Annotated in this window: 54 protein-coding genes, 1 tRNA gene, 1 other RNA gene, 2 pseudogenes and 1 riboswitch (2 of these 59 only partly in view); of the genes and pseudogenes, 24 read left to right on the forward strand and 34 right to left on the reverse strand. The window is 68.7% G+C overall.

All coding sequences use genetic code 11. The features are described 5' to 3' along the window. On the forward strand, positions 1 to 734 hold the 3' portion of the coding sequence (locus FCG67_RS01550) for an ABC transporter substrate-binding protein (protein WP_246044738.1). The gene continues 265 nt to the left of window position 1, outside the view; the window shows 734 of its 999 coding nt (coding positions 266–999); its start codon lies beyond the left edge, outside the window; its stop codon occupies positions 732 to 734. A 12-nt stretch (positions 735 to 746) separates the two neighbouring features. Here the strand turns inward: FCG67_RS01550 and FCG67_RS01555 are convergent, their stop codons facing one another. From FCG67_RS01555 to FCG67_RS01570, 4 genes are all read right to left on the reverse strand, one after another. Next, a complete protein-coding gene (locus FCG67_RS01555) occupies positions 747 to 1496 on the reverse strand; it encodes an aminoacyl-tRNA hydrolase (protein ID WP_136906508.1) in 750 nt (249 codons plus the stop codon). Further along, the gene (serB, locus tag FCG67_RS01560; RefSeq protein WP_097213618.1) at positions 1496 to 2716 is read right to left on the reverse strand and encodes a phosphoserine phosphatase SerB; all 1221 of its coding nucleotides are present in this window, start codon (positions 2714 to 2716) and stop codon (positions 1496 to 1498) included. The genes FCG67_RS01555 and serB overlap by 1 nt, the downstream gene beginning before the upstream one ends. A 108-nt stretch (positions 2717 to 2824) precedes the next feature. Further along, positions 2825 to 4558 carry an aa3-type cytochrome oxidase subunit I gene (ctaD, locus tag FCG67_RS01565; protein WP_077041122.1) on the reverse strand — a complete coding sequence of 578 codons (1734 nt, stop codon included), beginning with the start codon at positions 4556 to 4558 and terminating at the stop codon, positions 2825 to 2827. A 171-nt stretch (positions 4559 to 4729) separates the two neighbouring features. Further along, the gene (locus FCG67_RS01570) at positions 4730 to 5563 is read right to left on the reverse strand and encodes a DUF427 domain-containing protein (protein ID WP_136906510.1); all 834 of its coding nucleotides are present in this window, start codon (positions 5561 to 5563) and stop codon (positions 4730 to 4732) included. A gap of 102 nt (positions 5564 to 5665) precedes the next feature. On the opposite strand from FCG67_RS01570, the gene FCG67_RS01575 reads away from it, so the two are divergent. The 4 genes and pseudogenes from FCG67_RS01575 to FCG67_RS01590 all read left to right on the forward strand — a co-directional run bounded on the left by FCG67_RS01575 (position 5666) and on the right by FCG67_RS01590 (position 9363). After that, entirely contained in the window at positions 5666 to 6667 is a 1002-nt protein-coding gene (locus tag FCG67_RS01575) for an ABC transporter substrate-binding protein (protein ID WP_136906512.1), read from the forward strand. A gap of 36 nt (positions 6668 to 6703) precedes the next feature. Continuing rightward, complete coding sequence (locus FCG67_RS01580; protein ID WP_136906514.1) at positions 6704 to 7780, forward strand: ABC transporter substrate-binding protein; 1077 nt, start codon at positions 6704 to 6706, stop codon at positions 7778 to 7780. Next, entirely contained in the window at positions 7764 to 8858 is a 1095-nt protein-coding gene (locus FCG67_RS01585) for an HtaA domain-containing protein (protein WP_136906516.1), read from the forward strand. The genes FCG67_RS01580 and FCG67_RS01585 overlap by 17 nt, the downstream gene beginning before the upstream one ends. A gap of 13 nt (positions 8859 to 8871) precedes the next feature. After that, positions 8872 to 9363, forward strand: a pseudogene (locus tag FCG67_RS01590) (NUDIX hydrolase). Here the strand turns inward: FCG67_RS01590 and FCG67_RS01595 are convergent. The 5 genes from FCG67_RS01595 to FCG67_RS01615 all read right to left on the reverse strand — a co-directional run bounded on the left by FCG67_RS01595 (position 9335) and on the right by FCG67_RS01615 (position 13710). After that, positions 9335 to 9718 (reverse strand): VOC family protein, encoded by a 384-nt coding sequence (locus FCG67_RS01595; protein WP_136906518.1) that lies wholly within the window; start codon positions 9716 to 9718, stop codon positions 9335 to 9337. The pseudogene FCG67_RS01590 and the gene FCG67_RS01595 sit on opposite strands and share 29 nt — an antisense overlap. A 123-nt stretch (positions 9719 to 9841) precedes the next feature. Then, positions 9842 to 10816, reverse strand: a complete 975-nt coding sequence (gene nrdF, locus FCG67_RS01600; protein WP_136906520.1) for a class 1b ribonucleoside-diphosphate reductase subunit beta — start codon at positions 10814 to 10816, stop codon at positions 9842 to 9844. Between the two features lie 34 nt (positions 10817 to 10850). Further along, the gene (gene nrdE / locus FCG67_RS01605) at positions 10851 to 13037 is read right to left on the reverse strand and encodes a class 1b ribonucleoside-diphosphate reductase subunit alpha (RefSeq protein ID WP_077041116.1); all 2187 of its coding nucleotides are present in this window, start codon (positions 13035 to 13037) and stop codon (positions 10851 to 10853) included. Beyond that, a complete protein-coding gene (gene nrdI / locus FCG67_RS01610; protein ID WP_097213631.1) occupies positions 12995 to 13453 on the reverse strand; it encodes a class Ib ribonucleoside-diphosphate reductase assembly flavoprotein NrdI in 459 nt (152 codons plus the stop codon). The genes nrdE and nrdI overlap by 43 nt, the downstream gene beginning before the upstream one ends. A 23-nt stretch (positions 13454 to 13476) precedes the next feature. After that, positions 13477 to 13710 carry a redoxin NrdH gene (locus FCG67_RS01615; protein ID WP_136906522.1) on the reverse strand — a complete coding sequence of 78 codons (234 nt, stop codon included), beginning with the start codon at positions 13708 to 13710 and terminating at the stop codon, positions 13477 to 13479. Positions 13711 to 14039: 329 nt separating this feature from the next. On the opposite strand from FCG67_RS01615, the gene FCG67_RS01620 reads away from it, so the two are divergent. Beyond that, positions 14040 to 14861, forward strand: coding sequence for a siderophore-interacting protein (locus FCG67_RS01620; protein WP_136906524.1), 822 nt, complete (start codon positions 14040 to 14042; stop codon positions 14859 to 14861). Between the two features lie 76 nt (positions 14862 to 14937). Here FCG67_RS01620 and FCG67_RS01625 read toward each other — a convergent pair whose 3' ends face one another. After that, positions 14938 to 15501, reverse strand: a complete 564-nt coding sequence (locus tag FCG67_RS01625) for an NAD(P)H-dependent oxidoreductase (RefSeq protein WP_136906526.1) — start codon at positions 15499 to 15501, stop codon at positions 14938 to 14940. Between the two features lie 122 nt (positions 15502 to 15623). Between FCG67_RS01625 and FCG67_RS01630 the strand changes: the two genes are divergently transcribed. Together FCG67_RS01630 and FCG67_RS01635 are read left to right on the forward strand one after the other, a co-directional pair. Then, the gene (locus FCG67_RS01630; protein WP_136907138.1) at positions 15624 to 16214 is read left to right on the forward strand and encodes a TetR/AcrR family transcriptional regulator; all 591 of its coding nucleotides are present in this window, start codon (positions 15624 to 15626) and stop codon (positions 16212 to 16214) included. A gap of 9 nt (positions 16215 to 16223) precedes the next feature. Next, positions 16224 to 17003 carry an META domain-containing protein gene (locus FCG67_RS01635; RefSeq protein WP_136906528.1) on the forward strand — a complete coding sequence of 260 codons (780 nt, stop codon included), beginning with the start codon at positions 16224 to 16226 and terminating at the stop codon, positions 17001 to 17003. A gap of 7 nt (positions 17004 to 17010) precedes the next feature. Here the strand turns inward: FCG67_RS01635 and FCG67_RS01640 are convergent, their stop codons facing one another. Further along, a complete protein-coding gene (locus FCG67_RS01640; protein WP_246044785.1) occupies positions 17011 to 17565 on the reverse strand; it encodes a nucleosidase in 555 nt (184 codons plus the stop codon). Positions 17566 to 17665: 100 nt separating this feature from the next. Between FCG67_RS01640 and nadE the strand changes: the two genes are divergently transcribed. Together nadE and FCG67_RS01650 are read left to right on the forward strand one after the other, a co-directional pair. Continuing rightward, positions 17666 to 18505, forward strand: a complete 840-nt coding sequence (gene nadE, locus FCG67_RS01645) for an ammonia-dependent NAD(+) synthetase (protein WP_136906532.1) — start codon at positions 17666 to 17668, stop codon at positions 18503 to 18505. Between the two features lie 4 nt (positions 18506 to 18509). Next, the gene (locus FCG67_RS01650) at positions 18510 to 19295 is read left to right on the forward strand and encodes an SDR family oxidoreductase (protein ID WP_136906534.1); all 786 of its coding nucleotides are present in this window, start codon (positions 18510 to 18512) and stop codon (positions 19293 to 19295) included. A 14-nt stretch (positions 19296 to 19309) separates the two neighbouring features. Here the strand turns inward: FCG67_RS01650 and FCG67_RS01655 are convergent, their stop codons facing one another. Together FCG67_RS01655 and moaA are read right to left on the reverse strand one after the other, a co-directional pair. After that, the gene (locus FCG67_RS01655; RefSeq protein ID WP_246044740.1) at positions 19310 to 19564 is read right to left on the reverse strand and encodes a MoaD/ThiS family protein; all 255 of its coding nucleotides are present in this window, start codon (positions 19562 to 19564) and stop codon (positions 19310 to 19312) included. Then, on the reverse strand, positions 19557 to 20630 hold the full coding sequence (gene moaA, locus FCG67_RS01660) for a GTP 3',8-cyclase MoaA (protein ID WP_136906538.1): 1074 nt from the start codon (positions 20628 to 20630) through the stop codon (positions 19557 to 19559). Before moaA ends, FCG67_RS01655 begins: the two co-directional genes overlap by 8 nt. Positions 20631 to 20730: 100 nt before the next feature. Between moaA and FCG67_RS01665 the strand changes: the two genes are divergently transcribed. The 4 genes from FCG67_RS01665 to FCG67_RS01680 all read left to right on the forward strand — a co-directional run bounded on the left by FCG67_RS01665 (position 20731) and on the right by FCG67_RS01680 (position 25151). Beyond that, on the forward strand, positions 20731 to 21915 hold the full coding sequence (locus tag FCG67_RS01665; protein ID WP_136906540.1) for a molybdopterin molybdotransferase MoeA: 1185 nt from the start codon (positions 20731 to 20733) through the stop codon (positions 21913 to 21915). Beyond that, positions 21912 to 22940 carry a bifunctional molybdenum cofactor biosynthesis protein MoaC/MoaB gene (gene moaCB / locus FCG67_RS01670; protein WP_281282317.1) on the forward strand — a complete coding sequence of 343 codons (1029 nt, stop codon included), beginning with the start codon at positions 21912 to 21914 and terminating at the stop codon, positions 22938 to 22940. The genes FCG67_RS01665 and moaCB overlap by 4 nt, the downstream gene beginning before the upstream one ends. After that, the gene (locus tag FCG67_RS01675; RefSeq protein WP_097213670.1) at positions 22933 to 23346 is read left to right on the forward strand and encodes a molybdenum cofactor biosynthesis protein MoaE; all 414 of its coding nucleotides are present in this window, start codon (positions 22933 to 22935) and stop codon (positions 23344 to 23346) included. The genes moaCB and FCG67_RS01675 overlap by 8 nt, the downstream gene beginning before the upstream one ends. A 263-nt stretch (positions 23347 to 23609) precedes the next feature. Continuing rightward, entirely contained in the window at positions 23610 to 25151 is a 1542-nt protein-coding gene (locus FCG67_RS01680) for a DEAD/DEAH box helicase (protein WP_136906542.1), read from the forward strand. Between the two features lie 3 nt (positions 25152 to 25154). On the opposite strand, the gene FCG67_RS01685 is transcribed toward FCG67_RS01680, so the two are convergent. Together FCG67_RS01685 and FCG67_RS01690 are read right to left on the reverse strand one after the other, a co-directional pair. Then, positions 25155 to 26201, reverse strand: a complete 1047-nt coding sequence (locus tag FCG67_RS01685; RefSeq protein WP_136906544.1) for a CobW family GTP-binding protein — start codon at positions 26199 to 26201, stop codon at positions 25155 to 25157. A 73-nt stretch (positions 26202 to 26274) separates the two neighbouring features. After that, entirely contained in the window at positions 26275 to 27402 is a 1128-nt protein-coding gene (locus tag FCG67_RS01690; RefSeq protein ID WP_136906546.1) for an N-acetylmuramoyl-L-alanine amidase, read from the reverse strand. 196 nt (positions 27403 to 27598) lie between these two features. Here FCG67_RS01690 and murJ point away from each other — a divergent pair, with 196 nt between their 5' ends. Beyond that, positions 27599 to 29194, forward strand: a complete 1596-nt coding sequence (gene murJ, locus FCG67_RS01695; RefSeq protein WP_136906548.1) for a murein biosynthesis integral membrane protein MurJ — start codon at positions 27599 to 27601, stop codon at positions 29192 to 29194. 70 nt (positions 29195 to 29264) lie between these two features. Here murJ and FCG67_RS01700 read toward each other — a convergent pair. From FCG67_RS01700 to FCG67_RS01710, 3 genes are all read right to left on the reverse strand, one after another. Further along, positions 29265 to 29337: transfer RNA gene (locus FCG67_RS01700), tRNA-Ala, on the reverse strand. A 158-nt stretch (positions 29338 to 29495) separates the two neighbouring features. Next, complete coding sequence (locus FCG67_RS01705; protein ID WP_136906550.1) at positions 29496 to 30236, reverse strand: DsbA family protein; 741 nt, start codon at positions 30234 to 30236, stop codon at positions 29496 to 29498. Positions 30237 to 30272: 36 nt separating this feature from the next. Continuing rightward, on the reverse strand, positions 30273 to 30761 hold the full coding sequence (locus FCG67_RS01710; RefSeq protein WP_136906552.1) for a MauE/DoxX family redox-associated membrane protein: 489 nt from the start codon (positions 30759 to 30761) through the stop codon (positions 30273 to 30275). A gap of 36 nt (positions 30762 to 30797) precedes the next feature. Between FCG67_RS01710 and FCG67_RS25305 the strand changes: the two genes are divergently transcribed. Then, positions 30798 to 31541, forward strand: coding sequence for a VIT1/CCC1 transporter family protein (locus FCG67_RS25305; protein WP_136906554.1), 744 nt, complete (start codon positions 30798 to 30800; stop codon positions 31539 to 31541). Here FCG67_RS25305 and FCG67_RS01720 read toward each other — a convergent pair. From FCG67_RS01720 to FCG67_RS01750, 7 genes and pseudogenes are all read right to left on the reverse strand, one after another. Further along, a pseudogene (locus FCG67_RS01720) lies at positions 31536 to 32723 on the reverse strand (MFS transporter); the annotation flags it as partial. The gene FCG67_RS25305 and the pseudogene FCG67_RS01720 overlap by 6 nt on opposite strands. Before the next feature lie 34 nt (positions 32724 to 32757). Then, complete coding sequence (pgm, locus tag FCG67_RS01725; protein WP_136906556.1) at positions 32758 to 34401, reverse strand: phosphoglucomutase (alpha-D-glucose-1,6-bisphosphate-dependent); 1644 nt, start codon at positions 34399 to 34401, stop codon at positions 32758 to 32760. Between the two features lie 114 nt (positions 34402 to 34515). Beyond that, positions 34516 to 35892, reverse strand: a complete 1377-nt coding sequence (gene mgtE / locus FCG67_RS01730) for a magnesium transporter (protein ID WP_136906558.1) — start codon at positions 35890 to 35892, stop codon at positions 34516 to 34518. Positions 35893 to 36245: 353 nt separating this feature from the next. Further along, positions 36246 to 36416: riboswitch (M-box (ykoK) riboswitch) on the reverse strand. Between the two features lie 98 nt (positions 36417 to 36514). Beyond that, positions 36515 to 36880: a fluoride efflux transporter CrcB gene (crcB, locus tag FCG67_RS01735; RefSeq protein ID WP_136906560.1), complete on the reverse strand. Its 366-nt coding sequence runs from the start codon at positions 36878 to 36880 to the stop codon at positions 36515 to 36517. Then, positions 36877 to 37215, reverse strand: coding sequence for a DUF190 domain-containing protein (locus FCG67_RS01740; RefSeq protein ID WP_077043584.1), 339 nt, complete (start codon positions 37213 to 37215; stop codon positions 36877 to 36879). Before FCG67_RS01740 ends, crcB (FCG67_RS01735) begins: the two co-directional genes overlap by 4 nt. Position 37216: 1 nt before the next feature. Then, a complete protein-coding gene (gene crcB / locus FCG67_RS01745) occupies positions 37217 to 37621 on the reverse strand; it encodes a fluoride efflux transporter CrcB (protein ID WP_136906561.1) in 405 nt (134 codons plus the stop codon). 9 nt (positions 37622 to 37630) lie between these two features. Beyond that, positions 37631 to 38266: an LON peptidase substrate-binding domain-containing protein gene (locus FCG67_RS01750; protein WP_136906563.1), complete on the reverse strand. Its 636-nt coding sequence runs from the start codon at positions 38264 to 38266 to the stop codon at positions 37631 to 37633. A gap of 120 nt (positions 38267 to 38386) precedes the next feature. Here FCG67_RS01750 and FCG67_RS01755 point away from each other — a divergent pair, with 120 nt between their 5' ends. The 3 genes from FCG67_RS01755 (at position 38387) to FCG67_RS01765 (ending at position 41646) form a co-directional block, all read left to right on the forward strand. Further along, entirely contained in the window at positions 38387 to 39589 is a 1203-nt protein-coding gene (locus FCG67_RS01755; RefSeq protein ID WP_246044743.1) for a lipase family protein, read from the forward strand. A 183-nt stretch (positions 39590 to 39772) separates the two neighbouring features. After that, the gene (locus tag FCG67_RS01760) at positions 39773 to 40798 is read left to right on the forward strand and encodes an alpha/beta fold hydrolase (protein ID WP_169310417.1); all 1026 of its coding nucleotides are present in this window, start codon (positions 39773 to 39775) and stop codon (positions 40796 to 40798) included. Positions 40799 to 41226: 428 nt separating this feature from the next. Continuing rightward, complete coding sequence (locus FCG67_RS01765; RefSeq protein WP_136906567.1) at positions 41227 to 41646, forward strand: DUF732 domain-containing protein; 420 nt, start codon at positions 41227 to 41229, stop codon at positions 41644 to 41646. An 84-nt stretch (positions 41647 to 41730) separates the two neighbouring features. On the opposite strand, the gene ssrA is transcribed toward FCG67_RS01765, so the two are convergent. Beyond that, positions 41731 to 42101, reverse strand: a transfer-messenger RNA (tmRNA) gene (gene ssrA, locus FCG67_RS01770). 159 nt (positions 42102 to 42260) lie between these two features. Between ssrA and FCG67_RS01775 the strand changes: the two genes are divergently transcribed. Next, positions 42261 to 44345 carry a membrane dipeptidase gene (locus FCG67_RS01775; protein WP_136906569.1) on the forward strand — a complete coding sequence of 695 codons (2085 nt, stop codon included), beginning with the start codon at positions 42261 to 42263 and terminating at the stop codon, positions 44343 to 44345. A 91-nt stretch (positions 44346 to 44436) separates the two neighbouring features. Continuing rightward, on the forward strand, positions 44437 to 46482 hold the full coding sequence (locus tag FCG67_RS01780; RefSeq protein ID WP_136906572.1) for an elongation factor G-like protein EF-G2: 2046 nt from the start codon (positions 44437 to 44439) through the stop codon (positions 46480 to 46482). Here the strand turns inward: FCG67_RS01780 and smpB are convergent. The 7 genes from smpB to FCG67_RS01815 all read right to left on the reverse strand — a co-directional run bounded on the left by smpB (position 46479) and on the right by FCG67_RS01815 (position 52274). Further along, positions 46479 to 46955, reverse strand: coding sequence for an SsrA-binding protein SmpB (gene smpB, locus FCG67_RS01785; RefSeq protein ID WP_077041093.1), 477 nt, complete (start codon positions 46953 to 46955; stop codon positions 46479 to 46481). The two genes, FCG67_RS01780 and smpB, sit on opposite strands and share 4 nt — an antisense overlap. Positions 46956 to 47022: 67 nt before the next feature. Then, entirely contained in the window at positions 47023 to 47928 is a 906-nt protein-coding gene (ftsX, locus tag FCG67_RS01790; protein WP_077041092.1) for a permease-like cell division protein FtsX, read from the reverse strand. Positions 47929 to 47981: 53 nt separating this feature from the next. Next, positions 47982 to 48671, reverse strand: coding sequence for a cell division ATP-binding protein FtsE (gene ftsE / locus FCG67_RS01795; protein WP_097213651.1), 690 nt, complete (start codon positions 48669 to 48671; stop codon positions 47982 to 47984). A 65-nt stretch (positions 48672 to 48736) separates the two neighbouring features. Next, positions 48737 to 49177 (reverse strand): Rv3103c transmembrane domain-containing protein, encoded by a 441-nt coding sequence (locus tag FCG67_RS01800; protein ID WP_136906574.1) that lies wholly within the window; start codon positions 49175 to 49177, stop codon positions 48737 to 48739. Continuing rightward, positions 49174 to 50064: a mechanosensitive ion channel family protein gene (locus tag FCG67_RS01805; RefSeq protein WP_246044744.1), complete on the reverse strand. Its 891-nt coding sequence runs from the start codon at positions 50062 to 50064 to the stop codon at positions 49174 to 49176. Before FCG67_RS01805 ends, FCG67_RS01800 begins: the two co-directional genes overlap by 4 nt. Positions 50065 to 50068: 4 nt before the next feature. Next, positions 50069 to 51172: a peptide chain release factor 2 gene (gene prfB, locus FCG67_RS01810; protein ID WP_136906576.1), complete on the reverse strand. Its 1104-nt coding sequence runs from the start codon at positions 51170 to 51172 to the stop codon at positions 50069 to 50071. 49 nt (positions 51173 to 51221) lie between these two features. Beyond that, positions 51222 to 52274: a metallophosphoesterase family protein gene (locus FCG67_RS01815; RefSeq protein WP_169310418.1), complete on the reverse strand. Its 1053-nt coding sequence runs from the start codon at positions 52272 to 52274 to the stop codon at positions 51222 to 51224. 28 nt (positions 52275 to 52302) lie between these two features. Between FCG67_RS01815 and hisN the strand changes: the two genes are divergently transcribed. Next, positions 52303 to 53130 (forward strand): histidinol-phosphatase, encoded by an 828-nt coding sequence (gene hisN, locus FCG67_RS01820; protein ID WP_136906580.1) that lies wholly within the window; start codon positions 52303 to 52305, stop codon positions 53128 to 53130. 19 nt (positions 53131 to 53149) lie between these two features. On the opposite strand, the gene FCG67_RS01825 is transcribed toward hisN, so the two are convergent. Beyond that, on the reverse strand, positions 53150 to 53515 hold the full coding sequence (locus FCG67_RS01825; protein ID WP_136906582.1) for a hypothetical protein: 366 nt from the start codon (positions 53513 to 53515) through the stop codon (positions 53150 to 53152). 95 nt (positions 53516 to 53610) lie between these two features. Between FCG67_RS01825 and FCG67_RS01830 the strand changes: the two genes are divergently transcribed. Together FCG67_RS01830 and FCG67_RS01835 are read left to right on the forward strand one after the other, a co-directional pair. Then, the gene (locus FCG67_RS01830; protein WP_136906584.1) at positions 53611 to 54405 is read left to right on the forward strand and encodes an LLM class flavin-dependent oxidoreductase; all 795 of its coding nucleotides are present in this window, start codon (positions 53611 to 53613) and stop codon (positions 54403 to 54405) included. A gap of 47 nt (positions 54406 to 54452) precedes the next feature. Beyond that, positions 54453 to 56264 carry the 5' portion of a DUF222 domain-containing protein gene (locus FCG67_RS01835; RefSeq protein ID WP_169310419.1) on the forward strand. The gene runs 126 nt beyond the window's last position, so the window shows 1812 of its 1938 coding nt (coding positions 1–1812); it begins with the start codon at positions 54453 to 54455; its stop codon lies off the right edge, out of view.

Here is a 56264-nt window from a genome sequence, read left to right on the forward strand (position 1 = left end):
AGGCCGCAAGCGCGGGCGGCATCGACCTGGCCCAGACCGGCAACACCCCGGTGATCTTCGGCGCCGCCTCGAAGGCGAACATCAAGATCGTCGGAGCCCTCGAGGCAACCGGCAGGGGCGACGCCATCCTGGTCGGTAAGGACTCCGCGGCGCGCTCGGTCGCCGACCTCAAGGGCAAGAAGGTCGCGGTCTTCAAGGGCAGCTCCGCCCACGCGAACCTGCTACTGCAACTGCAGAAGTCGGGCCTGACGACACGGGACATCGAGGTCGTGTTCCTCACGCCCGCGGACGGGTATGCCTCGCTGACCAAGGGCGACGTGGACGCCTGGGCGACCTGGGATCCGTACACCGCGATCGCCGAGAAGGACTCCGGCGCACGGGTGATCGCCACCGCAGATCAGGCCGCCAACGGGTACAACTTCTGGGCGGCCTCCGCCGACGCGATCGCGGACCCCGGCAAGGCCGCCGCCATCGAGGACTTCTTCACCCGCTACGCGGCGGCGACGACCTGGTCGCAGGCCAACCTCGACGAATGGTCGACGAAGTACGCGGAACTCACCTCGATCAGCCCGGAAGCTTCCCGTACCACCTGGACGCGGTCGATCAAGCAGCCGATCCCGTTGACCGACAAGGTGATCGCGTCCGAGCAGGAGATCGCCGACGCCTTCACCGCGGCGGGCGACATACCCGGCACGGTGGATTTCGCCGCGGCAGTGGACAAGCGGTTCGACTGACCAACCGGCGGGTCAGGGGTGGGCGATCACCGTCATCGAGCCCGGGGCCACCTCGGTGTACCCGGCGTCGCGCACGGCGATCGCCCGCCGCTGCGCCACCAGCTCACCGAGGGCCGCCCACTGCGCCGGATCGGCGTCCCGCACACTGCAGCGGTAGCCGTCGAGCGACCAGGCCAAGGCCCGCTCGGGGTCCATCGCACCCGCCAACAGCATCGACGCGTGCCCGACCTGGGCCGCGGCCTTGCCGACGGTCATCTCCAGGGAACGGTTCACCCACAGCACAGGCAGGCCCGACACCGGTTCGCCCGGCTCGTCGTGCTCGAGGTCGGTGCCGCCGATCTGGAGTTTGCGGACGCGCTGATCGACCTCGCCGACCGGGCCGGGCACGATGGCCCTGGCCTGCGCCCCGTCGACCTCGACCGTGACGCCGTCCACCTGCTGCGCGGCGAGCCACTGCGCTCCCCTGGCCCGGCGCGCGACCTTCCGGATCCGCGAGCCCGTCCAGTCGAGCAGGGGCTGCTGCCACGGGCCCGGCTCGCCGTCGTCGGTCGTGCCTGCCCGCTCGTCGAGGCACAGCGCGACGGTCGCCGCGGCCGCGGCCGCCAGCAGTGCGCTGCGCGCGGGCGGGTGCACCTTGGTGATGTGCAGGACCATCGGCATCGCCAGCACCTGCGCCAGGTCTTCCGGGTCCACGCGGCCGCCGTAGCCGGCCGCGAGCACCGCGTGCCGGTCCAGGAAGCCGGCGGGGGGGCGCTCGCCCATCAGAGCGGCACCCGGCGCACCAGTCCGTCCTCGGCGTCGGCCGCCTCCACCTCGTGGCGGGTCACGCCGAGGATGAACAGCACCGCATCGAGGAACGGATGCGAGAGCGCCGCGTCCGCCACCTCCCGCAGTGCCGGCTTGGCGTTGAACGCGACCCCGAGGCCCGCGGCGTTGAGCATGTCGATGTCGTTGGCGCCGTCCCCGACGGCGACGGTCTGCTCCATCGCGACGCCGGACTGGGCGGCGAACTTGCGCAGCGCGACGGCCTTCGCGGCCCGGTCGACGACATCGCCGATCACCCGGCCGGTCAGCTTGCCGTCGACGATCTCGAGGGTGTTCGCCTCGACGAAATCCAGCTCCAGCTCGTGCGCGAGTCCCTCGATCACCTGGCGGAAGCCGCCGGAGACCACGCCGCAGTGGAACCCGAGCCTGCGCAGCGTCCGGATGGTGGTGCGGGCGCCGGGGGTCAGCTCGAGCGACTCACCCACCTCATCGATGACCGAGGCGTCGAGCCCGGCCAGCACCGCGACCCGCTGGTGCAGCGACTCGGTGAAGTCGATCTCGCCGCGCATCGCGGCCTCGGTGACGGCACGGACCTCCTCCTCCTTGCCTGCGCGGGCGGCGAGCATCTCGATGACCTCGCCCTGCACCAGGGTGGAGTCCACGTCGAAGACGATGAGCCGCTTCGCGCGTCGGGCCAGCCCGGCCCGCTCCACGGCGACATCCACGGCCTCCCCGACGGCCACCTCGGACAGTCCGGTGCGCAGGGCGGCGTCCGCCTCGGCGCCGGTGTTGGCGGCGGTCACCATCAGCTCGAGACCGGTCACCGGGTAGTCGGCGATGCCTCGGATGGAGTCGATGTTCGCGCCCTGCTTGGCGAGTTCACGGGCGATCGTGCTGAACGAGCGGGCCGTGACCGGGCTGCCGAGCACCACCACCGCATGGGTGGACGGCGCGGGCCGGGCCGCGGCGAACGAGCCGGACTCGACATCGACCTGCATGCCGACGGTGGCCATCGCCCCCTCGAGTTCGTCCTGGAGCGCGTCGGCGTCGTTCGGGTAGGACACCAGGACGCCCAGCGTCAGGCGCCCCCGGATGACCACCTGCTCCACGTCCAGCAGGCTCACGCGGTGACGCGAGAGCGCCGCGAGCAGCACGGACGTGACGCCGGGGCGGTCCGGTCCGGTGACCGTGACCAACACCGTGGTGTCTGAACCCACCGAGAACTCCCTCCATCCCGCGGCACAGACCGCGGATTCGAACCCATTGTGCCAATCACAAGGCCCCGCCCGAAGCTCGGGCGGGGCCTTGAGAGTTGTTCATTGCGGCTAGTGCGCGTCCTCGAGGACCGCGGTGGCCTTGCTGCCGTGGCCGGGCCCGACGTGCGCCTCGGCACGCATCCGCTCGACCATGTGCGGGTAGTGCAGCTCGAACGCCGGACGCTCCGAACGGATCCGGGGCAGCTCGGTGAAGTTGTGCCGCGGCGGCGGGCAGGACGTCGCCCACTCCAGGGAGTTGCCGTAGCCCCACGGGTCGTCGACCGTGACGATCTCGCCGTAGCGGTAGCTCTTGAAGACGTTCCAGATGAACGGCAGCGTGGAGGCACCGAGGACGAACGCGCCGATCGTGGAGATCGTGTTCAGCGTGGTGAATCCGTCGCTGGGCAGGTAGTCCGCGTAACGACGGGGCATGCCCTCGTTGCCCAGCCAGTGCTGCACCAGGAACGTGGTGTGGAAGCCGATGAAGGTCGTCCAGAAGTGCCACTTGCCGAGGCGCTCGTCGAGCAGGCGACCCGTCATCTTCGGGAACCAGAAGTAGATGCCCGCGTAGGTGGCGAACACGATGGTGCCGAAGAGCACGTAGTGGAAGTGCGCGACCACGAAGTACGAGTCGGTGACGTGGAAGTCGAGCGGCGGGCTGGCGAGCAGCACGCCGGACAGACCACCGAAGAGGAACGTCACCAGGAAGCCGACGGAGAACAGCATCGGCGACTCGAAGGTCACCTGGCCCTTCCACATCGTGCCGATCCAGTTGAAGAACTTCACGCCGGTCGGGACCGCGATCAGGAACGTCATGAAGGAGAAGAACGGCAGCAGCACGGCGCCGGTGGCGTACATGTGGTGTGCCCACACCGCGATGGAGAGGGCCGCGATACCCAGCGTGGCGTAGACCAGGCCGCTGTAGCCGAAGAGCGGCTTACGGCTGAACACCGGGAAGATCTCCGAGACGATGCCGAAGAACGGCAGCGCGATGATGTAGACCTCGGGGTGACCGAAGAACCAGAACAGGTGCTGCCAGAGCAGGACGCCGCCGTTGGCCGGGTCGAAGATGTGTGCCCCGAAGTGCCGGTCCACGAACACACCCAGCAGCGCCGCGGTCAGCAGCGGGAAGGCCAGGAGGATCAGGACGCTCGTCACCAGGATGTTCCAGGTGAAGATCGGCATGCGGAACATGGTCATGCCGGGGGCGCGCAGACAGATCACCGTGGTGATCATGTTGACGCCACCGAGGATGGTGCCGAGACCACCGACCGCGAGTCCCAGGATCCACAGGTCCGCGCCGACGCCGGGCGAATGCAGGGCGCTGGTCAGCGGGCTGTAGGCGGTCCAACCGAAGTCGGCGGCACCACCGGGGGTGATGAAGCCGGCGGTGGCGATGAGCGCGCCGAACAGGTACAGCCAGTAGCTGAACGCGTTCAGGCGCGGGAACGCCACGTCGGGGGCGCCGATCTGCAGCGGCAGGATGTAGTTCGCGAATCCGAACACGATCGGCGTCGCGTACAGCAGCAGCATGATCGTGCCGTGCATGGTGAAGAGCTGGTTGAACTGCTCATTCGACAGGAACTGCATTCCCGGAACCGCGAGTTCTGTTCGCATCAGCAGGGCCATGAGGCCGCCGACGAGGAAGAACGCGAACGACGTCACCATGTACATGATCCCAAGAACCTTGGGGTCAGTGGTGGTGATCATCTTGTAGATGTACGAGCCCTTGGGTCCCAATCGCGCCGGGTAGGGCCTGGCGGCGTTTATCTCGGGGACTGGCTGGGGCGCTACGGCAGTCACTGATCCTCCTGAATGTGCCCTTGGTCGCTCCGCAGGCTCCGCTCAGGACGTCCGGCCCCGGGCTGCGAGGCGAACGTCCTCTTGCTTGCGCTCTGACGAATCGTAGACCGTCCCTCCACGATCCGCGGAGCCGGTCCTACCCATCGTCGTACTTCGTGTCGCGTACAGCCGTCACGCAGGCTCCGACCAGGGAGTACGCGGCCGCACCATCGGCGCTCCATCGACGATAACGTCGATCCGCTCCTGAAAGAAGGCGACCAGTCCGGCGATCTGTGGACAGTCCGGCAGCGGGCGTTCGTAGCTCCACGCGACGTCGACTCCGGGCTCGCCCGCCTGCTCCACGGTGAAGTACGACGCCTCCCCCTTGTAGGCGCACCACGTCCTGGTGGCCGTCGATGTCAGGGCGACGCGGACGTCCTCGCGCGGGAGGTAGAAACGGGTCAGCGGCAGGCTGGTCTCGAAGAGCATCATCGACCGATCGGACTCGGCGATCAGGACGCCGTCGAGCTCCATCCGGACGCGCCGGGAGCTGCGGCGGACGTCGACCCGATGGAACGGGTCGCGCGGATGCCCCCGGATCGGTTCGTCCTCCTCGAGCCAGTCGAAGGCCTCGAAGTCCAGCAGCACCAGGTCGGCCAGTTCGGGATCGTCCGGACGGAACGCGACGCCGTCGAGAGCGGTGCCGTCGACCTCGACGGTCAGCGCGGTGCCCGGGCTGCTGTGGAAGCCGAATCCGGTCCGCGGATCGAGGACGGGATCGCCGTCACCGAGCGGAACGGGGACCTCCGGCGCGGCCGCTGCCGAGGAGGCGGTCATCGGCGCCGCGACGTCCGCGACGGGGAGCGCGTAGACGGGGACCACGCGCCGCGGCTCCCACACCAGCGCGGCACGGGTGGAGTCGGCCACGACCACGTCGCCGCGCAGCGCCCGGATCCGCTTGGCGGTCGGCTGAAATCTCAGCTCGTCCAGGCCCTGCATCAACATCTGGCTCACCGAAACGGCCATCGCACCATTGTGCCCCCGCTCGACCGCGCGGGCAGGGCTTCCCACAGCAAAGGTCAGCCTTGCTAAGGTTTCGCTTACCTAACGATATGACAGGAGTTCTCTGTGAAGGCCCGCAAGAATCCGCTGCTCACGCTCGTCGCGGGAGCCGCAGCCGCAGTCATCGGCCTGACCGGCTGTTCGACCGAGAACACCGAGGCGGCCCCGGAGCCGACCACACAGGCGCAATTCCCCCGCACGGTCGAGCACGCGCTGGGATCGACCGAGATCCCCGCCGCCCCGAAGCGGGTCGTCGCCCTCGACACCAGCTATTCCGACGCCGTCCTGCTGCTCGAGACGGACCTGGTCGGGTACGTCACCTATCGCACCGACACCCTGCCGGACTACCTCGGCGACGCCCGCGACGAGTTCGCGAAGGACGCCGTCGCGGTGGGCCCGCTGGCCACGCCCAGCCTGGAGAAGATCGCCGAACTACAGCCCGACCTGATCGTGTCCGCGAAAGTCCGGCACGGCGACATCTACGAGCAGCTGTCCAAGATCGCGCCAACGGTGATGTCCGAGACCACCGGGCCGACATGGAAGGACAACATCCGCCTGCTCGGCAGGGCCCTCGGCAAGGAGGACCTCGCCGAGCAGAAGATCGGGGCCTACGAGGACCGCGCGGCCGCCGTCGGCGCCGAGATCAACGCCAAGGCGAACAACCCGACCGTCTCGGTTGTCCGCTTCGCGGGCGAGCCGACCGCCCGGATCTACCGCAGCACCTCGTTCAGCGGCATCGTGCTCGACGACGCCGGGCTCGCCAGGCCCGCCAGCGCGGCTCCTGACCCGGCGAAGCCCTCGAGCATCGCCAACGACATCAGCCCCGAGCTGATCACCGAGGCCGAGGCCGACCTGATCCTGGTCTCGACCTACCACGCCCCCGACGGCAGCACCGCGGTGACCGACCACGCCAAGCCGTTCCTCACCAACCCGCTCTGGGCGGGCCTGCGCGGCCGCAAGATCGACGTCGACGACACGGTCTGGATGTCCGCGGTCAGCGTGCAGGGCGCGGGCGGCATCCTCGACGACCTGGCCGCGGCCTACGACGTCGACCCGCGCCGCGGCTAGTCTCGACACCGCCCGTCAGCTCAGGAGGACCCCCACATGCGTAAGCCTCATCTCGTCCGCCGCGTCGTGCCCGCGGCCCTGCTCACGGCGTCGGCCGTGCTGCTCGCCGCGTGCGGCGGGTCCGGCACCGACGACGCCGCCGACGGCATTGTGCGCAGCACCACCACCGTCGCCGGCGCGGGCGTGCTCGGCAACGACCGCGACACCGAGAACGTCTGCGGCCCAACTGCTCCCGTGGACCCCGTCGGCGTGACGGGCACCACCCGCAAGGTCGTGCACGCGGCGGGCGAGACCGAGGTACCGGCGGATCCGCAGCGGATCGTGGTGCTCGACACCGACAAGCTCGACACCGTCTGCGCACTGGGCCTGCAGGACCGACTGGTCGGCGCCGCGGTGACCGGGGCGGTCGGGTCCCAGCCCGAGTACCTCGGGCCGACGATCGCGGGCGTCGAACCGGTCGGGACGTTGCAGGAACCGGACATCGAGAAGATCGCAACCCTCAAGCCGGACCTCATCCTGGGCTCGAAGTTCCGCACCCCGGAGCTCTACCAGCAGCTCAGCGCGGTCGCCCCCACCACGTTCACCGACAAGGTCGGCACGACGTGGAAGGACAACCTGCTCCTCGACGGCGCCGCGCTCGGCCGCGGCGCGGCCGCCCGCCAGGCCCTCGACGACTACCAGGGCGCCGCGACCGCGACGGGCAACACGCTCGACTCCTCCCAGACCCAGGCCTCCGTGGTCCGCTTCATGCCCGGCGCCATCCGGATCTATGGGCCGGACAGCTTCGCCGGCCAGGTCCTCGCCGACGCGGGCGTCCAGCGCCCGACCTTCCAGCGCCTCGAGGACGCCAAGGACAAGCGGTTCGCGGAGCTCAGCGAGGAACAGCTGAGCAATGCCGAGGGTGACGTCATCTATGTGAGCTTCTACGGCGACGAGGCCAGGGGGCAGGGCGTCGAGGTCATGAACGGCGGCCTGTGGCAGGGCCTCGGCGCAGTGAAGGACAAGCGCGTGTTCACGGTGGACGACGAGATCTGGATGACCGGCATCGGCGTCATCGCCGCCCGCGGCATCCTCACCGACCTGGAGGCCTCTCTCAATGGCTACGTCAACTAGGCACCGCGGTGCGGTCGCCTCGCTCGCGGCCGCGCTGATCGGGTCGCTGGCGTTGGCGACCCCGGCCGCCGCCGCGCCTGCCGAACCGACCGGGCACGCCCGGATCGAGCTGTTCGCCGCCGACGGCACCACCGCGCTCGGCGACACCGCCGTGCACGAGGGAGACCGGATCGTGGTGCGCGGCACCGGGTTCGATCCGCAGGCCAACACTGGCGGACTACCGGTCCCGGTGCCGCCGGGCGTCCCACACGGCACGTTCGTCGCGTTCGGTGCATTCGCCCCGCAGTGGCGCCCGTCCGAGGACGCACCCGCGCAGGCCCGGGTCGGGCAGCAGCGCTCGGCCACCGCGTGGGTGATGTCCGAGGACGCGCTGAACCGGGTTCCGGACGCACCCTTCGATTTTCGTCGCACCATCCGTCAGCAGTGGGTGCCCCTCGCGGGCGACGGATCCTTCACCGCCACGCTCACGGTGAAGAAGCCGGCGACGGCCGCCCCCGACGCGGTCTACGGCGTGTACACGTACGCCGCCGCGGATGCCGTCAATGCCGCGGAGGAGCTGTCCGTCCCGGTGAACTTCGACCCGGCACCCGGGCCGAACGCGCCAACGCCGCCCGCACAGGACCTGCTGTGGGCCCTGGCGCCCGGCTACAGCGAACTGGTGCAGCGCGGTACCCAGGGTTCGGTCGTGGGCAGCGACGGCGGGACGGTCCGCAAGGACGGCCGCCTCGCATTCGAGCTCGAGTCCGCCGACGTCGATCCGTCGACCGGCCTCGGGACCGTCCGCTATCGGGGCACCGTGGTCTCCTTCACCCGCTTCCACCTCGCGGAGATCGCGCTGGCCGATCCGTGGATCGAGTTCACGCCCGAGGGCGCGTTCCTGTCCGCGGAGACCTCCGAGGGCAACATGGTCGGCACCGACGCCATGAGCCGGATCCGGTTCGCGCAGTTGGATGTTCCGGCGAACGCAGGCGTATCCGAGTTCACCGACGTCCCCGCCCGGTTCGCGGCACCGCTGCAGCCGAGCATCCTGCTGCCGTACTCCGGCCAGCAAGCCGCGCCGGTCACCTTCCGGTACTGACGGGCGAAATCCGTTGCCGGTACCCGAATTCGTCGCCGACCTCCGCGCTCACGTCGGACACGCCCCGTTGTGGCTGTCCGGCGTGAGCGCGGTCGTCGTCGACGGTGCTGGCCGAATCCTGTTGACGCGCAGGGCGGACAACGGGTTGTGGGCGGTGGTCTCCGGCATCCTCGAGCCCGGCGAGGAACCCGGCCCCGCGGCGATCCGCGAGATCCTCGAGGAGACCGGAGTCGAGGCGGAGCTGGTGCGCATCACCAGCGTCGACACCGCCGGTCCGATCACCTAACCGAACGGGGACGTCGCGAGCTACCTCGACGTCTGCTTCCTGGCGCGGCACACGGAGGGCGAGGCGCGCGCCGCCGACGAGGAGAACCTCGAGGTCGCCTGGTTCGCGCCGGACGGGCTGCCCGCGGACCTCACCGACAGCTCGACACGGCGCATCGAGAAGGCCCTCCGCGACGTGCCCGAGGCATGGTTCAGCCGGCGTTCTCCCACAGACCCATGATGTTGCCCTCGGTGTCCTTGAAATAGGCCGCGAACCCCATCTCGCCGACCGGCTGCTTCTCCCCTACCGTCGACCCGCCCAACTCGGCGATCTTGGCCAGGGCGTCGTCGATGCTCGGCACGTCGATGGTGATCACCGGCCCCTTCGGATACTCAGGGACACGCTCGAACATGCCGCCGCCGATGTAGCCGGGTTCCGCGGGCATCCCCGACTCCGCAGCGGGCCCGGTCGAGACGATCGTGTAGCTCATCTCGGGCATCTCGACGGTGTTCCATCCGAACGCCTGCTGGTAGAACGTCCTCGCCCGGTCCCCGTCGTCGAACGGGACCTCGAAATGCACAACCTTGCCGCTCATCGTCTCTCCTCACCTGAAGTGAACATCCGACGATGCCGACGCTAGCCCGATCCCCCACACACGTGAAGGGCCCCCGCACACGTGCAGGGGCCCTTCATCGACGTTGTTCTGGCGGGAGACGGACTAGAAGTCCCAGTCCTCGTCCTCGGTGTTCACGGCCTTGCCGATCACGTAAGAGCTGCCCGACCCGGAGAAGAAGTCGTGGTTCTCGTCCGCGTTCGGGGACAGCGCCGACAGGATCGCCGGGTTCACGTCGGTCTCGTCCTTCGGGAACAGTCCCTCGTAGCCGAGGTTCATCAGTGCCTTGTTGGCGTTGTACCGCAGGAACTTCTTGACGTCCTCGGTGAGCCCGACCTCGTCGTAGAGGTCCTGGGTGTACTCGACCTCGTTGTCGTAGAGCTCGAAGAGCAACTCGAAGGTGTAGTCCTTCAGGTCCTCGCGCTCGGCCTGGCCGAGTTGCTCGAGTCCCTTCTGGTACTTGTAGCCGATGTAGTACCCGTGCACGGCCTCGTCGCGGATGATCAGCCGGATCAGGTCGGCGGTGTTGGTGAGCTTGGCCCGCGAGGACCAGTACATCGGCAGGTAGAAGCCCGAGTAGAACAGGAACGACTCGAGCAGCGTCGAGGCGACCTTGCGCTTGAGCGGATCGTCGCCACGGTAGAAGTCCATGACGATCTGCGCCTTGCGCTGGAGGTTCGGGTTCTCCTCCGACCAGCGGAAGGCGTCGTCGATGTCGCGGGTCGAGCACAGCGTCGAGAAGATCGAGCTGTAGCTCTTGGCGTGCACCGACTCCATGAACGCGATGTTGGTGTACACCGCCTCCTCGTGCGGGGTGATCGCGTCCGGGATCAGACTGACGGCACCGACGGTGCCCTGGATCGTGTCCAGCAGCGTCAGGCCGGTGAAGACCCGCATGGTCAGCTGCTTCTCGTTCGCAGTCAGGGTGTTCCACGACGGGATGTCGTTGGACACCGGGACCTTCTCCGGCAGCCAGAAGTTACCGGTGAGGCGATCCCACACCTCGGCGTCCTTCTCGTCGGGGACGCGGTTCCAGTTGATCGCCGACACCCGGTCGATCAGCTTGATCTTCTCGCTCACGATTCCCTCACTCCATTCGAGCCATACGCCACGGTCACAGCATGCACGAGACACAACCCTCGACCTCGGTGCCCTCCAGCGCCATCTGACGCAACCGGATGTAGTACAGCGTCTTGATGCCCTTGCGCCACGCGTAGATCTGGGCCTTGTTGATGTCCCGGGTGGTGGCGGTGTCCTTGAAGAACAACGTCAGCGACAGGCCCTGGTCCACGTGCTGGGTGGCCGCGGCGTAGGTGTCGATGATCTTCTCGTACCCGATCTCGTAGGCATCCTGGTAGTACTCCAGGTTGTCGTTCGTCAGGTAGGGCGCCGGGTAGTAGACGCGGCCGATCTTGCCTTCCTTGCGGATCTCGATCTTCGACGCCACCGGGTGGATGGAGCTGGTGGAGTTGTTGATGTAGGAGATCGATCCGGTCGGCGGGACCGCCTGCAGGTTCTGGTTGTAGATGCCGTGCTGCTGCACGGACGCCTTCAGCTCGCGCCAGTCGTCCTGGGTCGGGATGTGCAGGCCCGCATCGGCGAACAGCTGCCGCACCCGCTCGGTCGCAGGCTCCCACACCCGGTCGGTGTACTTGTCGAAGAACTCACCGGAGGCGTACTTGGACTCCGGGAAGCCCGCGAAGTACGTGCCGCGCTCCTTGGCGATCTCGTTGGACGCCCGGATCGCGTGGAAGACCACGGTGTAGAAGTAGATGTTCGTGAAATCGATGCCCTCGTCGGAGCCGTAGTGGATCCGCTCGCGCGCCAGGTATCCGTGCAGGTTCATCTGCCCGAGGCCGATGGCGTGTCCGTCGTCGTTCGCCTTCCGGATCGACGGGACGGAGTCGATGGAGGTCTGATCGGCGACGGCGGTCAGCGCACGGATCGACGTCTCGATGGTCTGCGCGAAGTCCGGCGAGTCCATCGTCTTGGCGATGTTCAGCGAACCGAGGTTGCAGGAGATGTCCTTGCCGATATGGCTGTAGGACAGGTCGTCGTTGAACGTCGACGGCGTGGAGACCTGCAAGATCTCCGAGCACAGGTTCGAGTGGGTGACCTTGCCCGCGATCGGGTTCGCGCGGTTCACCGTGTCCTCGTACATGATGTACGGGTACCCGGACTCGAACTGCAGCTCGGCGACGGTCTGGAAGAACTCGCGCGCCTTGATCTTCGACTTGCGGATGCGCTTGTCGTCGACCATCTCGTAGTACTTCTCGGTGACGTTGATGTCCGCGAACGGCTTGCCGTAGATCCGCTCCACGTCGTACGGCGAGAAGAGGTACATGTCCTCGTTCTTCTTCGCCAGCTCGAAGGTGATGTCGGGGATGACCACGCCGAGGGACAGCGTCTTGATGCGGATCTTCTCGTCCGCGTTCTCCCGCTTGGTGTCGAGGAAGCGGTAGATGTCCGGGTGGTGCGCGTGCAGGTACACCGCGCCCGCGCCCTGACGCGCGCCGAGCTGGTTGGCGTACGAGAACGAGTCCTCGAGCAGCTTCATGATCGGGATGACGCCGGAGCTCTGGTTCTCGATCTTCTTGATCGGGGCGCCGTGCTCGCGAACGTTGCTGAGCAGCAACGCGACTCCGCCGCCGCGCTTGGACAGCTGCAGGGCGGAGTTGATGGAGCGACCGATCGACTCCATGTTGTCCTCGATGCGGAGCAGGAAGCAGGACACGGGCTCGCCGCGCTGCTTCTTGCCCGAGTTGAGGAACGTCGGGGTGGCCGGCTGGAACCGGCCGGCGATGATCTCGTCGACCAACTGGGTCGCCAGGTGCTCGTCACCGGCGGCGAGGGTGAGCGCGACCATGCAGACACGGTCCTCGAAGCGCTCGAGGTAGCGCTTACCGTCGAACGTCTTGAGGGTGTAGGAGGTGTAGTACTTGAAGGCGCCGAGGAACGTCGGGAAGCGGAACTTCTTCGAGTAGGCGTGGTCGATCAGCGACTTGACGAACTCACGGCTGTACTGGTCGAGGACCTCGGGCTCGTAGTAGTTCTCCTTGACCAGGTAGTCCAGCTTCTCGTCCAGGTTGTGGAAGAAGACGGTGTTCTGGTTGACGTGCTGGAGGAAGTACTGGTTCGCGGCCTCGCGGTCCTTGTCGAACTGGATCTCGCCGTTCGGGCCGTACAGGTTCAGCATCGCGTTGAGCGCGTGGTAGTCGAGCTCCCCCGCGGACGCGTCGGGTCGTGCCGCAGCGCGCTCTACACTCGCTGCCGGGGCTGCGTCTGTGATTGTCGGTGCCACTGTTCACTCTCCATGAATTGTTCGAGCCCGTCCCGGACTGCGACTACGTCTTCGGCGGTACCCATGAGCTCGAATCGGTACAGGTACGGAACCTTGCACTTCTGCGAAATCACGTTTCCGGCATAGCAATACGACTCGCCGAAGTTCGTATTGCCGGCAGCGATCACCCCGCGAATGAGGGAGCGATTGTGCTCGTTGTTGAGGAATCTGATGACCTGCTTGGGCACGTAGCTCGTGTCGCGACCGGTCGCGGTGATCCCGCCCCCATAGGTCGGCAGGATCAGGACGTACGGCTCATCGACCTCGAATGCGCCTTCGCGGTCATGCAGCGGAATGCGCGCGGCCGGGACACCCAGCTTCTGCACGAAGCGGTGGGTGTTCTCCGACGCGCTGGAGAAGTAGACCAGCGATGTCACAGCCGATCATCTCCGTGTGGTCTTCAGGCGGCGGCCGCGACGAGCGACTTGATCCGGTCCGGGCGGAAACCCGACCAGTGATCCTCGCCCGCCACCACGACGGGGGCCTGCAGGTAACCCAGGGCCATCACGTAATCGCGGGCCTCCGAGTCCTCGGTGATGTCGATGATGGAGTACTCGATACCGGCCTTGTCGAACGCCCGGTAGGTCGCATTGCACTGAACGCACGCCGGCTTGGTGTAGACGGTGATGCTCATGTAAGTCCCTCTTTCTCTGGCTTACGGAACTGATGGTCAGTGACGCGGAAGATCATGTGGATCCCACCTACTGGACAGCGCTCCGGCCTGTGTTTCTCGACCGTTCCGGCTATGCCCTCTCGGTGTTCTAGACACTACACCTAGTGTCCGACATATCCATATAACGCGAGATGTTGTGAACCACATCCTTGGAATTCCCAGGTCGTAAGGCATCCGACCCAGCCGCAAACGACCCGTCTCGGCGTGTCGCGGGTCACATTTTCGACTTGCCGTGCGCGGCGCTTCCCCTATATGCATTCGGTCCGCGCGGACCGGCCTAGGGTGGGGCGGTGCCGACCGCCGAGGATCCCCAGTTCCACGCTGCGGTGGTGTCGACCACCCACCTGTCCCCCAGCCTGCGCCGGATCCGATTCGCGCTCGCGGACCCCGCCGCGTTCGCGTCCAGCGGCGATCCCGACGAGCGGCTACTCGTCGAGTTCGGCGAGGACCACCGGCGCAGTTACACGGTGCGCCGCTGGGACTCCGGCACCGGCAACCTCGACATCGATTTCGCGGTGCATGCGGGCGGGCGGGCCGCCGAGTGGGCGCGGGCGGCCGAGCCGGGCGAGCCGGTCCGACTGTCCCACCCGAAGGGCTGGTACCGGCCGCCGCAGGACGCGCGCTGGCAGCTGCTGCTCGCGGACCTCAGCGCGCTGCCCGCCGCCGCGCGCATCATCGAGGGCCTGCCGCCCGGCACCGGCGCCCACCTGGTCGCCGAGATCCCGGAACCGGCCGACGAGCAGGACTGGGCCACCGACGCGGACCTGACGGTGACCTGGCTGCACGACACCGGCAACGGCCGCACCCCGAGCGCGCTGCCCGAGTGGCTGCGCGCGCACCGGATCCAGGACGGCCCCGGCTACATCTGGTCGGCGGGCGAGACGGGCGCCTCGCGGCAGATCCGCAGGCACGTCCGCCGCGAGCTGGGCTGGGCGGCGGAACGATTCGACATCATGGGCTACTGGCAGGCCGACAAGGAACGCTGGCTGGCCCGGTACGCGGAGGTCGAGCCCCAGATCGAGGCGCTCACCACGAGCGAGCTGTCGGCGGGCCGCAGCATCGACGAGGTCCGCGACGCGGTCGACGACGCCCTCGAACAGGCCGGGCTGTAGCGGACCGCCCCACGACCACCGCGGCCCCCGGCCGGTGATCGCTCACCGGCCGGGGGCCGCGGGGACAAGCACGGGATCAGGCGTCGACGAGCACCTTCGTGGCGTTCACCAGGTCGGCAACGACCTTGGCGAGCTGCGCCGAGACCTCGGCGTTCTCGCTTGCATGCCTGTCGCCGAACTTCTCGAAGGCACCGCCGATGACGAGCGCGGTGTCCTCGACGACCTTGCCGCCCGCGATCCCGACAGCCTTGGTGGTGTCCTCGTGGGCCCACTTGGCGCCGTTGGGGCTCGGGGAGGCGCTGATCACGGCGACCGGCTTGCCGGAGATGGCTCCCGAACCGTACGGACGGGAGATCCAGTCGATGGCGTTCTTGAGCACCGCGGGAATGGTGCCGTTGTACTCGGGGGTCACCAGCAGCAGGGCGTCGGCGGCATCGGCGGCCGCGCGCAGCGCCTCCACGCTGTCGATGGCGCCCGCGACGTCGATGTCCTCGTTGTAGAAGGGCACGTCGGCGAGGCCCTCGTACACCGTGACGTTCGCGCCCTCGGGCGCGACGCCGGCGGCGGTCTCGGCGAGCTGACGGTTGACGGAGGCGGCGCGCAGGCTGCCGACCAGGACGAGAACGTTGGCTTCAGACATTGGAGACTTCCTTCGATGATCCGGGGGCGCTTGCCGATCTAGGTATATCAGCTAAGCGGACCACGGTCCACTTATATTCCCGGGAGGGTACGATCGGCCTCGTGCAGACCACGCCGATCCAGATGGCCGACCAGCCCGAGGCCGAACGGTGCGACGCCGTGCGCAACCGCGCGTTGCTGCTGGACGCCGCCGCCGCGCTGGTAGCGGAGCGGGGTGCGGACGCCGTGACGATGGACGCGGTCGCCGCGAAGGCCGGTGTGGGCAAGGGCACAGTGTTCCGGCGGTTCGGCAGCAGGTCAGGTCTGATGCAGGCCCTCCTCGACCACACCGAGCAGGAACTGCAGCACGCATTCATGTACGGACCTCCGCCCCTGGGGCCCGGCGCCGAGCCCATCGACCGCCTCGTCGCCTTCGGCCGCGCCCGCATCTCGCTCGTGGACCTCAGCGGCGACACCCTCCGCGCGGTGGAGGACTCCCCCGAACTCCGCTTCGGCAGCGCCCCCCGCCAGGTCAGCCTCACCCACGTGGCGATGCTGCTGCGCGCGGCGGGCACCGAGGGCGACATCCCATTGCTCGCCCACAGCCTGCTCGCGCCCCTCGAGGCCTCGCTGGTCATCTACCAGATCCGCACCATGCACATGCCGATCGAGCGGATCGCCGACGCCTGGGAGGATCTGGTCCGACGGGTCACGTCGTGCCCGGCGGGTCACTAGGCTCCTGGCATGCGCCTTCGCCGTGTAGCCGGACTCGCCCTGCTCGCCGCCGCCCTTCTCACCGCCTGCAGCGCGGAGAGCGCCTCGACGCCGAACGGTGAGGACCTGCAGGGGCGCACCTTCATCTCCACCGAGGTCACGGGCACCCCGATCCCCGGCGGCGGGCCGCTCACCGTCGAGTTCGTGGAAGCGGACAGGATCTCCATGACCGCAGGCTGCAACCGAGGCAACAGCACCGTCGACCTGTCCGACGGCAAGGTGGTCACCGGACCGATCGCGACCACCATGATGGCCTGCGCCGGCGACACCGCGGGCGCCGACGCGTGGATGACCTCACTGTTCGAGGCTGGTCCGGCCTGGACCCTCGACGGCGACACCCTCACGCTGACCACGAGCGACACCTCGGTCACCCTCGTGGACAAGAAGGTCGCCACCCCGGACCGCCCGATCACCGGGACCACCTGGGTCGTCGACCAGCTGATCAGCCCGAGCGCGGTCACCACGTCGGTCGCCCTCGAGACCGCCGCCCCCACCCTGCTGATCGGCGAGGACGGCTCGGTCAGCGGATCCACCGGGTGCAACCGGATGACCGGCACCGCCCAGGTCGAGGGTGACAAGGTCACCTTCGGCCCGCTCGCGACCACCATGATGGCGTGCGAGCCCGACATCGCCGAGGTCGAGCGGGCGGTGCTGAACGTGCTCAGCGGCGAGACCACCTTCACCGTCGACGCCGACCGGGCCCGCGTGATGCAGGCGGACGGCGACGGGCTGGGCCTGCGCGCCCAGTAGCGACGCGCTACAGGTTCTCGGTCAACCAGGTCGCGAGGATCCGGGCGCTCGCGTCCACCTGGGCCGGCCAGTCCATGGCCGACTCGTCGGCACGATCGCTGACGTGCTTGACGATTCGGCATCCGACGCCCATCCGCGCGCAGGACGCCGCCACCGCGAAACCCTCCATGTCGACGAGGTCGGCCCTGGTCGCCAGCGCGTCCCGCACCACCGCGTCGGAGATGAACACGTCGCCGGTCGCGAGCACCGAGTCGTCGCCGTCCGGAAGCGCGATCCGGTCCGTCACCGGGTGTCCGAGCGAGCGCAACACCTCCGCGCTGATGTCGTGATTGAGCACCGCCGACGGCACGAACAGACCGGCATGATGCTCGTGCAGGGCCCCCGCGGTGCCGATGTTGACCACCGACGGGCGCTCGTCGGGTCGGTACCGCGCGAGTGCCTCCGTGACCGCGACCGCAGCGGCAACCTTCCCGATCCCGGTGACCACCACCTCGAATCCGTCTGGCACGTATGCGGCCTCCCCCTCGGTGGCGGACACGACGAGGAACCTGGGCGCGGTCACATTGGGCACGCGTGGCACTGTATCGCCCGCCCGATCGAGCGCCGACCGCTCTCCGCGCGCGCCCGCGCGCACACCGCCGACCGTCGCTAGAGTGACGCGCATGGCGAATCTCCGTGCGGAAATCCTGCAAGAACTCGGCGCGAAGCCGACGATCGACGCAGAGGGCGAGGTGCGCGCGCGCGTCGACTTCCTCAAGGGCTATCTGCGCTCCACTCCGGCCAAGGGATTCGTCCTCGGGATCAGCGGCGGCCAGGACAGCACGCTGGCGGGCCGGCTGGCGCAGCTGGCGGCCGCGGAGCTGCGCGAGGAGGGCCACGACGCCGAGTTCGTCGCGGTCCGACTGCCGTACGGCGTCCAGGCCGACGAGCACGACGCCCAGATCTCGCTCGAATTCATCAAGCCGGACCGCTCGGTGACCGTGAACATCAAGCCGAGCACGGACGCCGCGGCCGCCGAGAGCGCCGGGGGGCTCGCCGAGATCATCGGGCACGACGGCGAGCTGCGGGACTTCGTGCGCGGCAACATCAAGGCCCGCGAGCGGATGGTGATCCAGTACGCCATCGCCGGACAGCTCGGCCACCTGGTCATCGGCACCGATCATGCCGCGGAGGCGATCACCGGCTTCTTCACCAAGTACGGCGACGGCGGCGTCGACCTCACCCCGCTGACCGGCCTGAGCAAGCGACAGGGCGCCGCGCTGTTGCAGCATCTCGGTGCCCCGGCCAGCACCTGGGCCAAGGTCCCCACCGCCGATCTCGAGGACCACAGGCCAGCGCTGCCCGACGAGGAGGCACTCGGCCTGCGCTACAGCGAGATCGACGACTACCTCGAGGGCAAGGAGGTGACCGCGACGGTGGCCGAGAAGCTCGAGTCCATGTACCTGGGCACCCGGCACAAGCGCGCGGTCCCCGTGTCCCCGCTCGACGACTGGTGGAAGTGACGCGATGAGCACCGTCCTGGTCGCGGGCGGTACCGGCACCGCTGGCGCGGCCGCGGTCGCGGAGCTTCGCGCGCGCGGGCATCGGGTGCTGACCCTGAGCAGGCACTCCCCCGAGGGCCCCGCCGCCGACCACGTCACCGCGGACCTGCTCACCGGCGAGGGCCTGGCCGCGGCGCTCGACGGCGTCGACGCGGTGATCTCCGCGGTGAACGGCCAGACCCGGCAGACCAGGCCGGTGTTCACCGACGGCGCCCGGAACCTGGTGCGCGCCGCCGAGGCCGCGGGCGTGCGACGAGCCGTGCTGCTGTCGATCGTCGGCGTCGACCGGGTGCGGTTCTCCTACTACGAGGCGCTGACCGAGCAGGAGGGCATCTACTCAGCCTCCGGCCTGGACGCCCGGATCGTGCGATCCACCCAGTTCCACCAGCTGCTGCGGTCCATCTTCGCCATGTCCGCGCGGTTCGGGGTGATCCCGGCGGTCCGCGGCGCCCGCTTCCAGCCGATCGCCCCGACAGACCTGGCCCGCGCCCTCGCGGACGCCACGCTGAGCGAGTCCGCCGATGACGACGGCAGGATCGAGGTCGGCGGTCCGGAGGTCTGGACGATGCGTGAGCTGGCCGAGTCCTGGAAGCGCGCGACCGGCAGCCGGGCCGTGGTGCTCCCGGTCCCGGCCCCCGGCGCACCCGGCCGGTTCCTTCGCGCCGGGCTCAACCTGACCCCGGAAAACCGCTACGGCACGGTCACATTCGACGAGTGGCTGGCCACCGAGGCACCTTCGACGAGCGAATGACCCGCGAGGGCTGATCAGCCGCCTGCGAACGGCGGCAGCACATCGACCCGCGACGCGGCCACCAGGCCCAGGTCGCGGGTCAACTCGTCGTCCTGCAGGAAAGCGGCGACGGTCAGCACCCGCTCCATCTTGGGCCCGTGCCGCTCGACGAGCACGGACCTCAGCGCCCCGAGGTCGGCACCCGCGCCGATCCTCACGGATTCCTCGGTGCACCCGGCCGCTTCCGCCGCCGCCGCGAAGTAGCGCACCAGAATCGCCTGTTCAGCCACCGATCGCCCCCATACTGCGTTGCGGCGGTTCGAAACCCTCCGCATTGATCCCGTGGCCAGCCCACTTGTTCCACATCGCGCCCCGCCACAACTGTGCGAGGTCGTCGTCGCTCGCGCCCGAGCGCAGCCCCGCGCGGAGGTCGATCTCGTCGTCGCTGAACAGGCAGGACCGGACCGTCCCCTCCGCGGTGAGCCTGGTCCGGTCACAGTCGCCACAGAAGTTCCTGGTGACCGAGGCGATGATGCCGACCGTGGCCGGGCCACCGTCCACCAGCCATTCCTCCGCCGGGGCGGACGGATCGTCCGGGCGTCCCACTGCGGCCAGCTCGAAGCGCTCGCCCAGCACCTCCAGCAGCCGGGTCGCGGCGATCATCGAGTCGCGGGCCCAGGCGTGGTCGGCGTCGAGCGGCATCTCCTCGATGAACCGGAGCTGACAGCCCTCCGAGAGGCACCACTCCAGCAGATCGGCTGCGCCGCCGAGGGTCTCCGGCATCAGCACGGCATTGATCTTCATCGGCGCAAGGCCCGCCGCTGCCGCCGCGCGGATACCCGCCAGGACCGAGGGCAGGCGGTCACGACGGGTGAGTTCGGCGAAGTGTGCCCGGTCGATCGAGTCGAGGGACACGTTCACGCGGGTCAGACCGGCGGCGGCCAGCGCCTCGGCGCGGTGCTCGAGGCCGACCGCGTTGGTGGTCATCGACAGCGGGATGCCCGGCACCGCCGCGGCACAGCCGGCGATCATCTCCTCCAGGTCGGGACGCATCAGCGGCTCGCCGCCGGTGAACCGGACCTCCCGGACACCGAGCTCCTCGACGGCGATCCGGACCAGCCGGACGATCTCCGCCGCGGTCAACAACCGCTCGCGTGGGATCGCGGGCAGGCCCTCGGCGGGCATGCAGTAGGTGCAGCGCAGCGAGCACTTCTCGGTGATCGACACGCGCAGGTCCCTGGCCACCCGGCCGAACCGGTCGACCAACTCGGGGACGTCCGGGCGATCGACGATCGACGGGTGGCTGTTGCGGACGCGCGGCAGCCCCATCTGGACCGGCCTGACGGTCGCAGTCATCGCGTCATCAGCTCTGCCACCCCACCAGTATGCGGCCAACACGGGTTGCTCGTCGCGCCGAGCGCCTGCCTAGGATTGGCCCCATGCCGCAGGAAACGCCATGACCAGCAGATCTGTCGAGGAGCACTCCGCCGAGGTGCAGCGCCTCCTCGCGCCGCTGCTGGCGCCGACCGTCGAGGACGTCGCCGTCACCGAGGCACTCGGACGGGTGCTGGGCGCCGACGTGCGCTCGCCGCTGGATCTCCCCCTCTTCCGCAACTCCCAGATGGACGGGTTCGCGGTCGCCGCCGCCTCGCTGACCGGGGTGCCGGTGACCCTGCCGGTCACCGAGACCATCGCGGCGGGTCCTGCCGAGCCTGCCCCGCTCGCCCCTGGCAGCGCCGTCCGGATCATGACCGGGGCCGTGATCCCGGCGGGCGCGGACGCCGTCGTCCCGGTCGAGGACACCGACGCCACGAAAGACATGGTGACGATCCGGGTGTCGCGCCGGGCGGGCGAGTACGTCCGCGAGGCGGGCACCGATGTCCGGACGGGCGATCTGCTGCTGGCGACGGGCACCGCGCTCGCTGCACGGCACCTGTCGCTGTTCGCGGCGGTCGGACTCGCCACCGTCCCGGTCCTGCGCCGCCCGCGGGCGGCGGTCATCGCGACCGGTGCGGAATTGGTCCGCGCGGGCGAGCCGCTGCGGCCCGGACAGATCTACGAATCCAACTCGGTGGCACTGGCCGCGAGCCTGACGGCGAACGGCGCGGACGTGGTGTTCGTGGAACGCAGCGACGACGACCTCGCCGTGTTCGATGAGATCCTGCGCCGCGCAACCGCTTCCGCCGATCTGGTGGTCACCTCCGGCGGGGTGTCGATGGGCGACTTCGAGGTGGTGCGCGAGGTGCTGACGCCACTGGGCGGCTGGTTCGGGCACACCACCATGCAGCCGGGCGGGCCACAGGGCCTGGCCGAGATCGACGGCGTCCCAGTGCTGAACTTCCCGGGGAACCCGGTGAGCACGATGGTCTCCTTCGAGGTGTTCGTGAAGCCGTTGCTGCGCCGGGCCGCCGGTCTGCCCGCGGTCCCCCTGGAGGAACTCGTGCTGACCGAGCCGATCACCTCGATCCAGGGCAGACGCCAGTTCCTGCGCGGCCGACGGGTCGACGGGGGCGTCGCCCTCGAGTCCGGGCCGGGCTCACACCTGGTCGGGGCGCTGGCCCGCGCTGATGTCCTGATCGACATCCCCGAGAATGTGACGACAATGAAGGCGGGAGACAACGTGCGGGTGTGGCCACTGTGATCGACGAACCGACGACGAACGGCCCGACGGCGAACGAGCTGACTCATCTCGACGGCGAGGGCCGCGCGCGCATGGTCGACGTCAGCGCGAAGGCCACCACCACGCGGATCGCGGTGGCGGGTGGCGAACTGCAGACCACCGCCGAGGTGATCGCCCTGGTCCGCGCCGACGGCATGCCCAAGGCGGACGTGCTCTCGACCGCCCGGATCGCGGGTATCGCGGGCGCCAAACGCACCTCCGAGCTGATCCCGCTGTGTCATCAGCTGTCCCTGTCCTCGGTGAAGATCGAGTTCGGGTTCACCGAGTCCACCATCACGGTCGAGGCCACCGCCAAGACCACCGGGCAGACCGGCGTCGAGATGGAAGCACTGACCGCGGTCGCCGTGGCCGGGCTGACGCTGCACGACATGGTCAAGGCCGTCGATCCCGCCGCCACCATGAACGGTGTGCGGTTGCTGACCAAGGAGGGCGGCAAGCGCGGACACTGGGTTCGCCCCGATGCCGCCGAGGCCGAGGCTCAGGCCCGGGCCGAAACCCCCACGGCCGGAACTGGATCCGCCGTGGTCCTGGTCGCCTCCACCGGTGGCGCCCGCGGCACCCGGGAGGACACCACCGGACCGGTTCTCGCGAAATGGCTGACCTCGCAGGGTCTCTCGGTGCGCGGTCCCCTGGTGTACGCGGACGCCGATATCGCCGCCGGGCTGGCCGACGCACTCACCGGCGCACCAGCGCTCGTCGTGACCACCGGCGGCACGGGCACGTCCCCCACCGACCAGACCCCGGAGGCCACCCGCGCCGTGCTGGACCGGGAGCTGCCCGGACTCGCGGAGGCCATGCGCCGCAAGGGGTCCGAGAAGACCCCGTACGCCTCGCTCAGCCGCGGGCTGGCCGGTTTGTCCGGCCGCACCGTGGTGGTCAATCTGCCGGGATCACCTGGCGGTGTCCGCGACGGCATGTCGGTACTCGAACCCATCCTGGAGCACCTGCTGGCGCAGGTTGCGGGCGGAGGTATGCACGATGCGTGAGCTTCTCGCTCTGATCTCGACCGAACCCATCGACCAGGCCGCGGTGGACGCGGCGGTCGCGGGCCCCGAGCACGGCGCGGTGGTGCTGTTCAGCGGCGTGGTGCGCAACCACGATGGCGGACAGTCGGTCTCGGCACTGGAGTATCAGGCGCACCCGGACGCCCAGCGCTTCCTGCGCGAGTGCTGCGAGCAGGTGTCCGCCGAGACCGGGCTCCCGGTCGCGGCCGTGCACCGGGTCGGCCCCCTGGTCGTCGGGGACCTGGCGCTGGTCGCCGCGGTCGCGGCGCCGCACCGCGCGGAGGCCTTCGCGGCCTGCTCGGTGCTGGTCGAACGCATCAAGGCCGAGGTGCCGATCTGGAAGCGCCAGCACTTCGCGGACGGCGTCACAGAATGGGTGGGGCTGTAGACGGGTGTGACGCAGCCGACGGTCGGAGCGGTCCGATCGTCGGCTATCCTGGGTGACACCTGGCGCGGCTGTATGCGCGCCAAACGTCGTGGAACGCTTCCTCAACGAACTCGTTGATCGGTGCAACCAGCACGAGCTCTTCTTACGGCGATCGATTTTGCCCACCGGCAATCTCGCCATCTTGTGCTGACAGACGTGTGGATCCTATCGATTCCCCGTGCGTCGAACAGTGCAACCCGATGCCTGAAAGGCACTCGACCCACATGACGAAATCCTTTGCTGACCTCGGCGTGCGCGAACCCCTCGTGAGGGCGCTCGCCGACGGCGGCATCACCTCTCCCTTCCCGATCCAGGTCGACACCCTCCCGGACACCCTGGCCGGCCGCGACGTGCTCGGACGAGGCAAGACCGGCAGCGGTAAGACGCTCGCGTTCTCCATCCCGATGGTCGCCCGCCTGGCCGGTGACCTGGCCGGCGGCAAGCGCCGCCCGGGCCGCCCGCTCGGCCTCGTCCTGGCCCCGACCCGCGAGCTCGCCACCCAGATCACCGCGACCCTCGAGCCCCTCGCCGGCGCCTACGACCTGCGTGTCACCACCATCTTCGGCGGCGTCTCGCAGCACCGTCAGGTGCAGGCCCTCAAGGCAGGCGTCGACATCGTCGTGGCCTGCCCCGGCCGCCTCGAGGACCTGATGAAGCAGAAGTTCGTCTCCCTCGACGCCGTGGAGATCACCGTCCTCGACGAGGCCGACCACATGGCCGACCTGGGCTTCCTGCCCGTCGTGACGCGGATCCTCGCGGCCACCCCGACGCAGGGACAGCGGCTGCTGTTCTCCGCGACCCTCGACAACGGCGTGGACAAGCTGGTCAAGCGCTTCCTGCACAACGAGGTGCTGCACTCGGTGGACGAGGCCAACTCGCCCGTCGCCGCGATGACGCACCACGTGTTCGACGTGCACGGCGTCGACGCCAAGAAGGACCTCGTGCACAAGCTGGCGTCGGGCACCGGCCGCCGGATCCTGTTCATGCGCACCAAGCACCAGGCCCGCAAGCTGGCCCGTCAGCTCACCGAGGCCGGTATCCCCTCGGTTGACCTGCACGGCAACCTGTCGCAGGCCGCGCGCGACCGCAACCTGGCCGCCTTCTCCGCAGGCGAGGCCCGCGTCCTGGTCGCGACCGACGTCGCGGCCCGCGGCGTGCACGTCGACGACGTGGAGCTGGTCGTGCACGTGGACCCGCCCGCCGAGCACAAGGCGTACCTGCACCGCTCCGGCCGCACGGCGCGTGCGGGCAGCGCGGGCGACGTGGTGACGGTGGTGCTGCCCGAGCAGCGCAAGGACCTCGCCATCCTCATGCGCAAGGCCGCCATCAAGGTGACCCCGCAGCAGGTGACGGCGGACTCCGATCCGGTCAACGCGCTGGTCGGCGAGATCGCGCCGCACGTCATCCCCGCACCCAAGCCCGCCACCCAGCCGCAGGGCCAGGGCGGCGGCGGTCGCCGTGGCGGCGCAGCCGGTGCCGGTCAGCGTCGTGGCGGCGCCCAGGGCGGCGCTCGCAGCGGTGGCGGCCAGGGCGGCACCCGTGGCGGCGGCGCGCAGGGCGGCGGCCGTGGCCGCGGGCAGTCCGGTTCCGGGACGGGCCGCGGCGGCGAGGGTGCCGCCACCGGCGGCGGTCGGGGCTCGGGTGGCCGCGGGCGCGGTCAGGGTTCCGGGCAGCCCACCGTGATGTACAGCAGCGAGACGCCGGGATCCGCCGGCTCGCAGGGCGGCGGCAGCAATCAGCGCCGCAGGCGCGCCACGCGCCCCTAGGTTCTAGTTCTCCACCACGTAGCGGTGCACGCCGGTCATGGCCTCTGCACCGCTTTCGTGTACCCGGACACACTCGTCGATGCGCCGCAGCAGCAGGCCCGCGTCGATGCCGGAACCGATCAGCACCAGTTCGGTGACGCGCCCCGCTCCCCTGCCCCACGGACCCGTCTCGAACCGGATGTGCCTGCCGACGGTCTGCAGCGTGTACCGCTGGGTGTGCCCCGGAATGCCGAAGTACACAAAGCCTTTGACGCGATACAGGCCGGGTGGCGGATCCTCGAGCAGCCGGGTCAGGGCCCGAGGGTCCATCGGCCGGTCGCTGGTGAACGTCACGGCCTCGTAGCGGTCGTGGAGATGATCGTGACCGTCACAGTCGTGACCGGAGCAGTCGTGGTCGTGCGGATCGGCGAGCAGTTCGTCGAGACTGAGCTGACGCGGACCGTCGTCGACCCGGGTCACCTCGTCGAAGAGCAACCTCGGGTCGATGCGGCCGTGCGCGGTTGGCAGCACCGGCGACCGGCCGCCCAACTCCTCGACGCGGGCCAGCACCGACTGCAGGTCGGGCTCGGAGATCCGGTCGGTCTTGTTGAGCACCAACAGGTCCGCCATCCGCACGTGCAGATCCAGCTCGGGGTTGGCCACCCTGGTGTCCTCGAACTCCACGGCGTCGACCAGCACCACCAGCCCGCCGTAGACGATGCGCGGGTTCGCACTGCCGAGCACGAGGCGGACCATGTTCCGCGGCTCCGCCAGCCCGCTGGCCTCGACGACGATCACGTCGATGTCCGAGCGGGGGTGGGCCAGCCGGTCGAGCATCGAGTCCATCTCGCTCACGTCCACCGCGCAGCACAGGCAGCCGTTGCTCAGCGAGACCATCGAATCGACCTGTCCGGCCACCATCATCGAGTCGATGTTGACGGAGCCGAAGTCGTTGACGATCACGCCGATCCGCACGCCGCCGTTGTTGCGCAAGAGGTGGTTGAGCATGGTGGTCTTGCCTGCGCCGAGGAATCCCGCGACCAGGACCACCGGTATCAACCGCTTTGCCACACGACCTCCCGACTCGACCGGCCACCCATCTTAGGTCGGTCGAAACGGGGTCGAGTGCGCCCCTGTCGGGCGATCAGTTCTTGGCGCCCTGCGCCGTCAGCGCCTCGAGCAGCCCGCTCAGCAGATTCGAGACCAGCCCCAGGTTCTCGCCGGTGGCCAGCCCGGTGAAGCCGCCGAGGCCCAGCTGTTCGAGCAGCGGCTGCAGCAGCACGAGCACCTGGCTGAGCCCCGCGTCCGCCGGGGCCGCCTTCTCGGTTGTCTTCGCGCTCGGGGGTGCGGGCTTGGTGGTGGTCTTCGTGGACGGCGTGGCCGGCTCGACCGCCGTCGCGGTCGTGGTGGGCGCGGCAGCCGTGGTGGTTGTGGTGGTGGTCGTGGTCGCGTCGGCTCCGGTGGCAGGCGTCGAGGCGACCGTCCCGCCCTCCATCAGGAAGTTGACCGCGCCTGTGGTGATCGCGATCGCGTGCTTGAGGCGGCCGTCGAGGCTGTCGAGCACGGCCGAGTCCTCGGGGTTGGACCCGTTGCCCATCTCGACGAAGACCAGCGGGACGGTGGTGAGCGCGGGACCGGCCACGTCGCCGCGGGTCTGCAATCCCTCGACGACGCCTGCGTAGTTCGCCGGCGTGAAGCCGTTCTTGACGTAGACGTCGCGCATCGCCCGCGAGGCCTCGAGGCCCTTACCGGACTGCGCCTTGTCGACGGCCGGGTCGGGCACCGGCAGCTCCGGGATGATCATGTGGAACCCGCGCCTGCTCGCGTCCGCCTCGGCGGTGGTGGAGTCGGCGTGGATGCTGATGGCCAGGTCCGCGCCCGAGTCGTTGGCCGCCTTGGCGCGCTCGTCCACGCAGCCACCCCAGCCGGAGTCGTCCTGACGGCTGAGCACGACCTTGGCGCCCAGGGTCTCCAGGCTGGTCTTCACCAGCTGCGAGACGTCCCAGTTGATCGTGTGCTCGGCGAGACCGCCCTGGCTGGTCATGCCGGTGGTCTGGCAGTCCTTCTTGCCCCCGCGGCCGTCGTCGACCTGCCTGGAGAGGTTCTCGGAGTGGGCCGTGCCCTGGTGTCCGGGGTCGAGGAAGACCGTCTTGCCGGTCAGCGGCGTCTCGGCGGCGGTGTCGGCTGCGGGGTCCGCCAGCGCCGCCGCGGGCAGCACCATCGCGGTCAGGGTCGCGGCGGCGAGACCGGCCATCATCGTGGTCATCTTCATCTTCGGGATGGGCGCCGGGTGCGGGGTTGGTCCGCGGGCGCCGCTCTCCTTCCACACAGGTAACACCAGTCACTCAGGTCACATTCGGCACCAAGTGAAACAGATGTTTCGCCGACAGGCGAGGATCCGCGGCAACCGTTGGGTTTCCGTGACCTGACGCCCGGGTTCCCCGGGCACGCGCGTGCGGTGGGGCACCATGGATCGCGTGGGGGACATTCAGAGCACGCTGGCGCGCTCGACCGGTGCGGTCGCTACCGCGACAGTGGCAAGTCGCGCGACGGGTTTCATCCGCACGCTCGCGCTGGCGGCCGTACTGGGCACCGCGGCGGTCGGCGATGCGTACAACGGGGCGAACACCCTGCCGAACATGGTCTACGAGCTGCTGCTCGGCGGGGTGATGAGCAGCGTCTTCGTGCCGGTGCTGGCGCGGGCCCGGTTACGTGGACGCGCCCATTCGCGGGTGTTCACCCAGCGCCTGCTGCTGGCCACGATCATCGGCGCCGCCGTGGTGACGGTGGTCGCGGTGCTGTGCGTCCCGCTGATGGTCGGGGCGCTGGTATCGGATTCGGACCAGTCGCAGCTGACGACGGTGCTGGCGTATCTGTTGTTCCCGGAGATCTTCTTCTACGCGCTCGCGGCGACGGTGACCGCGGTCCTGAACGTCCGCGAGAGCTACGCGCCCGCGGCCTGGGCGCCGGTCCTCAACAACCTGATGGTCCTCGCCACGGTCGGCGTCTTCGTGCTGGTGCCAGGCCCGGTGACGCTGACGCCGTCCGCGATGACCACCGCCCAGGTGCTCGTCCTCGGCATCGGCACCACAGCCGGAATCGTGGGGCAGGCCTCGTGGACGATTCTGGCGCTGCGCCGGACCGGATTCCGGTGGAGCTGGCGGGTGCGGCCCGTGCCGTACACGTGGCGTCCGGTGCGGGTGGGGGTCGGCCTGCTCGGCTGGATCGTGGCCTACGTCGCGATCAGCCAAGTCGGTGTGACGTTCGTGCTGTTGGTGGCCTTCGACCGCGGCGGCGTCTCGACCTACACCCACGCAGACCTGTTGTTCCAGGTCCCGTACGGAATCCTCGGGGTGTCCCTGCTGACCGTGCTCACCCCGCGCATCGCCAAGGCCGTCGCCGACGGCGACCGCGGGGCCCTCGTCGCAGACATGGGCCGGGCCGCCCGGTACTCGGTGGTCGCGCTGGTCCCGGCTGCCGTCGCGATGACCCTGCTCGGGCCGATGCTGACCACGGTGATGTTCATCGGTCGCGTCGACGTCGACGCCGCGCGGCTCATCGGCATCTCGCTGGCGCTGTCGGCGTTCGGACTCGCACCCTTCGCTCTGGTCATGCTTCAGCTCCGTGTCTTCTACGCGGGCAACGACATGCGCACACCGGCGCTGATCAACCTCGCGATGGTGGCCACGAAGATCGCCGTCGTCGCGCTGAGCGCGGCCACCCTCCCGAGCCAGGTGGTCGTGGTGACGCTGCCGGTCGCGAGTTCCCTGTCCTACCTCGTCGGCGCCGTGTGCGGACACTGGGCGCTGCGACGCCGCTACGGGCTGCTCGGCTTCCATGCCGTGCTCGAGACGTTCACTCGCGTGCTGTGGGCATCGGTCGTCGCCGGCCTGTTCTGCGTCGCGTCCGTCGGGCTGTCCCATCGGTTCATCGACAACCCGCGCGCAGCCGCAGCGATCACGCTGCTGGCCGCCACGGCCTTCGCCGTGCCGGCGTTCCTGCTCGCCGCCAGGACGATCGGCGTACCGGAGGTGCGCAACGCCAGGGCGCTCCTGCTGGGCTGAACCACGACATCGACTGACCAACGACAAAACCCTCATCTCGCGGTTCGCGAGATGAGGGTTTTGTTGTGGGTGGAGCTAAGGGGACTCGAACCCCTGACCCCCACACTGCCAGTGTGGTGCGCTACCAGCTGCGCCATAGCCCCGTATTCGGTTGTTTCTCCGCACCGGAGTGCGTGCTCCTCCGTGCTCGAAGAAAGTTACACCATTGCCACTCCGGCCAACAAATTGCCTGGTCAAAGCCTACTCGGATGGAGCGAGGGGCGGGCGGCTCGCTCTCGCCGCGCGCCCCTCGCGACCCGTGTCAGTTCAGCTCGGCGACCCAGTTCGGATTGCCGAGGGCATCGATCATGGTGCCGTCCACGACGACGGTGGGCGTCCCGGCCGCGCCGCTGGCCGCGAGCGCCTCACGGCCCTTCTGCGCCGCCGCGGCGGCGTCGTTCACCTTGGCGCCGTCCGAGATGCACGCCACCGCGGCGTCATTGGCGCCGGAGTCCTTGGCCATCTGGGCCAGCTCGGCGTTGGAGTGATCCGAGGAGCCGTTCTCCGCGGGCTGGTTCTCGGGCGAGAACAGCGCAGCGTGGAACTTCGAGTACGCGATCGCGTCGCCGCTCTCCGCCACGCACATCGACGCGGCCACCGCGCGGGTCGAGTAATCACCGCTGGCAGAGAGCCGGTTGAGGAAGTCGAGGACGTGGTAACGCACCGCGACCTTGCCCTCGTCGACCTTCTGCGCCAATTCCTGGCCGTTCGTGTTCTCCAGCTCGGCGCAGTACGGGCACATCGGATCCTCGAAGACGTCGATCGTGGTGGCCGCCTCCGGCTGACCGATCCGCACGGCGCCGTCGTCCTGCACCGCCACCTGTACGGCCGAGTTCGACACGGCCCCATAGCCCTCGTTGCGCGGCTTGCTGCGGTTGCTCTGCCAGATCACCCCGCCGATCACGACAGCGGCGATCACCAGGATCGCCAACCCTCCGAGGATGTACGTCGACCGACTCGACGTCGGCTGCAGAGAGGTGACGGGCTTGTTCTTCGCATTCACAGATGCAGTCCTTCGCTCCGAGAGTCAAATATGGCTTTACTCTGCCATCTGATGCTGAGCAGGCACTGAGAGTGCGGGCCTCGATCCGGGCCCCAGCGCGAACGGGCTGCGGGGGAACACCGTCAGCCACGCGGCCAGGGCGAGGAACCCGACATCGCGGGCGATCTCGCGGGCGTAGTCCCAGCCGTCGACATCCGCGGCCCCGCCGCCGCCGAAGCAACCGCAGTCGATGGACAGCCCGCGGGCCCACACCGAGATGATCACCCCGATCAGCACCACCAGCAGCAGCGCCGACCCGATCGCCGCGAGCCGGACCCCGAGGCCGATCAACAACAACAGTCCGAGCGCAATCTCGAGGAACGGCAGCGTGTTCGCGACCGGCCGCACCAGCGACTCCGGCAGCAACTGGTAGGCGCGCACGGCGATCACCGTTCCCGCCGGGTCTGCGGCCTTGAGCACTCCCGAGATCAACCAGACGGCGGCGAGCCCGATCCTGGCGAGCAGGCTGACGATACGAATCCACACCTGGCCCACGGTACCGATCGGCGTAGATTCACCGGTATGAGCGAGCCGCAGCCGGGGCCCGACGCCCTCGAGAACGCGCTCCCCCATGAGTTCGATCACACCCATTCGAATGTGTCCGGCGGCTGGCTCCGGGCGGCCACATTCGGCGCGATGGACGGCCTGGTCACCAACACGTCGCTGATCGCGGGCGTCGGCGGCGCGGGAGTCGACGCGCACACCGTGATCCTCAGCGGCGTCGCCGGCCTGGTGGCGGGCGCCTTCTCCATGGCCCTCGGCGAGTTCGCCTCGGTCTCCACCGCGAACGAACAGATCGAGGCCGAGGTGAAGGTAGAGACGCGTTCGCAGGCCCGCTACCCCGAGGCCGAACAGGCCGAACTGGTCGACACCTTCACCGCGATGGGGATGAGCGCGGCGACCGCGGAGACCGCGGCCGCCGAGGTCCACAACGATTCCGCACGCGCGGTGAACATCCACCTCACCCACGAGCTCGGCGTCAACCCGAGCGAGAAGCCCTCTCCGCTGGTGGCGGCCGGCTCCTCGTTCCTGATGTTCTGTGTCGGCGCGGTCATCCCGCTGATCCCGTACCTGCTCGGGTTCGAGTCGCTCGTCGCCGGGCTGACCGTTGGCGGGATCGGCCTACTGATCGTCGGCGCGATCGCGGCGAGCTTCACTGCGAAGTCGAAGGTCCGCGGTGCGCTCCGGCAGCTCGCCTTCGGCGTGATCGCCGTCGCCGCCACCTACCTGGTCGGCGCGCTGATCGGAGTCGGCATCCCCGGTTGACGCCTGCGGGATGGTCCGCGGCGCGACCAGCCAGAACGCGATCGGGAGCAGCATCAGCGCGCCGGTGACCGCGAAGGCCACCCCGTAGGACAGGTACTGGGCCAACACCCCGGCCACCAGTGGACCGGCCACCACGCCGACGTCGGAGGCCATCTGGAAGGTGGCCAGTACCGGACCGCCCCTGGCCTTGGAGCCGATCACGTCCGCGACCGCGGCCTGCTGGGCCGGGTTCATCAGCCCGGACCCCACGCCCGCGACGAGCGACAGCGCGAGGAACGCCAGCAGGTTCTCGCTGTACCCGAGGAACATCGTCGCCGCGCCCGCAATCGCCAGCCCGGCCAGCACGAACGGCCGCCTGCCGCGCAGGTCCGACAGTCGTCCCGCCGGGATCTGTACCAGCGCGTTGCCGATCGCGTACACGGTCAGTGCCACACCCGCCAGCGCGGTGCCCTCGCCCAGCGCCTCGACCACGAACAGCGGCACCATCGCGACCCGAACGCCGAACGACACCCAGCCGTTGGCGAAGTTCGACACCAGGGATGCGCGGTAGGTCGCCGAGGCCAGCGCCTCGCGCAGCGTCATCGTGACGACGTGGCCGCCCGAATCCGGTGCGGCCAGCGCGGACTCACGCAGGCTCAGGAACACCACCGCCGCCGCGATCAGCAGCGCAACGGCATAGATCAGGAACGGAGCGCGCAACCCGAAGCCGGCGAGCGCGCCGCCGACGAGCGGCCCGCCGATGGTGCCGAACAGGAAAGACGTCGCGTACAGGCCCGACACCCGACCGCGGATGCCCGGCGGCGTGATCCGGATCAGCAGGCCGAGCGCGGACACTGTGAACATGGTCGACCCGATGCCGCCGATCGCCCGGAACAGCAGCAGCTGCCAGTAGCCCTGCGCGAAGGCCACCGCACCGGACGAGACCGCGACGATCAGCAGCCCGGTGAGATACGTCGGGCGCTCCCCCAGCCGCTGCACCAGCGCCCCGCTTAGCGGCGCGAACAGCAGTCGCATCAGGGCGAACACGCTGATCACGGCGGTCGCCGCGGTGACCCCGACGTCGAAGCTGCGGGCGAACTGGGGCAGCGCAGGGGCGACGATGCCGAACCCGAGGGCGATGACGAAACTGGCCGAGACCAGGACCCAGATCTCGCGTGGCAGCTTATTTGCGGTGGTGTGCATGATTGCCACCGATCCTAGCCAGCGGCGAAAACAGTCAGGCGTCTGCTCCCAAGGCCCGGGACACCAGCTCCCGCGCCTCCTCCTGCACCTGCGCGAGATGCTCCCTGCCCTTGAACGATTCGGCGTAGATCTTGTACTTGTCCTCGGTACCGGACGGCCGCGCGGCGAACCAGGCGTTCTCTGTGCAGACCTTGAGCCCGCCGAGCGCCGCACTGTTGCCGGGCGCCGCGGTGAGCGCTGCGGTGATCGGCTCGCCCGCCAGCTGGGTCGCGGTGACCTGCTCCGAGGACAGCGCCGCCAGGGCCTTCTTCTGCTCACGGGTGGCGGGCGCGTCGACCCGTGCGTACTCGGGGCTGCCGTACCGCTGCGCCAGCTCGGCATACCGGGCCGCGGGCGAGCGCCCGGTGACGGCGGTGATCTCGGACGCCAGCAGCGCCATGATGATGCCGTCCTTGTCCGTCGTCCACACCCGGCCGTCGGTGCGCAGGAACGAGGCTCCCGCGCTCTCCTCGCCGCCGAAGCCCAGCTCGCCAGTCAGCAGGCCCGGCACGAACCATTTGAAACCGACGGGTACCTCCACCAACTCCCGGCCGAGACCTGCCACCACCCGATCGATCATCGACGAGCTCACCAAGGTCTTGCCGACCTTGGTGCCCGGCGCCCAGCCGGGCCGGTTCGCGTAGAGGTAGTCGATGGCCACCGCGAGATAGTGGTTCGGGTTCATCAACCCGCCGTCCGGGGTGACGATGCCGTGCCGGTCGGCGTCCGCGTCGTTGCCGGTGGCGATGTCGAACCGGTCCCGCGCGCCGATCAGCGAGGCCATCGCGTCCGGGGACGAACAGTCCATCCTGATCTTGCCGTCGGTGTCGAGGGTCATGAACCGCCACGTCGCATCCACCAGTGGGTTCACCACCGTCAGATCGAGGCGGTGACGCTCGGCGATCGCACCCCAATAGTCGACGCTGGCACCGCCGAGCGGATCGGCGCCGATCCGGATGCCTGCGTCGCGGACCGCATCGAGGTCGACCACGTTCGGCAGGTCGTCGAGGTACGTGGCCAGGAAGTCGTAGGGACGGGCCGCGCTCTTGAGTGCCGCGGCAAGTGGGACCCGCTTGACCCCGGCCAGGCCTGCCGCGATCAGCTCGTTCGCGCGGGCCTCGATGGACGCGGTGGCGGTGCTGTCTGCGGGGCCACCGTGTGGCGGGTTGTACTTGAAGCCGCCGTCGCGTGGCGGGTTGTGCGAGGGCGTCACCACGATGCCGTCTGCCGGTGCGGTCGTGCCAGAGGCGTTGTGCCGCAGGATCGCATGACTGACCGCGGGGGTCGGGGTGTAGCGGCCGCCGGAATCGATGAGCACCACAACGTCATTGGCCGCGAGAACCTCGAGCGCGCTGGTCCAGGCGGGCTCGGAGAGTGCGTGGGTGTCGCGGCCGAGGAACAGCGGTCCGGTGATCGACTGACTCGCCCGGTACTCGGCGATGGCCTGCGTGGTGGCGAGGATGTGCGCCTCGTTGAAGGCCCCGTCCAGGCTGGATCCGCGGTGCCCGGAGGTACCGAACGCGACCCGCTCGTCCGGGTTCTCCGGGTCTGGGATCCGGCTGTAGTAGGCCGTCACCAGCTGCGCGAGGTCCTCGAGATCCTGCGGCTGGGCGAGCGTGCCTGCTCGGTCGTGCGCCACGGCACGCCTCCTCGGGTCGGTGATTGTCGGTCAGCACCATTCGATCACGCGAGCACGTTGTATGCGACGGGGGATGGAACCGCCGTGAGGGCGGTTCCATCCCCATGTCGTGCTTCAGGCGATCAGATCGGCGAGGAACCAGTAGGCGAAACCGAAGTAGATGAACACGCCGACGAGGTCCATGATCGAGGTGATGAGCGGTGCGCTCAGGGTCGCGGGATCGGTGCCGATCTTGCGGGCGAGGAAGGGCAGCAGCGAGCCGAGCACACCGCCGACCACGGTGCAGGTGAGCATGCTCAGGCCGACGATGGCCAGGACCTCACCACCGATGTCACCCTTGGTGAAGTAGGTGAGAACGACCTCGAGGACGGCAATGGAGGCACCGAGCGCGAGCGCTACGCCTAGCTCACGACGGATGACGAATCCGATATCGCGCCAACGCAACTGCATCTGCCCCAACGCCATCGACCGAAGGACGAGGGTCGCCGACTGACTGCCGGTATTACCGCCCATATCGATGATCGGAGCGAGGAAGGCGGCCAGGATGATGACCTCGGCGAGAATGTCTTCTTGCGCCGCAACGAAATTGCTGGTGATCAGACCGAACACGGTCAACAGCCCGAGCCAGAAGACCCGCGTTCCGTAGATGCGGAGGAACGAGGAGTCCTTCAGATCGAGATCCGGACCTCCGACCGCGGACGTTCCGCCGTAGCGGGCCAGCTGGGTCGCATCCTGTTCGCGATCGATGTCCATCGCATCATCGACGGTCACGATGCCGATCATGCGTTCGTCGCCATCGACAACCGGTACAGCGAGCATGTTGTAACGCCGGATGTATTCGGTGGCTTTGTCATCCGGATCATTGCTACGCACGAGAACGGGGTCGGTCTGCATCAGCTCCTCAACCTTGGTGTCCGCGCGGTTGAGCACCAGCTCGCGCAGCGGGATCGTGCCACGGAGGCGACCGTCGCCGTCGATCACGTACACGACATTGATCGTTTCCTTGTCCGGCGCGCTCGTTCGCAGCTCCTGCAGCGAGTCGCCGACGGTCATTCCCGCGCTCACCGTGGCATAGGCCGAGGTGGTCACCGATCCCGCCGTGCCCTCGGGGTAGGCCGCCAGCCTCAGCACGTCCTCCCGCTCGGCCTGGGCCAGCAGTGGTATCAGTCGCTCACGGCCATCCGAACTCAGCCGGTTGTACAGGTCGGCGCGCTCATCCGGGGGTAGGTCCCCGATCAACGTCGCAGCAGGTCCAGACGGCGTGGCGGCCAGAACGGCATCCTGCTCGGCATCGAGTAGCTCGACGAACAGGCGCGCCTGCTCCCGGGACGGCAGTGTGAGCAGAAGTGCCGACACCTGCTGGGGAGCGGCATCACGCAGGACTTCCGCGATGTCGGCCGGTGGACACTCCCGGACCAACCGACGGAAGGCGTCCGGGTCCGGATTCTGTAGCAGCATCCGGACAGACACGATGATTTCTTCACGGTTCATGATGACCTCACTCGAATCGGCCGCTGGGTCTCAACAGCCGCGAAAAACCGCATGCCGCAACCGGGTTTCGGCAGACGGCAGCCCAAAAGGACCACCGATCGGCACGCAGAGGGTGACCGCCGACGCACGGACAGCGTCGGGGTGAAAGAACGGGAACCCGCGTCAGCCGCCCAGCATGGGCGGCCGTGAACTCAGCGCCGCTGAGACGGCGTGGGAGTAGACGACGGAGGGTGATCGCAAGCCCCGGAACTACTCGGACTCGGACTCATGCCATCACCTCCCGGCGGTCGAGGCGCACGCGGGCGCCGATCGATGCAAGCGCGGGAGAAGGGCCGGACGACAGAGGTCGCGGCTCAGCACCCCTTCTCGACAGAGCTTTGGCACTGCACGGCGTAACCCGCGATGCGGGAGCCACTTGGGCTCAACCCTTCGTCCGGGAGGAGCTGTCCTGACCCGGGGCGTCTCTCGACGTTTGGGGTCAGTGGCCTGTGTCCGTGCAGACGCCTCACCTAGCGAGGTGCATGCGGCGAACAGCTAAACAGACATTCACCGGCGACGCAAACCTCCCCCTCCATGGATCCCTGAATACGTCTACGCCACAACACATTCCGCGTGGTTGCGATCATACGAACAAGGCGTGAGCGACGGCGAACCCCAGCGCCGCGGCTGCGATCCCGGCCGCGACGCTGACCACGACGTTGGCCAGCGCGTACAGCCGGACCCCGTCCTCGACGAGCCGGACCGTCTCGTAGCCGAAGGTGCTGTACGTCGTCAGCGCACCACAGAATCCGGTGCCAACGAGGGCCATCACCTCACCACCATGAGCGGCGCCGCCGACCAGAGCACCGAGGATCAGCGATCCGATCACGTTCACGGTGAGGGTCCCCCACGGGAACTCGCTGTCGGCGCGGGACCCGACGGCGCGGTCGAGCAGGAAGCGCGTTGGCGCGCCGACCATGCCGCCGAGGACGACCAGCACCACCGTCACGGCCGGTCCTCGGTGAAGTGCACCCGCTCGACGCCCTCGAGTGTCACGGTGGCCTCGGTGAGAAGTTCACCGATGCCGTCCAGGAACCCGCGGATCCGCTCCTCGGTGTCCACCGCGACCACCAACAGCGGCAACCCATCGGCCAGGTCGAGGAGCCTCGTGGTGTGGATGTGCGCGGACGCGCCATACCCCTCGACTCCCCGCCACACACTCGCACCACTCAGCCCGGCGGCACGGGCGCGCTTGACGATCTCCTGGTACTTCGGCTTGTGATGCCAGAGGTCGTCCTGCCCGAGGATGATCGACAGCCGCATCTCCGTGCGCGAGTAAGACATGTCAGCTTCCTTTCTCGGCGACGGCACCGGTGACGAGGCGTGCGCCCCACACCCCCACCAGGACGGCGGCGAGCGCCGCGATCACCGTCCCGAAGAGATAGCCGAACGCGATCGGATAGTTGCCGGACGCGAGCAGCCCCCGCACCTCGACCGCATAGGTCGAGAAGGTGGTGAAGCCGCCGAGCACCCCGACCCCGAGGAACGGTCGCAGCAACCGGTGCGCGGTCCAGACCTCGGTGATGAGCACCATGAGGATGCCGATCAGCAGGCAGCCGGTCACGTTGGTGATCAGCGTCGCCCACGGGATCTCCCTGGTCGGCATCGCGTGCGCGATGCCGTATCTCGCGAGCGCACCGATCCCGCCGCCGAGCGCGACCACCGCGAGCAGCGATCCCTCACCGCGCATGCGAATCACCTACTCCGACAGCCTGAACCGCACCGCGGCGATCACGTCGCCGAGGGCCTCGACCAGGACCGTCAGCCTTTCGCCCGGACCGGGCGCCGACAGCAACCTCAGCCGATCCACCGCGACGAGCGGGAGGGTGGCCGCGAGGGCGTAGACGCGGTCGCCCATCTCTCCCGGCAACTCGTCCAACCTGGGAAACCCCGGCACGGGGATGCCGCGCACCGCCGCGGACCGGCTCAGCAGCCCGCCGAGTTCGTCGACCAGCGTGCCGACCTCGTCGATCGAGTCCGGCTTGTAGTCCGTGCCCTCGTCGGGCCACGGTTCCACATCCGCCCGCGGGTAGGGATTGTCCGGCAGCCAGCGGCGCACCCGGATCCGGCCCTCGCCGACGCAGCCGAGCAGCAGTCGCCCGCCGGGCACCCGCTCGTAGTCGACTATCCGCGCCACGGTCCCGATGTCGGTGCGCTCGTCGCCGCCGCCCACCTCGTGGCCGCGGGTGATGAGGACCACGCCGAATCGCCGAAGGTCAGGGGACGAGGTCAGGTCTTCGACCATCTCGAGGTAGCGCGGCTCGAACACCTGCAGCGGCAGCAGTTCACCCGGGAGCAACACGGACCCGAGCGGGAACATCGGCAGAGCATCCACGGTCACAGCATGCCCTCGATCCGGGTGTCGCGCCGATAACCGCGAAAGAGCGCGCCGATCTTCGCTAATGTGAGCTACGTCATGGTGCCGGTTTCTCCCACCATTCATCGGAGGTTTTCGATGAGAGTCACACTCAGAGATTCCGCTACGGCCCTCCTCGCGGCACTCGCGCTCGCCATCTCACCGGCGATCACCGCGCCGCCCGCGGCCGCGCAGGCCCAGCCGCTGATGCCCGCGCCCGACCCAGATCCGTTCTACTGGGCGTCACCGGACCTCGCCGCCAGGGCGAACGGGGACATCCTCCGCAGCAGACCGGTCGACGTCTCCCGGTTCGGGAACGCGGACGGCTGGCAGGTCGCCTACCGCTCCACGAACTCGTCGGGCCACCCCGTTGCGGCCGTGACGACCGTCCTCGTCCCGCGCGGCGGGGTTGACCGGCCACTGCTGTCGTACCAAGCCATCATCAACGCACTCGGGACCCGGTGCGGACCGTCGCACACATTGTTCAACGGACAGCTCCAAGAGGCCCCGGTCGTGAACCTCGCGCTGATGCGGGGCTGGGCGATCGCCCTGCCCGATCACCTCGGCCCGACCAGTGCCTATGGCGCCGCCAGGCTGGGTGGTCAGATCGTCCTCGACGGGGTGCGAGCGGTGCAACATCTGCCCGAGGCGAGGCTCGGACACAGCCCCGTCGGGCTCGCCGGCTACTCGGGCGGCGGGATGACCAGCGGCTGGGCGGGCGCCCTGGCGCCGACCTACGCCCCAGAGCTCCCCATCGTCGGCGTCGCGGCGGGCGGCGTCCCTGCGAACCTCAGCGAGCTCGCGAACGGGCTCGGGACCGCGCCGCATCCCCTGTTCGGCCTCGGCTTCGCCGCCACGCTCGGTCTCGAACGCGAGTACCCGTCCTCGATCCCGTTGGCCAGCGGCCTCACCGGCGCGGGCCTGGCCCTGCGCGACCGGATCGCCAACGCCTGCTCCCAGGAGATCATCGACGCCGGGGCAAATCACAGCGCGGCAGAGGTGTCCGCCGATCCAGCCAAGATCAACGAGCCTGCCGTGCGGGCGATCTTCGATCAGAACAGCCTGATGATGTTCCCCGGAGTCCCCCGGGCACCGGTGTACGTCTGGCACGGCAACGGCGATCAGCTGGCCCCCCTGGATTCGATCGCGGCAACCGTCGGCAGATACTGCGCGGCCGGTGTTCCGGTCCAGTTCAGCGTGTTCCCCGGAGACCACGGCCCGACCAGCATCGAGGGGCTACCGGGTGTACTCGGCTGGCTCGACGGCAGATTCGCCGGTCAGCCCGCGCCGAGCAACTGCTGAGGGTCGGCGGCGTGACGTCGGGTGCGCGATTCGTGGCTCCCCCATCGGCGACTCGGCGCTGCTAGCGTCCGCTCAATGCACTTCGGTCGATCGGTGTCGGTGATCGCGTCCGGACTCATCGCGGTCGGCGCCTTCGCTCCCACGGCTAACGCAACGGCTCCCCCGCCCGCCCCAGGAACGATCGTGAGCTCGTCCACCCTTCCCAGCGGCGACCTGATCGACGGCGCGGCCGAGGGATACCTCGTGACCTACAACACGACCGGGCAGGACGGCAGGCCCGCCGTCAGCACCGGGCAGGTCTTCGTTCCCGAGGGCACCGCGCCTGCGGGCGGCTGGCCCGTCGTGTCCTGGTCGCACGGCACCACCGGGGTCGGCGACCAGTGCGCACCGAGCGTGACCGGGAGCCTCACCACGACGGAGCTGCTGCTCGACTACCTTCGCCGGGGATACGCCGTGGTCGCCACCGACTACATCGGCCTCGGCTCGCCCGGCCTCCATCAGTACCTGGCCGGTCGCGCCGAGGGGCGGGCCGCGATCGACATCGTTCGCGCCGGACGCAACCTCCACCCCGACCTCTCGGCGTCCTGGGTGTCGGTCGGACACTCCCAGGGAGGGCAGGCCGCGCTCTTCGCCGGACACATGGCCGGCGAGTACGCCCCGGAGCTCGATCTCCGCGGAACCCTGTCCTACGCACCCGAATCGAACGTGGAGAACCTGCTGGCCGTGGCCGGCCCCTATGTACCGGCCCTCGACGTCCTGCAAGGGGCGAGCACCTACCTCGTGTACATCCTCGCGGGCCTGAACTCCGCCCGGCCGGACCTCGGGTTAGCCGGCTACCTGACCGAGTTCGGGGCGCGTGCGATGGCATCGGCGGAGCTCGGGTGCGGCGACGACCTCGCCATGTTGAGGGGGAAGTCGGTGGGTGAACTGTTCGCCAGGCCGTTGCTCGATCCGGCCGTCGTCACCGCACTCCAGGACTACATGGCGGTGCCCACCGCCGGCTGGGACCGGCCGATCATGATCGTGCACGGAACCGACGACCTGACGGTCCCCATCCCGGTGAGCGTCGCCCTGCAACTGCAACTCGCAGCGGGCGGGGCCGACTTCCGGTTCATGGTCTATCCCGGCACGGACCACCGGAGCGTCGTACCCGCCTCGGACCGGGACACGACCGGCTTTCTCACCGCCCTGCTCCCCGCGCCGCGCTGACCCGGCCGGGCTCGGCACACGGCACCGAACACAGCGAGGCCCCGCAGCCGACTTCGACTGCGGGGCCCTCTCAGCTGGCGTTGAGCGTGGGCACGCTCACGCAGAAAGCGATGCGACGCCTGCGACGCCCGCGATCACCGCAACCAGCGCCGACACCAAGGTCGCCCCTGCCGCGACCATGGTGAGATCCTCTGCTGTCGATCCCATGTGATCACTCCTTCTCGACCGTGAAGCCTCGCTTCGCTGTGACGCCACCTCGGCGCTGCTGCATTTGTAGCCGAGCAAAAGCACCATCACCAAGCCCTGAACGCCCTGGGGCGCAATGCATTACAAGAAAGAAACCTGCCGGTAGGGTTCCGTAACCTAGCGTTACGAATCGGCAACACCGGGTCACGTCATGTGACCCAGGCAACAGCATGGGTGGCGACATGAAGCGCTTGATACTCCTCGGAATCACCGTTGGGCTGGCCGCACTCGGCCTCACCGCCTGCAGCGAAGACTCTGCACCGATAGAGACAGTCGCGGCGTCGGCCGATCAGACGACTCCGGCACGGTCCACCGACCGAAATCTGGTCGACACACTCAACAGGGGCCGACAGCTCGGCGCGAAGGTTCAGGTCGACATGTACGTGCGGGAACTGAACAGCATCCTCGCCGCGACAGGCGAGACGATGAGCAGGGCTGACGCATTGGAGCTCGCCGGATCGCTCTGCAACTTCCTCGACGCCGGGAACTCACCCTACGACGCGGCGCAGGTACTCGAATCCGAGGGATTCCCGAAGGAGCATTCCGCAGCATTGGTACCGAAAGCGATCGCTGCGGCCTGCACCGAGCACCTCACGGGCTAGTGGCGCGCCGCCGCTGCCAGTCAGGGATAGGCGACTGCACAAAAAAGCCCGGTCAGGCTACCGATTGGTAGTCTGACCGGGCCTTTGTGGAGCTGCCGGGAATCGAACCCGGGTCCTCCGCCGAATCGCTAGGGCTTCTCCGTGTGCAGTTCGCTAAGCCTCTACTCGGATCTCCCGGTCTCGCGAACAAGCCGTGATGACGATCCCAGTCACTGTTTGATGTCCCGAACGACTCCGTGACCGAGCCGACCGGTAAAGCCCTCTAGCTGATGCCAGTACCCGACCCGAGGGCGAGATCGGACTGACAGACACGCTTCGCTACTTAGGCAGCGAGAGCGTAGTCGCGCTGATTGGAATCGGCGCTTATAGGTTTGCAGCGACGCTTACGGTGGTCTCTTGCCTGCACCGACACGCTTCCCCTAACTCAACGTACAAAGTCGAAACCGTTCAGCCCCGTACGTACCCAGCACCATGCTGGGACCACATACTGTAACGCCCCGGCGCCGCGAAATCATCCCATTAAATTCTGCGGCGTTTCATCTGGACGTCTGTCCAAAATCAACTACCCTTCTCAGCAAAATAGTTAGCTGATTGATCGGGGAAGTCGAAGCCACATGACACATCAACCAGGGCGTACACGCCGTCGATGGGTAAACGCGCTGGCCGCCACGCTGGCGCTGGTCCTGGCCGGCGGTGGGATCGCGGCGTCTCAGCCCTCGTCCGACCCGATCGGCCCCGGTGATCCCGTCTTCGGACTGGCGAACGGCTGCTACGCCCTCAAGTCGGAGCAGAGTGGGAAGTTCGTCCGCCGCGCCGACGGCGGCTACCGCGCCGACGCCGACACGGTCGGCGGTGCCGAGGCGTTCCGCACGCATGCGGCGCAGCTGGGCCGGTTCATGTTCTACGGCAAGGGCGGCGACATGCTCGCCCACGACGGCAAGAGCGCGGTGGTCTCGACCCGCGACGCGCTGCCGACCACCGACTGGACGCTGACGCACACCGACGGCACCTACGCGGTCACCGCGACGGACAACGGAAGCCAGCTCACCGCCGCGAACGGTGGGCTGGAGCTCACCGACCCCGGCGTCAATCCCGCGGGCGGACGATTCGTCCTCACCCCGGCCGAAGGCTGCGCGACCTTCCCCGACTCCGAGGTGAACGCGACCGGTAAGCCGCTCTCCGGCACCGGACCGAACGGCGAGGTGCGCGGGTTCATCGACGCGCACGTCCACCTCGACGCCAACCTGTTCATCGGCGGCCAGGTGCACTGCGGCACCCCCTTCGACCCGCAAGGCATCACCGTCGCGCTGCGCGACTGCGCCGACCACGGCAAGGACGGGATGCCCGCGCTGCTCGAGAACATCCTGTCGCACGGCAGCCCGGTCGCGGAGCACGACACCGTCGGCTGGCCGACCTTCGAGGACTGGCCGGACGCCGACTCGCTGACCCACGAGCAGACCTACTACCGGTGGGTGGAGCGGGCCTGGCGCGGCGGACTGCGCATCTTCACCAACCTGTTGGTGAACAACCGGGTCCTCTGCGACATCTACCCGCTCAAGAACCGCTCCTGCAACGACATGGACACCATCCGCGCGCAGGCCGAGCAGGTCCGGCAGATGCAGGACTACATCGACGCCCAGTACGGCGGCCCCGGACGCGGCTGGTTCCGGATCGTCCGGTCTCCCGAGGAGGTCCGCAAGGTCGCGAGCGAGGGCAAGCTCGCGGTGACGATCGGCATCGAGACCTCCGAACCGTTCGGGTGCTCGCAGCGCAACGACGTGCCCCAGTGCACCGAGGCCGATGTCGACCGAGGCCTCGACGAGGTCTACGCGATGGGCGTTCGGCAGATGATCGTCACGCACAAGTTCGACAACGCCTTCGGCGGCGTCCGCTTCGACGGCGGCATCCAGGGCATCGCCGTCAACGCGGGCAACTTCCTCAGCACCGGCAAGTTCTGGGAGGCCGAACCCTGCAAGGGCCCGGTGCACGACAACCCGCTGCTCTCCTTCGGCGACGCACCGGCCGAGGTGATGTCCGCGCTCCCGCCCGGTGTCACCACGCCGGTCTACCCGTCCGGTCCCCTGTGCAACACCCGCGGCCTGACAAAGCTCGGCGAGCACATGGTCCGCGGCATGATGGATCGCGGCATGATCGTCGACGTCGACCACATGAGCGTCAAGACCGCCGAGGACACCCTCCGGATCCTCGAGGAGGCCAAGTACTCCGGTGTGGTCTCGAGCCACAGTTGGACCGACCCGCTGAACTACGAGCGGATCTACGCGCTCGGCGGCTTCGTCGCCGCCTACGCCTCGGGACTCAACTCCGACCCGAAGAAGGAGAACTTCGTCACCGCCTGGCGCAAGGCAAGGGCGGACCGCAGCGAGGACTACTACTACGGCTTCGGCTACGGCGCGGACACCAACGGCTTCGGCCCGCAGGCGCGCCCGCGTGAGGACGCCGACACCAACCCGCTGCACTATCCGTACAAGACCTTCGACGGCGGCACGACGATGGATCGCCAGCGCACCGGCGAGCGCGTCTTCGACCTCAACAAGGACGGCGTCGCGCAGTACGGGCTGATCCCCGACTGGATCGCGGACATGCGGATCGCCGCCGGGGACGACGGCGACCAGATCATCGAGGACATGAGCCGCGGTGCCGAGGCCTACCTGCAGATGTGGGAGCGCGTCGCGAAGTAAGTTGTTGCACCCTCGATAGGTCATTCCTCCGGCTGCGACGGGCCGACCCGCCTAGAATCGGGTCAGCCCGTCGCTGCGGGAGGAGACATCGATGGCCGACCGGATGACGGTTCGCGCGGGCAACGCCCCACCCGCCTCGCGTCCCGAGCAGCTGCGCAACGTGGTCCTGATCGGGTGCAGCGGCGCGGGCAAGACCACCCTGGCCGAGTCGCTCGCGTTCGCCGCCGGGGCCATCGGCCGCGCCGGCCGGATCCCGGACGGCAACACGGTCTCCGACTACGAGGAGATCGAGCACCAACAGCAACGATCGGTCCAGCTCGCGGTCCTGCCGTTGGAGTGGAACGGCTGCAAGGTCAATCTCCTCGACCCGCCGGGCCATCCCGACTTCGGCGCCGAGTTGCGGGCCGGTCTGCACGCCGCCGACGCCGCCGTCTTCGTGGTCTCGGCCACCGATCCTGTGACCACCCCCACCCGCGCGCTGTGGCGCGAATGTGCCGCGGCAGGCATCCCCCGCGCCATCGTGGTGGCCAAACTCGACGTGGCCCGCGGCAGCTTCGACGAGATCCTCACCGCCTGTCACGACGCGTTCGGCCTCGGCACCGACACGCTGCGGCCGGTCTACCTCCCGGTCTTCGCCGACGGCAGGCCCAGCGGGTCGCTCGGCCTGCTCACCGGGCGCAGCTACGGCGAACCCGGCGCCTGCCCCGATGCCGACGCGGCGCGCGAGAGCCTCGTCGAGGCCATCTCCGGCCAGGACGACGGCCTCATGGAGCGCTACCTCGCGGGCGAACCGCTCGACGAGGAGGCGCTGACCGACGGCCTGCGCCGGGAGATCGTCGACTGTGCCCTGCACCCCGCCCTCGCCGTCACCGACAACGGCGTCGGCGCGGCGGAACTGCTCGACCTCATCACCGGCGCGTTCCCGGATCCCACCCACCGGCGCGGACCCGCGCCCGCGGCCGACCCCGAGGCCCCGCTCGCCGCTCAGGTCATCCGGATCACCGGCGACGCCTACGTCGGCCGCATCAGCCTCGTGCGTGTCTTCTCCGGGACGCTGCTCCCCGACACCCACGTCCACGTCGCAGGCGCGGCAGCCACCTCCGGTGAGAGCACCGACGAGAAGGTCACCACCCTCACCGGCCCGTTCGGCAAGCTGCAGCGACCGGTGCCCGAGGCGGTCGCGGGCGACATCGTCTGCCTGCCCAAGCTGACCGTGCACATCGGCGACACCATCGGCGACACCGAGAAGCCTGCCCCGCTGGAGGCGTGGGCGCTGCCGGTGCCGCTGCTGCCGGTCGGCGTCGAGGCGCACAGCAAGACCGACGAGGACAAGCTCTCCCAGGCGCTGACCCGGCTGACCACCGAGGACCCGGCCCTGCGGCTGGAACAGAACCCGGACACCCACCAACTGGTCCTGTGGTGCACGGGCGACGCGCACGCCGAGGTGGCGCTCGACCGGTTGCGTAACCGGCACGGCGTCCACGTGGACACCGTGCCGTACCAGGTGGCACTGCGGGAGACGTTCGGCGGCAACGCGTCCGGGCACGGCCGGCTGGTCAAGCAGTCCGGCGGCCACGGCCAGTACGCGATCTGCGACCTCGAGGTCGAACCACTACCGACCGGATCCGGATTCGAGTTCCGCGAACACGTGGTGGGCGGTGCGGTCCCGAAGGGCTTCATCCCGTCGGTGGAGAAGGGCGTGCGCGCCCAACTGGAGAAGGGCGTCGCGACCGGTCACCCGCTCGTGGACGTGCGGGTGACCCTCGTCGACGGGAAGGCGCACTCGGTGGACTCCTCCGACGCCGCTTTCCAGACCGCCGCGAGCCTCGCCCTCCGCGACGCCGCGGGGCACACCTCGATCCGACTGCTCGAACCGGTCGCGGCCGTCGCCGTGACGCTCCCCGACGACTATCTCGGCGCCGTTCTCAGTGACCTGTCGGCCAGGCGTGGCCGGGTCCTCGGGACCGAGGTGAAGGGTCCGGGGCTGTCGCTGCTGCGGGCCGAGGTGCCGGAGATCGAGCTCGCCCGCTACCCGGTCGAGCTCAACTCGCTCGTGCACGGCAACGCCGAGTTCTCCCGCTGCCACCTGCGCTACGAGCTGATGCCCGACGCGCTGGCGGCCCAGGTCGCTCGCTAGCGGCTCATGCCCTTCACGCGGCGCCCGAGCTCACGGGTGACCTCCCGCTCGGCCGTCCGTCGCGCGAGGTCCTGACGCTTGTCATAGTCCTGCTTGCCCTTGGCGAGAGCGAGCTCCACCTTGACCTTGCCGTCGGAGAAGTACATCGAGAGCGGGACCAGCGTCTGGTTACCCTCCCTTGTCTTGCCGACCAGGTGCTCGATCTCGCGCTTGTGCAGCAACAGCTTCCTGGTTCGCCGCGGCGAATGGTTGGTCCAACTGCCCTGGGTGTACTCGGGGATGTGCAGTCCGCGCAGCCACACCTCGCCGTCGTCGACGGTGGCGAAGGCGTCGACCAGCGACGCCTTGCCCTCGCGCAGGCTCTTCACCTCGGTGCCGACCAGCGCCACGCCCGCCTCGTAGACGTCGATGATCGAATAGTTGTGTCGCGCCTTGCGGTTGGTCGCGATGACCTTGCGGCCCTTTTCCTTCACGTTCGGGCCCCTTCAGTCCGCGCAGTGATCGAGTTCTGTCCCCAGGATATGCCCGGGGCGCAACCGATTACTCACGGACGTAGAGCCGCAGCGTGATGTAGGCGGTGATCGCGGCCATGCCGACACCGGTGAGCACCAGGAACGGCGACACCAGCAGCACGTCGCTGTTCGAGATCCGGGCGACGATGTTCGCGTCGTAGACGTCGGTGAGCACGTCGTCGATGAACAGGTTCTTCGCGGTGAACAATCCGGCGATCGCCAGCACGGCACCGATCAGCGCGGCGACCACGGCCTCCAAGAGGAACGGAAGCTGGGTGTACCAGCGGGTCGCGCCGACGAGCCGCATGATCCCGACCTCGGTGCGACGGGTGAACGCGGCGATCTGCACCATGTTCGCGATCAGCAGGATCGAGGCGATCGCCTGCACGATGGCGATCGCGAAGGCCGCGTTCCGGATTCCGTTCAGCACGCTGAACAACCGCTCGACCAGATCACGCTGGTTGAGCACGCTCTGCACACCAGGTCGGGCACCGAACGAATCGTTGATCACCCCGAATCGCTCCGGGTCGCTGAGCTTGATCTTGAACGAGGCGGGCAGCGAGTCCTCGCTCACCATCGACGCGAGCTCGGGCTGGTCCTTGAAAACCCGCTCCTTGGCGTCCGCCACCGCGTCCGCCCGGTTGAGGTACTGCACGGACACCACCGACGGGGTGCTCTCGAGATCACTGCGCAGGGCCGAGCAGATGTCCTGATTGCAGTCGGGGTCGGAGATGGACACGTCGTCGGTGAGGAAGATCTGCACCTCGACCCGATCGAGGAAGATCTGCTGCGTCTTGCCCGCCATCTGGACGACGAGCAGTCCGCCACCGAACAGGGCGAGCGAGATCGCGGTCGTCAGGATCATCGCGATGGTCATCGTGATGTTGCGGCGCAGGCCTGTGAAAACCTCGCTGAAGATGAAGCTGGCGCGCATCGGAAAGTCTTGTCCTTCGTATGTCGGGGTGAACGGCGAGGGGTCGGGGGTACCTAACGCCCCACGCCGTAGACACCGCGGGCCTCGTCGCGCACCACGCGTCCGAGGTCGAGTTCGACCACCCGGCGCCGCATCGAGTCGACGATGTGGTGGTCATGGGTGGCCATCAGCACGGTGGTTCCGGTGCGGTTGATCCGTTCGAGCAGCAGCATGATGTCGCCGGTGGTGTCGGGGTCGAGGTTGCCGGTGGGCTCGTCGGCGAGCAGCACCAGCGGCCGGTTCACGAATGCCCGCGCGATGGCGACGCGCTGCTGCTCACCGCCGGAGAGTTCGGTGGGCAGTCGGTCCGCCTTGCCGGACAGGCCGACCAGATCCAGCACCTCCGGAACGGTGCGATCGATCACGTTGCGCGGCTTGCCGATCACCTCGAGGGCGAAGGCCACGTTCTCGGTCACGGTCTTCTGCTGCAGCAGCCGGAAGTCCTGGAACACGCAGCCGATGCTCTGCCGCAGCTTCGGTACCCGGCGCGCGGACAGCCGGTTCACATGGAAGTCCCCGACCTTGATGTCGCCCGAGGTGGGGGTGTCCTCCTTGAGCAGCAGCCGCATGAAGGTGGACTTCCCGGACCCCGAAGGGCCGATCAGGAAGACGAACTCGCCCTTGTCCACCGAGACATTCACCTTGTCCAGTGCAGGCCTCGACGAGGTCTTGTAGGACTTGGACACATTCTCCACGCTGATCACGGGGAGCCAGTTTAGCCGTTATCCGACGGTGACCTTGGGTTTCGACGGACCCGCAGGTCCAGGCCCTACGGGGTGGGTGTGGGCGGTGTGGTCGACGTCTCCGGGGTGGCCGTCACGACCCCCTCCGGCAGCTCCACGCCGGACGGGACGGGCAGCCACGGCGGCAGCACCACGGCGGGCGGCGGGGTGGTCGTGACCGGCTGTTGGGAGGTAGCCGAGGGCGTCGCACTGGTGGTGGTGCTGCTGCTGGGCGGCTGGGTGGACGTGCTCGGCTCCGAGCGCTTCGGGGTCGGCGACCGGATCTCCGAGGGCGCCGGCGCCACGGGCCCGTATTCATCTGTTTTGGGCGGATCCGGATTGAGGTATCCGTGCAGCATCGCCGTGGCGACGAACGCCACGGAGAGCGCGACCGTGGAGGTCCTGGCGCGGCCGAGTGTCTTCGGCACCGACCAGCGCCGCTCGTGCTTGTCGGCCGGTTCCGTCTTCTTCGCGCGTTCGGCGGTCATGCGTTGTCCCCGATCTGATCGGCCGCCAACTCCGGGCCCACCAGGATGCCCTCCCGGCGCAGCGCCTCGGCGACCCGCACCCGCAGCTCGCGCCCCACCTGGAACTGCTTGCCGGGCAGGGTGCGCGCGACCATCCGGATGTTGACGGTGTCCAGCTCGAGGCTCTCCACGCCCATCACCGACGGCTCGTCCAGGAGCAGCGGTTCGAGATCGACGTCCGCGAACGCCTCCCGGCCGACGCCGCGCAGCACATCGTTGACGTGGTTGATGTCCGCGGTGGCGGGAATCGGGACGTCGACCACGGCCCGCGCCCAGTCCTTGGACAGGTTGACGGCCTTGACGATCTGCCCGTTGGGCACGGTGATGACCTCGCCGTCGGAGGACCGCAGCCGCGTCACCCGCAGGGTCACGTCCTCGACCGTCCCGTAGGCGTCCTCCGACGAACCGGTGATGGCGATCCGCGCGACGTCACCGAAGCCGTACTGCCGCTCGGCGATGATGAAGAAGCCGGCCAGGATGTCCTGCACCACACGCTGCGCGCCGAAACCGAGCGCGGCACCGAGCACGGTCGCGGGCGCGACCAGGCTCGCCACCGAGAAGCCGAGGCGTTGCAGCACCTCGATGGTGACCAGGGTGTAGACGATGATGATGAGCACCCAGGTGATCACCTGCGCCAGGGCGTGCCGGTGCTTGGTCGCCTCCGAACGGACCAGCGCGTCGCCCTGGTGGTAGTTCAGGTCGATCCGGTCGGTGACCTTGTTCCCCAACCAGGAGAGGAACCGCCCGACCAGCAGCCCGCCGATGACATAGAGCACGATCTCCAGGCCGCTGGACTTCAGCCAAACTTCGAATCCGGTATCCGGGACCAGTTTGAACGCCGTGAACACCGGCTCAGACCTGCTCCGCGCTCATCCGCCAGCGGATGCCGGATTCGAGGAAGCCGTCGATGTCGCCGTCGAGCACCGCGGACGGGTTGTTGACCTCGTACTCGGTGCGCAGGTCCTTGACCATCTGATAGGGGTGCAGCACGTAGGAACGCATCTGGTTGCCCCAGGAGCTGCCGCCGTCGCCCTTGAGCGCGTCCATCTCGGCCCGCTCCTCGCGGCGCTTGACCTCGAGCAGCTTGGCCTGCAGCACCCGCATGGCCGAGACCTTGTTCTGCAGCTGCGACTTCTCGTTCTGACAGGTCACCACGATGCCGGTGGGGATGTGCGTCAGCCGCACCGCGGAGTCGGTGGTGTTGACCGACTGGCCGCCGGGGCCGGACGAGCGGTAGACGTCGACGCGGACGTCGTTCTCGTTGACCTCGATGTGGTCGGTGGTCTCGACCACCGGCAGCACCTCGACCTCGGCGAAGGAGGTCTGCCTGCGGCCCTGGTTGTCGAACGGGCTGATCCGCACCAGGCGGTGGGTGCCCATCTCCACGGAGAGGGTTCCGTACGTGTAGGGCGCCTTCACCGCGAAGGTCGCACTCTTGATACCGGCCTCTTCGGCGTAGGAGACGTCGTAGACCTCGACGCCGTAGCCGTGCTTCTCGGCCCAGCGGATGTACATGCGCATCAGCATCTCGGCCCAGTCCGCGGCGTCGATGCCGCCCGCGCCGGACCGGATGTTGACCAGCGCGTCACGCTCGTCGTACTCACCCGAGAGCATGGTCTTGACTTCCATCGCCGCGATGTCCTCGCGCAGCGACGCACGCTCGGCGTCCGCATCGGCGACGGCGTCGGCACCCTCGTCCTCGGCCAGCTCATAGAGCACCGGCATGTCGTCGAGGCGTCCGCGCAGGCCCTCGACCCGGCGCAGCTCGGACTGCGCATGGGAGAGCTGGCTGGTCACCTGCTGGGCGTGCTCCTGGTTGTTCCACAACTCCGGATCTGCCGCCTGGTGCTCGAGTTCATCGATGCGCCGGCGCAGCTCCTCGACGTCCAGCACCCGCTCGACGGTGGTGAGGGTGGTGTTGAGCTCGGCCAGGTCTGCGGAAACGTCGGGATGCACAAGAATCAAGGTTACCGGTGCCCGCAGGGGACTGCCGCCGCGGTCGCCCTCAGGTGACCGCGCCGGGCCAGCCCGGCGACGCGACGACCACTGGGCCGGGCCGGCCGTCGACGCGGAACTCCGCCGTCCGGATCACCGCGTTCCGCCGGAAGTCGAGCGCATGGATCCGGACCGTCGGGCCGTCCACCTCGATCCGCAGGCCCTGGTTCTCCTGCCGGTCGAGGGGCGCCTCGCCGCCGCGGCCGTCCGGGCCGAAGCCGGTCTGCACGGCGCCGGTGTTGACCGCCGCGAACCCGTCCGGGTGCCCGCCCGGCGCGGTCCGCCTGGTCAGCCAGTCCTCGCGATAGAGGCTCCAATGGGTGTGTCCGCTCAGCAGCAGCGCGTTGGGGAACCCGGCCAGCAGGGCCAGCAGCTCGTCGGATTCCGCATAGTCACTGCTGTAGATCCTCGGGGCCTGGGTGAGCGGATCGGTGAAGGTCCCCGACACCGTGCCCGGCAGCGCGTGATGGCTCATCACCAGCACCGGGCGCTGCCGCGGGCACTCCTCGAGCGTGTCCCGCAGCCAGTCCAGCTGGGTGCGGCCGAGGATCACGCAGTGTCCGCCCGCCTCGCTGCCGTCCGTGGTGCCGAGCCGGATCACCGGCACCCCGCCGACCTCGTGCGCGGAGAACAGTCCCGGCATCGCCGAGTGCCGCAGGAACCGCTCGACCGACACCTCGCTCGATTCACCGTTGTAGAACTCGTGGTTGCCGATCGTGTAAAGCGCGTCCGGATGCTCGCCGAGGCGCAACCGGTCGAACAGTTCCTCGTACTCGTGCTCGCGGCCGTTCGGGGTGAGATCACCGTTGACGAGTAGCGCGTCCGCCCGGCCGAACGCCTCGAGTCCGTCGAGCGCACGGTCGAGGTCGGCGAGGTCGCCCTGGATGTCGGAGATCACGTCGAACCAGACGGCCGTCGAGGGCTTCTGCCTCGGCGGGGCAGCCGTGCCCGGCGTGTGCGCGGTCATACCGACGAATTCTGCCGCGGCCAGACCCGCCAGCGCGCCACCTCCGAGGAGAACACTGCGCCGCGTCAGCATCACGATCCCGATCGTCGCAGTCACGGCGAAACGGCCGCCCGCCTCGCGCTGAATGCGCGGTGAATCGCCGAGGAAGTCCGGACCCGGGTCGAGTACCGTCTTCGCCGTGACCGATCTCGAACTCGCACTGCGCATCGCCGATGAGGCCGACACCATCACCATGGCCCGCTTCGGCGCGCTCGATCTGAAGGTCGACGACAAGCCCGACCTCACCCCGGTCTCGGACGCGGACCTCGCGGTCGAGCGGGCGGTTCGGGCGGTGCTCGCGGCGGAGCGGCCCGACGACGCGGTCCTCGGCGAGGAGTTCGGCGGCGATGCGACGTTCGAGGGCAGGCAGTGGGTGGTCGACCCGATCGACGGCACCAAGAACTTCGTCCGCGGCGTACCGGTGTGGGCCACGCTGATCGCGCTGCTGCAGGACGGGATTCCCGTCGTCGGCGTCATCAGCGCACCGGCATTGAAGCGCCGCTGGTGGGCCGCCGAGGGTGCGGGCGCGCACGCGTCATTCGATGGCGGCGAGCCCACCCGGATCTCGGCGTCCGCGGTGGACCGGTTGGAGTCGGCGAGCCTGAGCTTCGCGAGCCTGAGCGGCTGGCGTGACCGCGGGATCCGCGACCAGTTCATCGCGCTCACCGACGAGGTGTGGCGGGTCCGCGGCTACGGCGACTTCTACTCCTACTGCCTCCTGGCCGAGGGCGCGCTCGAGATCGCCGCCGAACCCGAGGTCTCGCTGTGGGACCTGGCGCCGTTGGACATCCTGGTGCGCGAGGCAGGCGGACGCTTCACCGCCCTCGACGGCAGCGCTGGCCCGCACGGCGGCAGCGCGGTGGCGAGCAACGGTCTGCTGCATGATGCGGTGTTGGGGCGGCTGGGAATGTAGCAGTCGAACACTGCGTAGCTCAGGGTCCGCCCGAGAGCGAGTAGGCGATGTATCGATCGCCCCACTTCAGGAAGGCGCTCGTCGTGGCCTCACCGCGGACTTCATCGTTCTGCCACTGATAGATGCCGTGCACGGATGGCAAGAAGCCCGCTCGCTCCAGCGTCCAGGTCCCGGTGTGCGTGGGACCGTACCGCTGATCCAGTTCCTCGCGACTGAACTCGGCGTTGCCCAGAAGGTAGGTCCTGCCGAGTGACTCAATGCTCTCCGGCGGAGTGAAGACGTTGACACTGCGGTAGACAAGCATTGTGTAGAGCAGACCCGCCCCGAAGATCGCCGTGAGCGTCAGGGCCCCTACGCGCAGCGCTCGACGAGCTGGGAATGGCATGGCTCACAGTACAACCCGTAGGTCAGGCTGGATGGTCGCACTCACAACTGCGCAGACCCATCCGATTGGGGGCAAAGCGGCGCTATGGTTCGACGATGCGTCATGCGATCTACGTGCCGCTCTTCGGCGCACTGGCTGACCCGCACGCGATCACCGACATTGCACAGGCCGCCGAAGAATCGGGCTGGGATGGGCTCTTCGTTTGGGATCATGTCCTGAGTCCCATTTCGGGCGAGTGGGACATCGCGGATCCCTGGGTGGTGTTGGCCGCTGCGGCGACGGTGACCAGCCGGATCAAGTTGGGGCCGATGGTGACACCACTGCCACGACGGCGGGTCATCAAACTGGCACGAGAGACGGTGACCCTCGACCACCTGAGTCGTGGTCGCCTGATCGTGGGTTTGGGCACAGGCAGCGATGCCGGACGGGAGTACTCGGCCTTCGGTGATGTCGCCGATCCTCGTCAGCGTGGCCGAGCGCTCGATGAAGGCGCCGAAGTTCTGGCCGCATTGTGGGCCGGCGAGACCGTCACCCACCGTGGGCTCCTGGTGGCCGAAGAGGTGCACATCCTCCCCCGGCCGGTCCAGCAGCCACGGATTCCGCTGTGGTTCGGCACCGAGCGCACTTCGGGCCGCCCGATAGAGCGAGCCGCACGATACGACGGAATCTTCCCACTCGAAATAGATGCGGCAGGGGTTGCGCGCATCGTGGAGAGAATCGAGACCGTGCGTGGTTCGTCTGGGGCGTTCGATATCGCAGTGGTAGCTCGTCCTGGCGTCGACCTCGAGGCCCTCAGCAGGGCCGGCGCCACATGGGCGATGCACGCCTTTTGGCCAGGACATACCCCGGAACAGGTGCTGCGAGTGATAGATCGAGGCACCCCCGACTGAATCCCCTCGGAATCATCTTGTCGGTGGTCCCACGTAGACTCGTACACATGTTCGATACCGGGGGGTTTCGGGGTGGCGCAGGTGAGGGCGCCCGCGGCGTCGAGCGCCCTGTGGATTTCGAGGACGGTGCGGCCGCGTTGTCGGCGTTGCGCGAGTACGGGCGGGCGGAGAACATCGCCGCCGCGCACAAGGTGCTCACGGCGGCGGCGTTTGCGCGGCGGCAGTTCGCGCACGAGGTGGATTTGTTCGGGGAGGAGTTCGCCTATCGGGCGGGTCGGTCGGCGGAGATGGAGACCTCGCTCGCTCTCGGGGTGAGTGCGTTCACCGCGGAACGGTATGTGGCGGTGGGCAATGCGTTGGATCTGCGGTTGCCGTTGATTCGTGCGGTGTTCGTGTCGGGGCGGGTGGACTTTCCGCGGGTGTTCGCGATCGTCGACGCGACCGCGGAGATCTCCGACGCGACACTCGCCCTCATGGAGGGCCACCTCGCGGACGCCGCGCTGTATCTGACGCCGAAGAAGTTGGTGGCGGAGGTGATGCGGGAGCTGATCCGCATCAACCCCGCCGAGGCGGAGGAACTGCGGAAGCGAAAAGAACGACATAGCCGTCGGGTGTCGGTGACGGCGGACCTGCACGGCATGGCCCAGGTGTACGCCACCCTCACGGCCGCCGAGGGTCGGACCCTCGACAGTCTCATTCTGGAGATAGCCGGCACCGTCTGTCGCGAGGACCCGCGCACGGTCGACAACCTGCGCACCGATGCGTTCATGGCACTGGTGCACGGCGAGACCTACCTCCATTGCCAGTGCGGGCGGGACGACTGCCCGACCGCGCTCCTACCGCGACCCGAGCGGCCGAAACCCGAGGTACACATCCACATCGACCTGGAGAGCCTGCTTCGGCTGGCGGATCGCCCCGGACATCTGGAGGGGCACGGGCCGATCGATCCGGAGTTGGCGCGGTTGCTCGCCGGGGATGCGACGTGGCAGGCGGTGATCACCGACGCAAGACGAATCCAGGCTGAGCGAAGTGCAGCTGGCGGCGATGAGGGCGAGAACGGCAGCGACGTCGAGTCGGAGAGCAACGAGCCACAACATCAACCATGGGTAGGCGGTGAACCGCCCGACCGTGTGCCCGACTGCCCACCACGAGAAACGAAGGGCGACAGCGGTTCAGGGGACAGCTCTGCCTCATCCCCACCGCCCGGAGTTCCGGCCCGCTATCGACTGCGCCGCCGCCGCGCTGGGCAACTACCGCCGCAGCAAGATGCGCCCCCACGATCGGATGCCGGCCCACGAGAGCCGCGGATCACCGACATCCTCGACGCGATCACGGCGAACCCGGCCCTGCTCGACGGCCAACACCCCGACGGGCACGGCGGATACGCCCACCCACCCCGCGGCGCCCTGACCTACCGGCCCAGCAACGCCGTCCGCACGGCGGTCTTCGACAAATACGACACCTGCACCTTCCCCGGCTGCACCGTCAAGGCCCGGGACTGCCAGTTCGACCACATCGTCGAATTCGACCCCGACAACCCCTACGCGGGCGGCTGGACCATCGAGAGCAACGGCGAACCCGCCTGCATCTGGCACCACCAGGCCAAGACCGATCGCCTCTTCCGCGTCGTCCGCCTCGACGGCGACGTGATCGCCTGGGTCGGCGCGCACGGCGCAATCGGAGTCACCCTGCCGCTACCGGTCGCACAACGCCCAAGCGCCCGTACCAAGAAACCCGCGGCTCGGCCAACCTCAAGGCCGCCACTTGCACCCCCGCCGCCGCCCGAACCACCCGACCTCGGAATCTACGAACCGACCTGGTGGGAAACACACATGCACCCCACCGACCTACCCCCGACG

This window comes from Rhodococcus oryzae (assembly GCF_005049235.1).
In the GTDB taxonomy this organism is placed as follows: Bacteria; Actinomycetota; Actinomycetes; order Mycobacteriales; family Mycobacteriaceae; genus Rhodococcus_G; species Rhodococcus_G oryzae.

Excerpts from the sequence above, each read along its gene's own strand:
- ftsX (WP_077041092.1), bottom strand. The coding sequence starts at position 47,928 with ATGCGCGCCAGCTTCATCTTCAGCGAGGTTTTCACAGGCCTGCGCCGC.
- hisN (WP_136906580.1), top strand. The coding sequence starts at position 52,303 with ATGCGCGGTGAATCGCCGAGGAAGTCCGGACCCGGGTCGAGTACCGTC.
- FCG67_RS01595 (WP_136906518.1), bottom strand. The coding sequence starts at position 9,718 with ATGAGCGGCAAGGTTGTGCATTTCGAGGTCCCGTTCGACGACGGGGAC.
- FCG67_RS01570 (WP_136906510.1), bottom strand. The coding sequence starts at position 5,563 with ATGGCCGTTTCGGTGAGCCAGATGTTGATGCAGGGCCTGGACGAGCTG.
- FCG67_RS01555 (WP_136906508.1), bottom strand. The coding sequence starts at position 1,496 with ATGGGCGAGCGCCCCCCCGCCGGCTTCCTGGACCGGCACGCGGTGCTC.
- mgtE (WP_136906558.1), bottom strand. The coding sequence starts at position 35,892 with ATGAACCGTGAAGAAATCATCGTGTCTGTCCGGATGCTGCTACAGAAT.
- FCG67_RS01800 (WP_136906574.1), bottom strand. The coding sequence starts at position 49,177 with ATGACCGCCGAACGCGCGAAGAAGACGGAACCGGCCGACAAGCACGAG.
- FCG67_RS01625 (WP_136906526.1), bottom strand. The coding sequence starts at position 15,501 with ATGTCTGAAGCCAACGTTCTCGTCCTGGTCGGCAGCCTGCGCGCCGCC.
- FCG67_RS25305 (WP_136906554.1), top strand. The coding sequence starts at position 30,798 with ATGAGCGAGCCGCAGCCGGGGCCCGACGCCCTCGAGAACGCGCTCCCC.
- FCG67_RS01775 (WP_136906569.1), top strand. The coding sequence starts at position 42,261 with ATGACACATCAACCAGGGCGTACACGCCGTCGATGGGTAAACGCGCTG.
- FCG67_RS01585 (WP_136906516.1), top strand. The coding sequence starts at position 7,764 with ATGGCTACGTCAACTAGGCACCGCGGTGCGGTCGCCTCGCTCGCGGCC.
- murJ (WP_136906548.1), top strand. The coding sequence starts at position 27,599 with ATGGATCGCGTGGGGGACATTCAGAGCACGCTGGCGCGCTCGACCGGT.
- FCG67_RS01580 (WP_136906514.1), top strand. The coding sequence starts at position 6,704 with ATGCGTAAGCCTCATCTCGTCCGCCGCGTCGTGCCCGCGGCCCTGCTC.
- FCG67_RS01830 (WP_136906584.1), top strand. The coding sequence starts at position 53,611 with ATGCGTCATGCGATCTACGTGCCGCTCTTCGGCGCACTGGCTGACCCG.
- FCG67_RS01615 (WP_136906522.1), bottom strand. The coding sequence starts at position 13,710 with ATGAGCATCACCGTCTACACCAAGCCGGCGTGCGTTCAGTGCAATGCG.
- FCG67_RS01740 (WP_077043584.1), bottom strand. The coding sequence starts at position 37,215 with ATGTCTTACTCGCGCACGGAGATGCGGCTGTCGATCATCCTCGGGCAG.
- FCG67_RS01825 (WP_136906582.1), bottom strand. The coding sequence starts at position 53,515 with ATGCCATTCCCAGCTCGTCGAGCGCTGCGCGTAGGGGCCCTGACGCTC.
- FCG67_RS01665 (WP_136906540.1), top strand. The coding sequence starts at position 20,731 with ATGACCAGCAGATCTGTCGAGGAGCACTCCGCCGAGGTGCAGCGCCTC.
- crcB (WP_136906561.1), bottom strand. The coding sequence starts at position 37,621 with ATGCGCGGTGAGGGATCGCTGCTCGCGGTGGTCGCGCTCGGCGGCGGG.
- moaA (WP_136906538.1), bottom strand. The coding sequence starts at position 20,630 with ATGACTGCGACCGTCAGGCCGGTCCAGATGGGGCTGCCGCGCGTCCGC.
- FCG67_RS01635 (WP_136906528.1), top strand. The coding sequence starts at position 16,224 with ATGCGCCTTCGCCGTGTAGCCGGACTCGCCCTGCTCGCCGCCGCCCTT.
- FCG67_RS01675 (WP_097213670.1), top strand. The coding sequence starts at position 22,933 with ATGCGTGAGCTTCTCGCTCTGATCTCGACCGAACCCATCGACCAGGCC.
- FCG67_RS01765 (WP_136906567.1), top strand. The coding sequence starts at position 41,227 with ATGAAGCGCTTGATACTCCTCGGAATCACCGTTGGGCTGGCCGCACTC.
- FCG67_RS01690 (WP_136906546.1), bottom strand. The coding sequence starts at position 27,402 with ATGAAGATGACCACGATGATGGCCGGTCTCGCCGCCGCGACCCTGACC.
- FCG67_RS01780 (WP_136906572.1), top strand. The coding sequence starts at position 44,437 with ATGGCCGACCGGATGACGGTTCGCGCGGGCAACGCCCCACCCGCCTCG.
- FCG67_RS01650 (WP_136906534.1), top strand. The coding sequence starts at position 18,510 with ATGAGCACCGTCCTGGTCGCGGGCGGTACCGGCACCGCTGGCGCGGCC.
- nadE (WP_136906532.1), top strand. The coding sequence starts at position 17,666 with ATGGCGAATCTCCGTGCGGAAATCCTGCAAGAACTCGGCGCGAAGCCG.
- FCG67_RS01630 (WP_136907138.1), top strand. The coding sequence starts at position 15,624 with ATGGCCGACCAGCCCGAGGCCGAACGGTGCGACGCCGTGCGCAACCGC.
- FCG67_RS01755 (WP_246044743.1), top strand. The coding sequence starts at position 38,387 with ATGAGAGTCACACTCAGAGATTCCGCTACGGCCCTCCTCGCGGCACTC.
- FCG67_RS01680 (WP_136906542.1), top strand. The coding sequence starts at position 23,610 with ATGACGAAATCCTTTGCTGACCTCGGCGTGCGCGAACCCCTCGTGAGG.